Below are 57,671 nucleotides of genomic sequence, written 5' to 3'. Positions count from 1 at the left end.
TGGCAAGCTCAAGGATTCTTTGTATAAATTCGTACGCCATACGCAGAAGGCAGTCGCTTGTTCCCAAGAAACACCGACTACAGGATAATCATCGTAACCCGGATGAGAGAAATACATACGGGTATATGGCTCGTTGTACGCATTCTTGAAATCGTTCACCCAGCAATTCTCGTCCGGGTAGATATTGACGATACGGGTATTCAAGAAATCCCATTCGCTGCTTAACGGGCGGGTGATCGTCTCGTTGATTACACGTCCTTCATCATCGATGTAAGCGGTGTCCTTGGAGATCATGACTACCTCGTTCGGATCTACCTGAATATCCGTATTACGAACCCGGTCCGCCGGGTTCAATTGATTCTTGCGGAGGGCGGCGGCGGTATAGTCGTACCACTCGTATTTATAGATCATTTGTTTAGGGTCCAAACCTTTCTCTCCGGTAACGGGATTCGTGTAATAGACACTTTCTATCGCACGTTGCTCATCCTCGTTCGCCCGTCTCCAAGGAATCGGACGGTTCCAGTCCAAATGCGGAGTGACAGGCTCCCCGTAACGGTCTTCCGTGATCTTGAACAGATCGTTGCCTCCATAAGCCGGATCCGCCAAGCGTTCACGGATAATAGAGTCTCTCACATAATAAACGAACTGGCGATATTTGGCGTTCGTTACCTCTGTCTGATCCATCCAGAACGCGTCGAAAGAGACCCCTTTCGTCTCCGGCATGATTCCCCACAAGGAATCCTTGTCGGCGGGCCCCATCTCGAACGAACCTCTTTTAACCAAGACCATTCCATACGGCGCTGGTTCATTGAACGCTACCGATCTGACACCTGTCACCTCACCGCCGGCACTCCGGAGAGATTTACCGCAGGAGGTAAGCAAGGCTACCGTTACAAGTACTAATAATACTTTTTTCATATACTATAATATACGTACACTTTTATGTCTATTTTTCCCTGTCTTCGTCTTGTTCAGCTTTAAGGCATACTTGACACATAGCTCGTGGCTACCGCTACTTGCCCGGCCTAGGGCCGTGGTCGGGAAATCAAAGGCGTAACCCGCATGGAAACGACCTAGCTTTACGCCGAACATGATGCCCACCGATTCATTCACCCGATAGGAAAAACCACCATTAAACATCTTATTATATTCCAGCCTAGCGGTAATATCCGCATGAAAACTTTGCATGTCTGTCAGCAAGAACACCGAGGGCTGTAATTCTATCAACGGATTCTTTAATTGAATATTGTATCCACCCATTAAATTAAGTGAACGACCTATATAGGTATAGGCGTTCTCGTCCAGTTGAAGCTCCGGTTGGGTGATATGCGTCATGCCAAACCCGGCGTAAAACCGTTTATGGGTATAGTAAATACCGAAGTTCATATCCAACCCCATGCCGCTGACCTGCTCTACAGGAATGGCGGCGTCGGTCTCTTGATGGTATTCGGACTCAACCTTTATCACCTTGGTTCCGTCGAACGACTGGTTGACTAAGCCGATTTGCAGACCGCCGCTCAAGACTCCCCCGAATAATTTATACTTATAGGCGTATTGCGCCCCTACATGCGTATTCTGGAAAAGCCCGATCGCCTCGGTAAATACAACCAATCCGACACCGTGATTCGTCTTGCCTAAAGCGAGTGGCATATCCGCGGTAATGAAGAACGACTTGGGTGCCCCATGTACGCCGATCATTTCCAAGCGGGCGAGAGCCAATATATTCAAGTCCTCCGTAGCTCCGGCCACGGCCGGGTTATAATACGGTTTCGCCATGAAGTATTGACTTAAGCGTGCGTCATATTGCGCCCGTACGATTCCCGCACAAGTACACAAAAGGATCAAGATCGAAAGAAGACGTCTTCTCATTTAAACATTCACTTCACGTTGTAACTACAAACGCAGCAAATCCGGATAAATTGTATTTTCACAAAAAAACAACGAGGCAGGGGAGCTCGATCGTCCGCCACCTCGTTCTTCTATTTCTTAATTTTCAATTTCCAATTCTCAATTGAACTAGTATTCTTCCTCGTTAAAGAAGAAGTCTTCTTTACTTGGATAATCCGGCCAGATGTCTTCCATGCATTCGTAAATCTCGCCTTCATCTTCCATTTCCTGCAAATTCTCAATCACTTCTAATGGCGCACCAGAACGTTGTGCATAGTCAATAAGTTCATCCTTAGTCGCAGGCCAGGGTGCGTCTTCCAATTTTGAAGCTAACTCTAATGTCCAATACATAGCTGTCAAGTATTAATAACCGCCGAAGCGATTTGGTTCTCTATTTTTCCGCGAAAATATGACTTTATTTATTATACGCAAGTATAATCCCAAATAATTTCTTTACCGTTATTATTTATGCATTCTTTTCGTGCCAGAACGAAGAAATAATCCGATAAACGGTTCATAAATATCAATACAGGCTCCTCAACGGGGCAATTCTCGGCCAAGCGATAGATTTGTCGCTCGGCACGACGGCAAACGGTGCGGCAAACGTGTGCGAGGGCGGCCGAGCGGCATCCTCCCGGTAGGATGAACGCGTGCATTTTCGGCAGCTCGTTATCCAGACGGTCTATCTCCCGCTCGATACGCTCGATGCTCTCGGGCGTTACCTTGCTCTCGATTTTCAATTCCGTGGTCGCTTGATCCGTGGCTAGGTAAGAACCGATCGTGAATAGCTTATGCTGGATGAATGATAAGAAATCAGTATCTTTCTCATCATTCAAGGCCGTGATTAATAATCCGATAAAGGAGTTCAGCTCATCTACGGTGCCATAGCTCTCGATCCGATCGTGCGCTTTCGACACGCGTTGTCCACCTACCAGTGAAGTGGTTCCTTTATCGCCTGTTCTGGTATAGATAATACTCTTCTTCATATCTGACTTGTTTTGAATCCTAAAAATAAACAATATAATCTCGTTTGTGCAATTTCTTGTTGAATAAGACAATCCCTAGCGAGTAAAGATCTAAGGTGACCGTCACTTCCGGACATGCGCAGATCTCTTCCCAAAGTTCACGCATCTTACGGCTCGCCTTGATTCCCTCAAAAACGAATACCGTATCGTTGTGCGCGTATTTCATACATTCATTAAACAGCCAGAGGTTGTTATGTTGTTCATATAAAGTGTTGAAAAAAACAAAATCTAAGCTATTTATGTCATTTAAGGCTTGGGGAAGCAAGTCCTTATAATTACCGATACGCAAATCGACGGGATTACGTCCCTCTTTAGCGAATGCTTGACGGGCAATCGTGGCGAATTCCGGTACATTTTCCAAGGCGATACATTTCAATCCCGTGGCATAGGAGGTTAGATATAAGGTAGACAGCCCCATCGTGGTTCCTATCTGGAGGATATTCTTGGACTTGAAATAGTTTGTTAAACGGAATAATAAGGCGCCATGCTTGGGCCGGATGGATTCCCGTTTTACGATCTCGCTGATGGAACGGGTCTTTCGTTTCCCTTTGTTCTGCCGGTCTGGATAGGTGATCTCTCCTTCCCTGAATAATAACTGCTTACGTAAAAGCTCTATATCATAGAAACTATAATAAGAGCATTTTTCCTCGATGACCTTCGTGATGAGGTTAAAAACGAAAGGCGAATGTACTCCGAATCCTTTACGGTAACGGATGCTGCGGTACAAGAGCGATCCTTTTCGTAATGTATTAACCTTTGGTAGTATTTGCATTTCTTTTTGTCATTGGGCAATGAGACCTTGCCATTTACCGCGAACTTACATAAAAAAACGCAATTAGCATAAGCCTCTAGTCATTAAACGGGGTTATAATGACTTGTGTCATGCGGATGGCACAGCCGTGCCATAAAGGTGGCACCAGCGTGCCATCGCAGTGGCACAGTCATGCCATCAGCGTGGCACTAGCTTTATCTTAGAAACTGGCTTTCTCCGGTTCTGGGCGGATATAGGTTAATATCTGCCCGCTTAATTGAAGCAGCGAGATCTCACAGATCTTGGTGGAGTATTCCGCCACGGAAAGACGCTCCTCCGCTTCCAGCAGACTGTTTTGTGCCTCACGCAATTCGATACCAGACAACTCGCCAAGTTTATAGCGGTCGATGGCGATCCGGTAGTTCTCTTGGGCGGCTACGAGGTTCTCTTTCTCTAGGCTCCATAGGTCGAGGTTGTTTTTATAGGCCATCCAGAAGTTGCTCATGTCCGCACGCAGGGCAAGTTCCAGTTCTTGGATGCGCAATTGCTGGTTCTCGATTTGGATGCGGGCGTTGCGTTGCTCACGTTTCCGGTTGAAACCATCGAAGAGGCTCATACCGATGGTCACGCCGTAATTAAGCCCCAGCCGTTGTTGGAGGTCGTAATTGCCCACTTCCGTCCAGTTCGCCGTGTAGCCGTAGCCTGCGTTTAGCTTGACATAGGGATAATAGCGGCTTTTTACCTTTTTATAATCAAGCTCAGACAACGTCTGGTTCTTTTGGGCGATCAGGAGTGAGGCGTTGGCTTCGAGGGTATTCTTCCATAGATCTACCTCGTCGAGGAACGGGTTCGGGTAGATCAAGGAGTCCTTGATCTGGATTTCCTCCTCCACATTATTTAATGCCATCAACTCGTTCAGGCGGATACGGGAGGTATGCACGACCTCCAATTGGTTTAATACCTTGGAGCTATCCGAGTTGAAGTCCACTTGAGCCTGTTGCAAGTCCAGACGGGACATGGAGCCGATATAATACCGTTCTTCCACGATCCGTAAACGCTCCTTGGAAAGATCCAAGGTGGAACGGAGGTTACGCAAACGGATTTTCTGCCGGATCAGGTTGTAGTACTCGCTGGAAAGGTTGGCTACGAAATCCTCGATGGTCATGCGGGTGTTCAATTCCCCCATTCGCTGTAATTCTTTCAAGCGAGAGTATTCGGCTTGGATACCGAAACCGTCGAAAACCGTCCAGTTAACGTTTAGTCCGACGTTGCCCGTCTCGCTGTTTATACCATTCGCCTTCTCGATCGATCCGTCTTGCAGGCTGTTACGGTTGTTATTGATATTTCCGCTGAATCCGCCGCTCATATCTACGGTAGGCAGATAACCGGCGTTTCCCGGGGTGGCGTTATTGTCGCTGATCTGTTGCTCGTTACGAATGATACGGATGGAGTAGTTCTGCTCTAATCCGGTTTCGATACACCGTTTCAGATCGAATAGTTGCTGCGCTTCCGCTATAAAGAGGGAAGAGAAGGCAAATAATAAGGTATATACATATTTCTTCATAAATCTACAACTTGGTGTTTTGTTTTTTTCGGTTGGTGGATATAAATGAATACATGGCCGGTACGATAAACAGGGTCAAGAAGGTCGATACCAACATTCCGCCTACTACCGCTACACCCATGGCGATACGCCCTTGGGCACCCTCGCCCGTAGCGTATACCAATGGCACCAAACCGAGGATGGTGGATACGCTAGTCATCAAGATCGGGCGCAGACGCTGGGTCGCGGACGAGCGGATCGCTTCCGGCAAACTAAGTCCCGACTCTTGCCGCTGATTGGCGAACTCTACGATCAAGATACCGTTCTTCGCCACCAAACCAATCAACATAATGATACCGATCTGGCTGAATATATTCATCGTGATACCCGAATAACTCATGAACATCAGCGCACCGGCGATAGCCAAAGGCACGGTGAACATCACTACCAACGGGTCCTTGAAACTCTCGAACTGGGCGGCCAACACCAAATAAATCATCAACAAGGCCAAGATCATGGCGAACATTAAACTGGAAGAACTCTCACGGAACTCTTTCGACTCGCCGGAAAGAGCGGTACGGAAGCTACCATCCAGCACCTCCGAGGCGATACGGTCCATCTCGTCCAGACCATCGCCGATCGTGTATCCTTTATTCAATCCACTGGAAACCGTCGCCGATACGAAACGGTTATAGCGATACAATTGGGGCGGCGCCACGTTTTCCGTAACCTTAACCAAGTTATCCAGCTGGATCATTTCCCCATTGTTACTACGTACATAGATCGATTTTAAATCGACAGGGGTATTTCGTTGCTGGCGGTTGATCTCGCCCAATATCTGGTATTGCTTACCATTCATATAGAAGTAGCCCATACGCTGTCCGCTCAACGCATATTGCAAGGTCTGGGCGATGTTGCGGGTGCTGACGCCCAATAAGGAAGCCTTATCCCGGTCGATCTCGATACGTGCCTCCGGCTTGGTGAAGCGCAAGTTCACGTCCGCCATCTGGAAGACCGGGCTCTCGTTCACCTTTTGCATAAACGTAGGCAGGAACTCTTGCAGTTTATCCAAGGTCGGGGCCTGCAGTACGTATTGGATAGGCATACCGCCCCGGCGTCCGCCGAAGGTGGATTGCTGTTGTACGAAGGCGCGGGCCAAGGTCTCTTTGCGGACTTCTTTCGACAAGGTCTCGGCGATCTCCATCTGCGAGCGTTCCCGTTCCTTGATATCGCTTAATATGAGGTTTAGCGAACCTCCTCCTTCCCACGAGCGGGTCATGATGGATTGCTTCTCGGGAGCGATGGAGTCGGCTATTTGCTCGATACGGTCCGCGTAGTCGCGGATAAACTCGAAGGTAGCCCCTTCCGGCCCGCGCATATTCACGGAGATCATGGAACGGTCCTCCAAAGGCGATAACTCGGAACGAATGTTCTTCCAGAAGTACCCGATCGATCCGAAAAGAAGGATAACGATAGGGATCGACCATATCTTATGGTTCAAGAACGCGTTCAACGACTTGGCGTAGATCGTGTTCAATCCCTCGAAGAACGGCTCGGTCTTCCGATAGAACCAGTTTTTCTTCTCTCTCCTCTTCAATAGCTTGGTAGCCAACATCGGTGTAAACGTAAGGGCCACGAACGAGGAGATAGCGACCGAACCGGCGATCACGATACTGAACTCCTTGAATAAGCGCCCCGTCATACCTTCCATAAACACGATCGGCAAGAATACGGAGATCAGGGTGATCGTGGTAGATACCACGGCGAAGAAGATCTCTTTCGATCCTTCGATACCCGCCTCTTTCGGTGACATGCCTTGCTCGATACGTACATATATATTCTCCGCCACCACGATCGCGTCGTCTACCACCAGACCGACCGAGAGCACGACCGCCAACATCGTCAATACGTTGACGGAGAATCCGGAGATATACATCACAAAGAAAGCTCCTACCAACGATACGGGGATAACGACGACAGGAACCAGCGTGACCCGCCAGTCGCGGAGGAACAAGAAGATAATCAATACGACCAAGAGGAAAGCCTCGTAAATCGTCTGTTGTACTTCACTGATAGAGGCCCGGATAAAGCGAGTGTTGTCATACATCATCTCGATCGTGACATCTTCCGGCAGGTCTTTTTGTAATTGCTCGATACGCTTGTAGGCTTCGTCGGCGATCTCGATATGGTTGGCTCCCGGTTGGGGGATGATAACGGTCATAACCATTGGCTCGCCGTTCTTCTTCAGTAAGCTCCGCAAGTCCTCGGGAGCTACCTCCGCACGTCCGATATCACTGAAGCGCACGATGTTGTTGTTGTCTTCCTTGATAATTAAATCGTTGAATTCCTTGGCGGTATGCATCAATCCTAAGGTACGTATGGATAAGGAGATCGTATTTCCCTCGATACTACCGGAAGGAAGCTCCACGTTCTCGTTATCGACGGCGTTTTTCACGTCCATCGGGGTCACTCCGTAACCCGCCATCTTGATTGGGTCCAGCCATAGACGCATGGAATACCGTTTTTGTCCCCAGATATCCACGCCACTCACGTTCTCGATGGTCTGCAAGCGCTCTTTCACCGTCAGCTCGGCGATCTCGCTCAACTCCATCAACGAGCGTTTGTTGCTTCGGATGGCGATCTGCATGATCGGGGAGGCATCGGCATCCGCTTTCGATACCGTAGGTGGGTCGCAGTCACGGGGAAGGTAGCGTTGGGCACGAGATACCTTATCACGTACATCGTTCGCCGCCGTTTCCATATCCACGGACAACTCAAACTCTACCGTGATGCGGCTGCTGCCTTGGCTACTCACGCTACTCAATGAACGGATACCCGGGATACCGTTGATATTCTGCTCCAACGGCTCGGTGATCTGATTCATGATCACGTCGGCGTTCGCTCCGGGATAAGATACGTTGACCGAGATAATCGGCTGGTCTACGCTCGGGAACTCCCGGACGCCAAGGAACCGGTAACCGATAAAGCCGAACAGGAGGATGACCAGCATCATCACTGTCGAGAGTACGGGCCGGTTTATACTGGTTTCTGAAATATTTGCCATCGTTCTTCTCCTTATTCAGTCAAGTTGTCAATAGAAACTTTCATGCCGGTACGTAACTGCATCACGCCGGACGTGATCAGCGTATCGCCCACATTCAACCCTTGCAATACCTGTACACGGCTCTCGGTTCGAATACCGATCGTGATCTCTTGAGGCTCGGCCACGCCGTTCTTATATAAGTAAACGATGTCTTTTCCCATCTCGGGGATAACGGCCTCGCTGGGGATGGCTAAAGCGTCCTTGATCTCCCGCTTGCTGATCTCGACGGAGGTATAACGGCCGGGTAAGATATTCTCGCCCGGATTCGGGTAAGTGGCACGTACTTTCAAGGTACGGGTCGCCATATCTACCTTGCTTTCCACGGCGTAAACGGTCGCCTTATAGTTCTGCATCATACCGTCTTTCTCCATGCGGAATAGGATCGGGGTTCCGTCTTGTACCTCGGCTGCGTAGCTCTCGGGGATGGAGAACTCGATTTTCAAAGGGGATATCTTGGTCAACTTGGCGATTACGGAAGAGGAGGAGGTAACGTACGCGCCCTCACTCACGGAGCGAAGTCCGATGATTCCATCGAAAGGAGCCCGAAGCTCTGTCTGGGCGATATTCGCTTTGACTAGCTCGATATCCGCCATTAGCTTCTCGTATTCGGTGGCTACTTGCTCGTAGGCCTCTTGGCTGACGGCGTCTTTCTCCAACAAGGTACGTTGGCGATAGACACGATCCTTGGCTAAAGGAACTTGAGCCTCCAGCTTCTTTAGCTGGGCTTGCAGCGGCTTGTCATTGATTTTGGCCAACAGATCGCCCGCCTTTACGTGGGTACCTTCCGTGAAATAGATTGCTACCACCTTACCGGAGGACTCGAAAGCCAAATCCACCTCTTCGTCCGGAAGGGTACTCCCGGTACTCATGATCTTATCGGTTAATGATTGGTATTTCAATACCTCGGCGTTGATGTTAAGTGTCTGGTTTCGCAGGCTCGTGCCCGATGTGGGTACGACGGAAGCGGCATCTTGGGATGCCTTGAACTTGTTTTTCAATTGAGGGTAAGCGATCATTCCCGCTATCATTAATAAGATAGCCGCCGTAACTCCCCATTTCGCTCTCTTTGTCATCATGTTCTCGTATGGTATTTACTGATAATTTACACTCGTTACTCCAAAATATATAACTAAACGCAAGTTTAGACTGCCCTTTCGTAAAAAGGTTTAATCAAAGATATTATTTTTTTGAGAGATGAATCCTTGATTGGGAAGAACGGGAAAAATAAGGGAATTAAAACGAATCTAGGGAGGAAGTCTGATCGGTTTGTGGTAGAAGAAATGAGTGTCTCCTGTCGTATAGATCTTTTCACATAGGTGAAAAGAACGTTTCACAGCCGTGATCCGATCGTTTCACATGGGTGAAAAGATCAGATCACACTTGTGAAACGATCTGTTATAGCTTATGTATAACTTTCATTAACTGCTCGCCCAAGCCAATCGTATAGCCTTGAGAGACAAATACGACACGGTTGAACGTATCGGCGATCAAGAAGATCGGCAAGGTATTGGCGTTTTGCAATTTCATCGCTGTAGCCATCTCCTTTTGGATCGCCCCGTCGATATCCAGACCGTATGTGATCGTGCCCGGTAAATCGCCGAACTCTTTCGGATCGAAGTTCTTATAGCCCTTCTCGTCAGGGAAGAGAAGCACGATGCCTCGTCCCCAATCTTCTAGTTCCTTCTTCACGGCGGCGATATCACGCATCGCATGGTTTGTCGGTTCTTGGCGGGAGCCTAGAAGCGCTACGATATAGTAGCCACGTCCGGTAGTAGCTAGCAAGCTAGTTTCCTCGCCGTTGTCCGCACGTTTGAATTTATTCTCGGAGTTGAAATTACCGATCACCTGTATCTCGTCCTTGCTTTCGCGCATCTCCAATTGGATCGGGGTGGTCTTGTCTGCCTCCACATTGAAAAACTCGATCTCGGCCAATACGCTACCGTTTGCCATACGAGTACCGGTCACTAACATATAATTACCTTCATCCATGGATAACGGTTTCTTCAGTAATCCGCTCCAAGTATCTCCCAAGCCCATATCCACATTACCGCCTCTCTCGAAATTCAAGGTCTGTAAAGTACCGTTCGGCAAAACCTTGGCGATCGTGAAGTGACTGTAATATTTCGGGTCTTGCAGCGCCTTGATTGGTTGGTAAGAAGCGATTACCTTGCCTTGTTTAGCGGTCGTCTGTACGGCAGCCTCGAAATCGACGTCTACCCAAGCGTTGTCTTTGAAGTACTGGATCTTGCGGGCTACCGGCTCGATACGTGCCGGAATACCTAAGCTACGAGCCACGGCCACGAAGAAGATATTACGGGAGCCCTTATCAGCGATACGAGATTTCCATACACCCATCGGCATGATCGGAATACGTTGTGCGTTTAGCGCATCGTTAATGGAGACGTTATTCTTCACCCAATCCACCAATGCCTGTGGATTCTCTACGGCTTGTTTCGCAAGGGAAGGCTCAATATTTGCGGCGAAGAAACTCTTATAAGGAGTCAGGAACTCATTGGCCACACGAGGATTCATGATATATTCATTGAACCATTCGCTTTGAACGGCCGGCGTATTATTCAAATGATCTGCGAGGACAGACGCAGGTGTATCACGTAGATCCTTAGCGGATACGACATCCAATAATGCCATCGCCTGCGTACGCTTCTCGGCGGGAGTCTCCCGTAAGAACTTCTCGATCTCCATCCAGTTACCACGGCTACCGATCATGAAATCCTCCGTCTTCATCGGGTCGATACCCAATTCTTTCGCTAAAGCCTCCGCTTTCTCTTCCGTATAGAAAGTGGCTACATATTTATTACGGATAGCGTCTTCCTCCAATAAGCGTTTGGCGTTCGCTTCCTTTTGCTCCGGTGTAACTTCCGCTGGGATAGAGCCGTCCACCGGTGGTATGATATCTAGGGCGATCGTCTCCACATCTCCCGGTTTCTTATTCAAGGCGATCGTAACCTCTCCGTCCTTGCCGAAAGAGACCTTGCTGTAGCCGAACTTGCCATCTTTGCTGGCCCATACCAGCATATCCCCTTTTCCGGCGGATAATGAGCATTTGCCATCCGCGTCCGTCTTCTTGCGGGCTACACTGTTAAACTCGGCATAGTTATAAATCTTGAATTCTACCAAAGCGTCCTTTACCGGCTTACCATTGGCATCCGTAACCGTGATAACAGCTTTAGCCGAAGGTGCGTAATTATCGATCACGTTGATCTCGGTATACCCATCGGTACGTTCCATGACATCCTCCGGGCCATTGTATTTACCGAATACTTTCGTATGCATCAACATACCCCGGTAAGCAGGGCCGTTGAACCAACCCAGATTCAATACCGGTTCGGGCTCGCAAGCGCCGAAGAAATACCATTTACCATTCACCCAAGCTTCTACCCATGCGTGGTTATCATCCGTATGCGCCCAGCGAGGTGTATATACCTGACGTGCGGGGATACCCACGGAACGTAAAGCGGCTACCGTGAAGGTAGACTCCTCGCCGCAACGACCGTAGGCGGTCTTCACGGATGCCAAAGGGGAACTTGTGCGCCCATCGGAAGGGGTATAGATAACCTTCTCATGACACCAGTGATTCACTTCCAGTACGGCATCGTACAACGAGAGACCCTTCACCCGGTCTTTCAACTCATCAAAGAAAACCATGCGGCTTTCATCCAGATTCTCATTGTTGATTCGTACCGGCAATACGAAATGGCGGAAGATATCCTCTGGGATGCTATCGCCCCAAGGCATCTCATTCCGTGCTTGGAAAGAGGAACGGATGTTTTTCAAATAGAAATCGCCACTATAGTCCGTGATGTCTCCAATCGGCATATAGGCGTACATGAAGGTTAACGCCTCCCTCTCTTCGGGAGTCATTTGATCGTTAAATACTGCGAAAAGGTCTCCGTTAGGCAGAGCGGCCTGTTTCGCTTGGAAATCATTCTCAACCTCAGCTCGGTAAGCGGCGTCGGTAATAAAATGTTGTTGGTTGTTACAACTCGTCCATACGAGTAATGTAAACAACAGTGCGAATAGATGTTTTTTGTTCATAAAGCGGATATGTATGTGCGTCAAAAGTAATGATTCTATGTGAGATAGAAAAATTATCGAACCATTTGTAAGAAAGATTTGTTTTTCTATAGAAAGAATAAATCTAGCCTTCGTGTAAATTGGGGACCGGATTTCTTCTTTTTGTGTGATTATAATTACAAAAAGTTTACGAACTTTGTGACAAAGTATCAAATCACTAATCATAAAACCCGTTTTGCGTATGTTTCAAAATCCTGAGCAAGTGCTATTAATAGCTTCTGTGATCCTGTTTTTAAGTATATTCGCCGGTAAGGCCGGTTATCGTTTCGGCTTACCCGCTTTGTTGTTGTTCCTTGGTGTGGGAATGTTGTTTGGCAGCGATGGTCTGGGCATCCAGTTCAGCGATCCGAATGTAGCCCAGTTTATCGGCATGTTGGCGTTGAGTATCATCTTGTTCTCGGGTGGTATGGATACGAAAGTTGCGGAGGTCAAACCTATCGCCTCGCAAGGTGTGGTATTGGCCACGCTCGGGGTGCTGGCCACGACTTTTATCACGGGCGGGTTTATCTATTGGTTATTTGGTTTATTTGGCAAATATGTTACGTTGACTTTCCCGGAATCTTTATTGCTGGCGGCGGTCATGTCCTCTACGGACTCAGCCTCGGTTTTCTCCATCTTGCGCAGTAAAGGGGTTTATTTGAAAGAGCGTCTGCGTCCTACCTTGGAACTGGAGAGTGGTAGTAATGACCCGATGGCTTATATGCTTACCTTGCTTCTGATCGCTTACATACAAAGCGGAGGTATGAATATTTGGGAGGCCGGGCTATCCTTGGTCATTCAATTATCGGTGGGAGCTATCGCCGGTTTCTTATTGGGGAGACTGGCTGTGTTGATTATTAATAAGATCGATATAGATAACGAGTCTTTGTATCCGATCCTTTTATTGGCTACGGCTTTCTTCACCTTCGCCGCTACGACCTTATGTAAGGGTAATGGCTATTTAGCGGTTTATATCGCTGGTTTGGTGGTTGGTAACGCTAAGATTGTTCACAAGAAAAGTATGGGGACGTTCTTTGACGGTTTCGCTTGGTTGTGGCAGATCGTGATGTTCCTTACGTTAGGCTTGCTAGTGAACCCGCATGAGTTATTACCGGTGACGGGTGTAGGTGTTATGGTGGGAGTCTTTATGATCTTGATCGCCCGTCCGATTAGCGTGTTCCTTTGCTTGATACCTTATAAGAATTTCTCCTTCAAAGGTAAACTGTATATCTCATGGGTGGGATTACGCGGGGCGGTTCCTATTATTTTCGCTACTTACCCGATGATCGCCGGGATCGAGCATGCCGGTATGTTCTTTAATATCGTATTCTTTATCACGATTCTTTCTTTGCTGATCCAAGGAACCACGGTTACCCAAGCCGCTAAATGGCTGGATATGGTGGATGAGCCGGAACGAAAGGATGAGTTTGGCATCGAGCTTCCCGAGGAGATCAAGAGCGCTATGAGCGAGATCGATATTACCCCGGCGGTATTATCCCATGGAAATAAATTGATGCAGCTGACTTTACCCGATCATACCTTGGCGGTAATGGTGAAACGGGAAGGCCGCTATTTCATCCCGAAAGGAAATACGGAATTAAAGGAGAACGACAAGTTGTTAATGATCTCCGATAATGACGAGGCGCTTTTGCAGGCGTATGATTCCTTGGGGGTGAAGGATTATACGATGAAGAAGAATTGAAAATAATGTGCCAATGCGAATACTCTTTGTGTAGAATAAGCATTGGCACATTATTTTATCGTACCGGGAACTCGGTTATACGTAAAGTGGTACAGCCATAAGGAATTAACTCGATCGTCTCTTCATCACCCATCGGTTCGTTGGCTTGCATGAAGAAATTTACGGGGCCGGCGGAACCTTTGAACATTTTCCATGAAGGTAAGATCCGTCCCTTTGTTTTAATCGTGATAGGGGCATTCTCTAGGTTCCATGGGTAAGGGGCTATGTTCTCTGCCTTTCTAACGACGAAATTTTTCTCTAGTTCTTCTTCTTTCAGATATTTGCGAATCAGGGAATAATTCCATGCTGAAGTAGAGGTGACCTCATAATACCATTCTCCTTTATGTGAAGACTCCGGGCGTTGATCAACCTTGCGTTCCCATTTCTCATCCATCTTTAGGGAATACAATAATGGGCCTCGTTCGATGACAACCGCATCGTCATACCAATTGCTTGTGGATATACGCATGGGTAGCTCTAGCTGGATATGATCGCCATCTTTCCATTCCCGGTTGATTCGTACGATTTCGCCAGAGTGAGCTGCGATAGAGACAGCCTCGCCATTTATCGTAATCACGGGATTATTACACCAAGCAGGAATACGCAAGTGAAAAGGGAAAAAGGCTTTCTTGTCTTTCTTGCTAGGGAACGATAAATTGAAATCGATCTTTTCTTCAAAGGGATAATCGGTCTTCTCTGCGATTTTAACCGTGATGTCGTTTCCCACTTGGGCAGTCACTTCCGATGGTGCGTAGATAAGTGAAGCGATGCCATTATCGGCGGTGGCAAACCATAGATGTCGTGTGAATTTAGGCCAGCCTTGATGTAGATTGGAGGTACAACAAGGATAACCGCTCAATTCTCCGAAAACAATGTCTGTGTCCTCGTGTGGTGAGACAAAGTTACGTCCTTCGCAAGTGATCGCTATTTGATTGACTTGCTGATAATATTGTCGTGCGGAAAAGTCATCCTTGATCTGCGTTGGCAGTACATTGTATGCGACTTTCTCTAAATGATCAGCCCACTGGACATCTCCGGTTATCTCTAACATTTTCTCGAGAGAGAACATCATCTCGACAGCGGTACAGAGTTCTGATCCTTGTGTCGGGTTACCGAAACGTAAAAGTTCATCTCCCGCCCATAATCCTGTAGGAAAACCAATCGTATGGCGCATTTTCCGTACAGCTTCCTTAACCGCTTCCAGATTTTGAGGATTATGGCTCTGTTGGTAATAAATGACAGGTTCCTTGAATCCTTGGGCGAGATTTACACAATGCAGGCTGTTTTGCCGGGCTAAATGATCTTGGTTCAAGAACACGTCGGTCCAATTGAAGGTTTGCTTATGGATTAACTCTCCTAACTCCAGAAGGAAAGGATCGCCCGTGATATTATAAAGCCAATATACGACCATCAGATTATCCCCTCCTCGTTGTTCAGCCCAGAAAGTCCATTTTCCCAGAGGACTTTTAGGTAGTTCAGAAAGCTGGTATTTGAAATAATTAGTGAGGAACGAGATAACTCTTTGATCGTTGGTAGCGGAATAATATTGTTGCAGAACTTTGAGCATAACCATTTTGGGCCACCAATCTTGTGCGTTATCCCGTTGTAAGCCGGGTTCATAGTCTCTGTCTGTATCTGGCCCGAAATATCCGTTAGGCTTTTGGGAGGCCAATGTCCATTCAACCCAAGGCTTTACTTTTTGGATCAAGGCCTCATCATTCATGATGTAAGCCAAAGGTAGTAAGCCATCTATCCAGTATGGGCCTCGTTCCCATACGTCTCCATCTCCGCCTAACCAACCATTACGCGGTCCCATTACTTTCGTATAGATAGAATCCAGATGGCCGGTCATTCCCGTACACATTCGTTCCATTTGGATTTTTAGCCAACCCGCAGGTTTAACATCCCCAATAGGCAACTCTATATAAGGCTTAGAGGCTAATGGATAACGATTGTTCGGGTAATTAATGTTGATAGAACCTTCATTTCCCGGCAAAGTGGCAGAAAAGGAGGTAATTGAGATTAGGCTTGATAATGTTATCGTTAATAAATACTTCATTTTGATGCTTTTTTAGTTATTCGTTATAGGGGATCCATACCCTCATTTTTCCTGCTTTACGGTTATCCCACGCATAATAGGGAATGAAGGTAGCAGATTGTGCCCTACCGTTTGTTTTAATTGTTTTTATCCCATTCAATATATCGGAAACGAAGGCTGTCTGGAATGTTGTACTTGGGCTCAACTGGATTTGATCGAAATATTCCGGGTTGTCTATTTCTTCCATGCAGTATACAAGTGGCCCTCGTTGAATCGCCCGTTTGCCGAAATTTTCCTTGACATGCGGATCTGCCGCAACAATTTCCACGGGCATATCCATATCTAGAGCGATTACATCTTGCGATTTCCAATCCTTGATTACCGCATAGCCTTTTTCCTCAGACACGTTTATTCTCTTACCATTGATACTTAAATCATAGGTTTTGCACCAATTCGGAATGCGGAGGCGTATCTCTTTCTCCAAAGGCTGAGAAGTAGAAATTGTTAGTTTTACCGATCCATCCCACGGATAGTCCGTTTCTTGTGTTAATAGGATATCAGTCTCTCCTATCCGTATTTGCCCCGTATTTCCGATATATAGATTTACCCATAACGCATCATCGGAGGAGGCGTAGATATAATTTCCGATAGAAGGCAAGAAGCGTGAAAGCTGACTTGGACAACAAGCGCAACCATACCATTCTTGTCTATGGTGATCACCCTTAGATTCCAGCGGGTTGACATAGAAGAAGCGGTCTCCACCCAAGGAGATACCGGCAAGCGCACCGTTATATAAAGAACGTTCCAGTACGTCGATGTATTTAGAGTCTCCGGTAAGTTGGTTCATACGTTGGTTCCAAAGCACCATTCCGACAGAAGCGCAAGTCTCGCAATAAGCATCTAGGTTCGGTAAATCGTAATCCTCCGTAAACCCTTCGTTATCCCGGGATGAACCGATACCCCCGGTGATATACATATTGCGGTGTACCACATCATCCCATAGACGATCCATGGCGGCTATATATCCCGTATCATTCTTCAAGGCAGCCACATCGGCCATACCGCAATACAAATACATACATCGTACCGCATGCCCGGAGATATCGGTAAGTTGCCGGACGGGAACGATATCTTGATAGTAAACCGGGTCCCATTTACCTTCATCACCCATAGTGCCGTGACCGTGTCCGCGTTCCTCCAGCAGCCAATAAGCGAAATCCAGATATTTTTGCTCTTGGGTGGTTTGATAAAGCTTGACAAGCGCCAGTTCTATTTCCTCATGTCCCGGTACCCAATGCCGTTTTCCCGGTCCGAATTGGCTCATCATATGATCTGCCATGCGGATACATACATCTAATAACTTACGCTTTCCGGTTGCTTGGTAATATGCCACTCCAGCCTCAATCATATGCCCGGCGCAGTACATCTCATGCTTGTCCATATTGGTCCACCGTTTATCCAATCCGGTGAGAGTATAGAAGGTATTGATGTAGCCATCCGGTTGTTGGGCGGCAGCGAATTTGTCAATCCATTCGTCCGCTTTCTTTTCCAACTCGGGATCCGGATTGTTGATCAGGCTATAAGCCATACCTTCTAACGCTTTATATACATCGGAATCATCAAAGAAAATGCCGGAATGCTCTCCTTCCCCTTTCGCTGCATTCTCGAAATTACGGATACGTCCGGTTTGATTCTCTATTTGATCGATACAGACAGGCAAGGTCGCCGAGACATGTTTGCTGAGTCTGGGTGACCAAAAGTTGTCATTGATTTTCACATGAGAAAAATCGATCTGCTCGATCATTTTCAAAGGCTGTTCCTTTATATCTTCTTTAGAGGTCTGGCACCCTTGCAAAAGAAAGGCAGACGCAGCGAGTAAAAGGTATTGCTTCATATAGCTTTAGAAATTGAGATTAAAGGAGGGTATGTCAATATAGAGACATACCCTCTATGTTATTATTGATAATTCGGATTTTGTTCCAGATTCGGATTGGTATCTACTACTTTTTGAGGTAAGGGAAATACCGTTTTATAATCTCCATTCGGCTCATGAGATAACCATTTAGCTTTTGTGAAATGACCGAAACGTATCATATCTCTCCGGCGATAAGATTCTCCAGCGAATTCCCAACCTAGTTCATCATAGAAACGTCCGAATTTTTCCGGATAAACTTGATTTTGCGAAGTTAATACATAGTTTTCTACCGTACCGTATTTGTAACAGGATTTTTCTTGTAATTGCGCTCCTGAGACAATTGCTTTTTCAGGATGTTCTTTAAAAGCTCTTTTTCTGACCATACTTACAATAGACGCTGCTTGATCTGCTTTCCCAGTACGTAAAAGGCATTCTGCTTTCATCATATGGACTTGCGTAAGTCTGAATAAGACCAAATCATTATTTAGTTCACTTCTGGCTCCCATCTCAACCTCATATTTTAACCAGCGATATCCTTCTGCCTCACCAGTGAAAATTCCGTTGGGCATTTTGTTGACGAAGATAAGCGGTTGTCCCATTAAGTCATAAGAGCCTGTGAGAGGTGTCCGGTCAGATGCGTATTGGGGACCTCCTAGCCAAGTCGCATTTAAACGTTCGTCATCTGGATCATAGGTGTCGATGAATTGAGGTATTCCTTTATAGGCCCCAGCTCCCCAAGGGCTTCCAACTAGATCATACGTTTTTTGGTTTGCTCCGTGTAAGGCGGCTAAATGATAGTTAAATCCAGTGGCAAATATTTCATCATAAGGAATGACTAATATATTTTCTAATGAGTTTTCATTGTGTGCCTTAAATGGATCGCTATAATTAATGTCTAAACTGTATTTTCCTGAATTAATAATATCATCACACTCTTGAATACAAGCATTCCATTGGGGATCACCTGTATATACTTCTGCGTTCAAATATACGTTAGCGAGGAGGGCTTTAGCTCCCCATAATGTGAATCTTCCATAATTAGATTCATTTTTCTCTGTTGGGAGATCGCTGAAAGACTCTTTTAGTTCTTTGACTATAAAATCATAAAGATCCTTCCGGGATGTTTTTACAGGTAATTCTGAGGTGGGTTCCGTGACTAAAGGAGCATCTCCAAAATTATCCATGATGTACCAGTAATAGAAAGCACGTAATGCTCGAGATTCAGCGATCATGGCAGCCTTGTTTTCATTAGCGGCAAAAGGAAAATCATCTTGGTTGATAATGCTGATAGCCCGGTTTGCCAAGATAATTCCGGAATAGCAAACTTCCCATAAACGATTCACTTGTAATTGTTCGGAGTTCCATGAATGTTGATGCATTCTACGAAATACACCTCCATCATCCCAACCGGAACCATTAGCGGGGAACACTGCGGCATCGGTACATATTTCTTGACTCAGCATTGGAGCTTGTCCGGAACCGCAATATCCCCAATCTTGAAGATTGGTATAAGCGGCACCAACCACTTTAGTTGCGTCTCCAGCTTCATATTTATAACTATCTTCAGTAATGTCAGAGAAGATTTCTTCGGTTAGGTCTGTGCAGGAAATAAAGTTCAATGAACAGCAACCTAATAATAAGATATTTATATGTTTTTTAATTGTATTCATGAGTTTATTTATTTTAAAAAGTAAACATTGCGCCTAAAGTAAAGGAACGTGTAGAAGGGTAACGGCCTAATTCATCACATCCGGGATTAAGTCCTTGCGTATTAACCTCAGGGTCTAATCCACTGTATCCTGTAAATGTGAATAGGTTATTACCGGTTGCGTATATACGTATCCTTTTTAAATAATCATTCTTAAGTTTTAAGGTATAACCAATGGTGATATTATCAATTTTCCAAAAGTTTCCTCTTTCGATGAAATAGCTAACATATTGAAGTTCCTGTTGGTCGTTTAGTACAGTCTTTCCGTACTTCGGTTCATAAGCTGTGGCAAGCAAATTTCCCCGGGTCAAGTTTACAGGACATTCATAAAACATGCGGGGGTAGTTGAGGATGTCATAGTCGAATGCACCTCGCATAGTTATACCTAAGTCGAAATTTTTGAAGGTAAAACTGTTATCCCAGCTTAATAGGTGTTTGGGCAGGCCATTTCCAATAATTTTTTTATCTTCTGCTTGTTGCTCTGAGATCGGTTTTGGATTACCGTTTTTATCTTCAATAATCCAACGTCCTTCGCTATCTATATCAATAGTTTTAAAACCGTAGAAATTACCAACCTCACCCCCTTCAAATATTCGATGGGTATATTGTTGGATAGGTTCGCCAGTCCAGCCATCTTCTATATAACCGGATTTTAATTGGAATTCCTCGTTGGATAAGGCAACCAACTTATTTTTGTTAGTCGAATAATTAAAGCTAGTTGTCCATGAGAATTCTTTTGTTTGTACTGGGATTGCACTGAGGTGTATCTCTAGTCCTTTATTTTGCATAGTTCCTGCGTTTGCGAGGATTTCCTGATATAAATAAGGAGGAGTGGCTACTTGATAGTTCCATAGCATATCTTTTGTCGTGCGTTTATAAAGGTCTATAGATCCACTGATACGGTTATCAAGGACACCGAAGTCTACTCCTAAGTTCCACTCTTCTTTTTTTTCCCAACGCAGGTTTGGATTTGCGTTACTTGAAGGTTTTAATGAAGGGAGCCAGCCAGAACCAGTATAGAGATTCTTATCGCTGGTCAAGCGGCTTAATGACATATATGGATCTTCAGGAATGGAACCCGTTACACCAAAACCTAAACGAGCTTTCAAGCTACTGATAAAACGTAAGGAGCTCATGAATTCCTCATTATGTATATTCCAGCCTACGGATACGGCCGGAAAATTTCCCCATTTATAATTAGCTCCGAATTGTGTAGCTCCTTCATGACGGATACTGACAGATGCTAAATAACGATCATTGAAACTATAGTTGATACGAGCAAATACACCGATTAACTTAGACTTGTTTTTTTCAGACTTTTCCTCAACTTCTCCTCTTTTTAAGGCAGCTCCAGCCCCCATATTATTATAGCTATATTGATCGGATGGAAAATCCCAGTTTTGCATCCAATAATTTTCATAAGTATTGTCTTGATAAGAATAACCCGCTAAACCAGTAAGATTATGAGCACCAAAATTATTTTTGTATTGGGCTGTGATCTCTAACAGATTATCGATAGAAGCAGTTGTTCCGCGAGAAGCAAACCCGTTTTTGCCATTGCGGACAGTTGATATGTGTTTTTTAGTTTCAGCATATCCGCGGGTTTGATTATAAGAGGTTCTCGACACTAATGCTTTTACGAAAAATTCATCCATGGGAGTCAATGTAACGGTTCCGAATGTACGTAATTGGGTACTTTTATTCTCGCCATTACTTTCATATAGCGCAGCTACCGGATTCATATATCCGTTCATTGTCGGATGTTCAATCCAGTTTCCGTTATCGTCTTTCGGACGTTCAGTTGGAATATTGATTAACGCATTTCGGTAAATTTCCCCATTGAAGCTTTTGCCATCTCCTAAGGCTGTATATCTTTGTTCTTTACCCATGATGTTTAAATTAAACTTTAATAAGTTATCCCACATAGAGTGGTTGATTTCCAATCGTGTGGTTAATACTCTATTGTCTGAGCGTTTGATAATGCCTTGGCCAGACTTATAGTTTATGTTTGCGATATAATTAGAGTTGCGATTACCTCCGCGTAGACTGGCATTAGTTACGTAAGAAATAGGAGTCCTTAATATCTGGTCTAGCCAATCTGTGTCGTAACCATAATCAATAGCGCCGGGTTTCCCTTGTTTTACTAATTGACGGTATTGATCGGCATCCATCATATCTAATCTTTTTTTGATTTGCTGGGTAGTGACATAAGCTTGAATATCAATAGTTACAGGTATCTCTCCTTTCACTTTTTTTGTGGTGATGAAAATAACACCATTATTTCCTCTAGTTCCATAAATAGCGGCGGCTGAGCCGTCTTTTATAACATCTATGCTTTCGATATCTTCTGGTGCAACAGTGCTCATATCACCCGGAACTCCATCGACAATAACTAATGGAACTCGGTCTCCTTTTAGTGAGCCGATACCACGCAATACAATTTGGGATGAAGACGTCGGATCACCATTAGGCATGACAATGCCAAGTCCCGCAACCTTTCCTTGAAGCAACTGGGCTGCGTCTTGTACTGAACCTTGAATGAATGTTTCGCTTTTTATGCTGGAAATAGATGAAGTTAATTCCCCTTTTTTCTGTGTACCGTAGCCAACCACTACCACCTCGTCTAATTGTTGCGTATCTTCTACTAAACGAATATTGATTTGTTGTTTCCCATTTACAGGAACATCTTGTGTCAAATATCCGATATAGGAAATCTGCAAGATGGCAGAAACAGGAACATCTAACGTATAATTACCATCTATATCTGTAATAGTTCCGTTAGTTGTTCCTTTTATAACGACGTTAGCACCGATAATAGGTTCTCCGGATTTATCTGTAATTGTTCCTGAGACCTTATTGTTATCCTGTTGTTGTTCTGCTTTTTCATCTTTCTTCATCAACATGATATTACTGCCTTCAATCGCATATCCAATATTCGTGTTTCTGAAAATTTGTGACAAAACATCCATTACCGTTTGGTCTTGAGCGTGTACGGATGCTTTACGGTTTAAGTCGATTTCATTTGTATTATAAATGAATAAATAATCAGTTTGCTGTTCTATCTGTTCTAAAATTGAATGCGTAGATTCATTATTAGCATTGATATTGATGCGCATCGTTTGTGAATGTACGGATGCGAGTAAGCTGAAACTGAATACAAATAATGCAATGAATGTTAATCTCATTATTCGAAATGTTTTGTCTTCTGTGTTAAAAGGGGACATAAAATGCCCGTTACAAATTTTTTTCATACATTTGTAATGTCTTATTTGTTAGTACTAAATGAATTTATTTTCGCAAGTCTGGTACTGACTTACGGAAGGGGGATGTTGCAGCATCTCCCTTTTTGTGTAATTTGTGCTGTTAATTGTTTGTTATGTTTTCATTCTCTATATTCTGTATTTAAAAGGTTAACGACTAAATATTTATTTTATCACGATTAGATTCGTCTCTTCATTTTTTGTATAAGTGAATTTATGTTTTAATTGTAATACTTTCAATACATGGTCAATTCCGTCTTTGATACGGAATTTGCCGGAATAACGGTATTGAAGTAAGGATGGTCGTTGAACATCAATTTTAATATCATAATAAAGCTGTAACTTTTCTATTAAACTTTGGATCGACTCGTCTTCGAAACAGAATAATCCCTCTTTCCATTTAAAGTAGTTGTAGTCAGGAATATGGGATGTATTTAATCCTTCCTGACTTGCGATCGCCATCTCGTTCGGCTTTAGGCGTAATCTTTTCGGCATAGTTAAGGAAGATATTTCTACGCTGCCATTTAATAATGCTGTCTCAAATAAAGGACTGTTGTGATATGCCTTAACATTAAATTCGGTACCCAATACATGAATTGCGTATTTTTCGGTTTGTACGGTAAAAGGACGTTTTTTGTCATGATGTACAGAAAAATACCCTTCTCCGTTAAGTTCTACGTTCCGTTTATTTGTGCCGAATTTATTAGGAAATTTCAATGTCGAGCGAGAGTTGAGCCAAACATGTGTCCCGTCCGCTAAAGTTAACTCAGCTCGCTGACCTGTGGGTACATGGATGGTTTGTATTTGTATATCCTCTACCTTTTTTTGTTCTACGAATTGTTTAGTAACAAAGATTCCAATTAAAAAGATCGCTGCTATTTTTAGTGTTTCGATTGCGATACGTCGAATTGTTGGAATGAATTTTTTATGAAGTGTTTTTTGCTCTGTATCCGTATGCCAAAGTGAAATATCATATAATTTACGTAAAGCCAGAAATTCACGCATGTTATCAGGACTTTCGTCCAGCCATGACACTACTTTCAGTCTCTCTTCTTCGGAAACCTTACCTCTTATGTACCGTTGTAGTAATTGCTCCATGAATGTCTGTTAATTTATTTTCTATTATAAAAACAACGCTGTGCGCTAAATCCCTAGTGGAAAAATGAAAAAAATTAAGAAAAAAGAAAATAAAATAAGGGTAGATAGTCTTTCAAGTTGATACGCAAAGCTTTTAAAGCCTTGGTTATGTGGTATTCTACACCTTTTATGGTGAGGTTTGTCTCATCCGCTATTTCTTTTACGGTTTTATTCTCGAAGCGGCTCATCTCGAATATTCGATGAGTTTGTTCTGGTAAGTTTTTTAAAGTTTTGTGGATGATCCTATTGACCTCATCAGAGAAGATCTCTTTCGGATCGCAAGCCTCGAGTGTGGAAATTCTAATGCTTAGTTCTCTATTTTTTATTTCCTCTAAATTTTCAATAGCGGCATCATGTATGGCTTTATGGCGTAAATAGTTAAGGGCTTTATTTTTCAAAATCGTGAGCAATAAGGCTTCTGTTATCTCGTTTTCTCCAGCAGAGACCAGTCGCCAATATTTTACAAGCGATTCAGCTACGATATCCTCAGCCACCATGTCATCATGTACATATGATTTGGTGAACAGGAATGACCGTCGGTAATTCCGTTCATAAATGATATTAAAATCGTCTCCTTTCATCTTCAATACAGATTTAGCGGTAAAAGTAGGAATTTTTGATAGAAAAATAGTTAAAGTAATCATACTTTCATTTTCCCCGCTTTCCGGTTATCTCAAGTATAATATGGGATGAAAGAAATTGATTGTTATCCATTTATCGCATTGATAGTAAAAGGTTAGAGTGGAAAGAGGTCTTGAATACGGAATTCAGACTAAGTTCTATTTACTCAAAATAGTTGGGGTTATCTGTTTTAATTTTAGATCATTATGAGGCGGTGTCTATATGTGGAGACGGGGCATGCCCCGTCTCTCTCTAAATCCGTTGTTCCTTACCATTCACGATAAATCGCTTGATAGGTTGTTTTACCGGTCTTAATAGGTAACTCCAATCCTTTTCAGTTGTATCTAACGTGATTTCCAATCCATCTTCCAGTTGTTTTACTTTATAATTAATCTTATTATTTCCAACAGGAAGATCTTTCATTTCAATAAAGTCCCAATCTGATGGTAAATTAGGACTTAGGGTCAAGGTCTTTTTATAGGCTTCTGGTTGTATGCCATATATATAACGAATCAAAGGTGTTGCTATACCATAGATGGTCCATGCTTGAACAGGGCAGCCATAATCAGGCATCATCTCATTAATTGATCCCGGAAGTGTACGGCCAAATGTATCGACGATGCGATTGATATACCATAAAGCCTCATCTACACGTCCGTAAGCGCATTCGGCCATCGCTTGTACGCCTGTTGCGATAGTCATCATGCGATCTCTTTCGACTGCGGATAAATAAGGACCATATTCGCCGCAATGCTCTTTTCGTACTTTATCCAATTGCCGAATAGCTCTGTCTTCTGAGGCAATATGAGTTTCTATTGGAGTGCTTATTACCCAATTCTTGTTAGTTAACCATCCTTTCATAATACCAGTTGGATACGCTTCAAATTGTTTATACATATCCTCATACATTGCGATATGCTTTTTCTTGCTATCCTCATATTCCTGTAAGGAAACCTCGGCAACATCCCACCTGTATTCTGTATTACGAACCTGTTCGATAGCACCTTTAGTCGTTTCTAAGGCTTGCTCTCTCGTTCCATAAAAATCACAATAAATTTCTAAATCCTTATCCCAAAATAGGTCGTTTATCCTTTCTTTCAAATCGATTGCTTGCGAGGCGCACTCACTGGCAAATGCTTCTTCTCCCATTATTAAGGCAATCTGCGACATAACTTCCAGTGCTTGCTGGGTATAAACAGAGACATCAATCAATTCCGCATTTAATCCTCTAACTTCCATGATTCCATACCCTTCGGGGAACATATTCTTATTTGTATCCATATCTTTCAAAAGGAAGTTCAGACCTTTTTGCATATAAGGATACATATCTGCAAGGAATTTGTTATCACCAGTCCATTTATAAACATTCCATACAGCGATGACAAAATGAGCAGTCTCTTGAGTATTTCCTTTGTGGCTGACGAATGCGTTGAATGCCATTTCATGCAAAATACGGCCATTCCTATTGGCTTTCTCTGACATCTCTTTGATAACTCTCAATGTCTCTTTTGCTAATTTTTGGTCACCTGTAGCGACAAGGCCTTGTAATGAATAAGAATTATCACAACCGAATAACCATGGATATTCAATTGCGCCCGCTCCCAGAAAGCGTCCTGCACTTTCCATATCTGCCGCAAGCCATTCCGTATTGATTTTGCACCAGTTATAAACCTCTTGTAACTTTTTATCTGGAATGTTAATCCGTCCTCTCTCTAATAGTTGGGTGTAATACATTTTTTTATCTTCCAACATTTCGGAATGGTTCGCTAAGATGTCTTTGTAACTTTTTAGGGCATCCTCCTCACTGTCTTTTGATCCTGCGATGACGAAAGAAAGTTTTTTCTCCTGATTCTTAGGAAGTGTAATCGTATAAGTAGAAGAGGCACTTTTACCCGTTCCTTGCGTATTTATATAAGTAGGAGTATCTAGTTGATAAATACTCGTATGTTGATCCGCTCCCCAAATCACGTTCCAGTTATTACCTAAATCTTTCGCTTTAAAAATGGCATCTTGGGCATCCCAGTTCACGACATCATTTGCGTCTTTTAACCCGATTGTCCCGGATGACCATACAGGCAACAAATCTGTTTTTGCGACAAAATCAAAAAGGACCGTTTGCTCTGAATCCGATACATTTTCGATGGTATAGGTAATAACAACACCATTTTTTCCTTGTGGGCAAAATTGGAAACGATTGACACGGATACTATTATTAAATAAAGGAGCGTACTCAAATTTACTTCCAAAAGGATAATTCGTATATTGTATTGCGTTTTCCAACCAACAAGAATTACCTTTATTATCTGTCATTTTTACCCAAAAGCCATCTAATAGCTTGATCAAATGATTCCAAACTCCTCCCATCTCTCCGGGAGTATGTCCACCAAGATCAGGGAAGTTTCCATCTTGCGTACCTATTATGTAGGTTTTATCTCCTGCTGTCAGATAAGGATTTTTTTCTTGACCCGCTTGATTCGAGATTCCTTCCATGATTGTTTGTATCTCCTCATCTTGAGTGATACTTTCATTTGTTTGACAAGATATAAATCCCCCCAGTAAACAAATGCATAGATAAAGTGACTTTAGATATTGTGTCATATTCAAATCTTTTGTAGATAAAAGTGGAGGGGATATTATGATACCCCCTCATACTTACTATAATTAATATCCCGGATTCTGTGTCAATGTTGGTTTACCATCGACATAGCTTCTATCTATTTCAGTTAGAGGAATAGCGTAATAGCGATGGTTCTTATCAAAAACGGCTCCATTTAAATATTGGATATGTCTTTTTTCTCTTTCGACATATTTATTTAAAAAATCCTCAGCGATATCCCAACGTACCAAATCGAAGAAGAAATGACCTTCTAACGCAAGTTCCAAGCGTTCTTCAAATCGTACACGTTTTCGTAATACGTCTTTACTAAGTCCTGCCCATGAATCCTTATAGATATCCACTTTATAATTGGCGGCAACTGGACCATTGCCAAAAGGCGCTTCATCTCCTAATCTCACGTAAGATCCGTCTTTTACCCTTTGACGAATCATATTGACATATTCTTTTGCTTTCTCAGGGTTACCAATCTCCACCTCACATTCCGCTGCCCACAATAATACTTGAGCGTATCGAATAATATTGAAATTCATTGCGTTAAATTTTGCTGTATTGTCATAAGCGTATGTAGCAAGTTGGCTTTCTAATATAATCCATTTCTTTTGGTTATAAGGACCTGCGCTGACTTGATCCCTGATCCAAGCTTTTCCCGGGTGCAATCCCCAATCATGATATGGAATGCCTCTACGACCAACGACCCAGTCTAATCTCGGATCTACAGGGGTTTCCATATCTGGTTCCCATGCCTCGCTTGATTCGATATCTTGGTCGTTTTTGAATTCATGGTTAGCGTAAGTGTCAATCATGGGTAGGCCATTTTCGTCTACTTGATAGGCATTTACTAAGTCGAAAGTAGGTTGTTGGAATCCGGCTCCACTTAAGTTTGGTTGATCTGGAGCATTGGGATAAGATAAGTCGAAACCACGTTGGCTACGATCGTAACCAGCTCCCGCTACATTTACCGCTACCTGGTTAGACCATACCACTTCTGCGTTATTGTTTTGCTCCGCATTGAAGTTATCAAAATAATTGTCAAGTAACTTATATTTTCCGCTAGTGATGACTTCGTCTAATAAAACTTTTGCCTCGCTGTATTTTTGCTGGAATAAATAAGCCTTGGCCAAGAACGCTTTAGCGGCGTTTTTCGTAGGTCTTCCAGGCTCACTCTGATTATCCGGTAAAATTCCGGTAGCAAAAGAGAAGTCTTCTTCAATATTAGGCCAAATATCTTTGTCATTGGGAACCCTTCTTTGCGGATCTTCTACGTATTCATCAATATAAGGGACCATGTTCCAGATTTTTTTCGCTTCAAAATGATAATATCCTCTTAGGAAACGGGCTTCTGCTCTAATTTCCATTTCACTTTCTTCTGATAAGCCATCAATTTTATTATCATTCAGCATACGAAGTACGTCGTTGCAACGCTCAATAGCTCCATATACCAGTATCCATTTATCCCGGATACGACCATTTTCAGCAGTAGCGACATAACGCTCCATCTGTAGCAGTTCGCCTTGATCGCCGGTAGTACTTCCTTTATGGATATTTCCAGCGCACATATCTCCATAGAAGACATTATCCGGCCCACTTGTTATTCCCCAAACTCCGTTGATAAATCCGTTTAATGGGCTATAGCAGGCAATAAGGAGTTTATTTACGGTACTTTCATCTGTTAATACAGACTCATTCAATTTGCCTAATGGTTGTTTATCCCAAAAATCAGAACAACCATTAAACAGGCTAACAGCCATCGTGACGGTTACCCATGTGAACGTTTTTTTCGCTATATGAAATAGATTTTTCATGTTTGTTTAATTTTAAGTATTAGAAAGATAAATTGAAACCAATGGAGAATACACGTGCTAGTGGCATATTATTCATATAATCGACACCCATATTCTTGTCATCGCCGTTCTTAACCTCGGGATCAATGTTGTTATACTTTGTCAATGTCAATAAGTTTTCCGCGTTCAAATAAACACGACATTGCTGGAGTCCAATTTTCGAAAGCGTTTGTTTCGGAAGGGTATATCCTAATTCTAATTGTTTCAAACGAATATAAGAACCATCTTCAATTAAGTATGAAGAAACCTTACCTGCCTCATCATTTGGATTCAAGATATTGATCTCCGGCAGTTCCGCATTTCTGTTTTCAGGAGTCCAAGTATTCAATATACGGGTACTTTTATTGAAATAATCTCCCCAGAAATCAAGGCCATCCCTACCGCCTTTCGATGCGAAACAAATATCATTTCCTTGACTGCCTTGGATATAAAGAGACAAATCGAAGTTCTTGTAATAGAAGCGTGAACTCAAAGAGTACTCGAAATCAGGGTGAGGATTACCGATATAGGCCCTATCTTGGCTGTCTATTTTTCCGTCATTATTCACATCTCTATATTTCCAACGGCCGATTGCTTTGTCTGACTGTTCTACATGCGAGTCGACCTCGCCTTGTGTTTGGAAAATACCATCGATCACATAGCCATAGAAAGAGGAAATCGGATGACCTACTTCTGTTCTTGTATATGTGTTCGATATGAATTGATTTGAAGCTAATTTCTTTACCTCATTACGATATCCGGACAAAATGAGCCCTAATTCGTACCGGAAACCATAGTCTGTCGTATTCTGGAAATTGATATTCAATTCATATCCATTATTTTGCATTTCACCGATATTCATAAATGGGGCACTTGCCACTCCTCCGGTAGAAGGATAAGTAATTCTTTGCAAGATGTCGGTAGTATATTTATGGTAGAAATCGAATGACAAATTCAGTTTATTATTAAAAAGACCTGCGTCGATACCAATGTTTGTTTGTGTAGTCGTCTCCCATTTAAGATCCGGATTACCAATGCTCTCCTTACTGATACCTTGAGTGACAGAGTTTGGATCTCCCGCTATAGGATAGCTGCTAGTTGAGATATTCGTATAATACATGGACGCAAATGCGTAGTTATCGATATCCTGATTTCCTGTCAAACCGTAACTGGCTCTGATTTTCAAATCACTAAGAATATCTTGCCCTTTCATGAAGTTTTCTTCCGTAAGTCTCCATGCGGCGTTTACCCCTGGGAAGTAGCCATATCTATGATTCGCACCAAAACGTGAGGACCCATCTCGACGAATAATAGCCCCTAAATAATATTTGTCTTTATATTGATAATTGACACGTGCGAACAGAGAGAACAAAGCGTATTCATTTGCGTTGCCTGTATTGTCCTTGTTGGATTCGCCAGCGTCAAGGTATCTATAATCGGGATCCTCGATAATAAAATTACTTCTATAAGCAGAGAGATTCTCTATTTTAGAACTAATGGCTTCTGTACCTAGCAAAACATTCAGATTATGTGTTTCACGAAATTTTTTCGTGAAGGTCAAAGTATTGTTCCAAACCAATTCTGATTTACGGCCTCTTGCTTCCTTTAAAGAATTCACTAGCGTATTTGCGTCTCCTTTGTTCCAATAAGTTTTTGGATTGAACTCTTTGGAGCCGCTATCCTCAACGTTTACGCCGACATTTGTCTTGAATTGGAAGTATTTCAAGAAATTGATATCCAAATACAAATTACCTAACAAGTTGAGGTTGTCATTGTAATTCTCTCTTTGATTATAAAGTTGGGCTACCGGATTCTTGGAATCACCTAAACCATTAGCTTTTGTTCCGGCCCAATTACCTTCTACGTCGTAAACCGGAATAAGCGGAGCCATACGTACGGCCTCATGGTCTGATTTGCTTCCTTTGTATTTAGAGTAAGTTGCGCTTAGGTTTGATCCTAATGTGGCGAAGCTCAAAATCTTAAATTGAGAATTGGCTCGTAAAGAGAAGCGATCATAGCCCGCCCATTTTACAAGAGCTTCTTGTTTATAATAGTTTGCGCTCAAGAAATATTTAGACCCATTGCCACCTCCTTGTGCGCTGATATCAATGTTTGTAGTCGGTGCGGGGCGATAAACTTCATCAGCCCAATTAGTTCCGATCTTATTAGCGCGCATAAATTGATTTTCCGCAGTATTATAAGTGCTGAGATCTACCTGGCCTTCCATGGCTCCTGCCGGTAGAATATAATCAGGAATGACGGGTGTAGCTCCGTTGCCATATTGGTCATGCTGTGGTGTTAACCCGGCGTTTCTCATTGCGTTCCACAAGACTTCTCCATATTGTTGGGAGTTTAGCATTTCCGGCAAGTTGGTGGGAAGTTGCACGCCTACGTTTACTTTTACGTCAACGGTAGGTTTTCCTTCTTTACCTTGCTTTGTCGTGATTAAGATAACCCCGTTAGCTGCTTGGGAACCATAGATAGAGGCGGAGGAAGCATCCTTCAATACTTGTACAGACTCTATACTTGAAGGATTTATTTGGGATGCGATCTCGCTTTTTGTAGGAAAACCATCAATGACATACAACGGGCTGTTATTATTCAGTGTTCCGACACCTCGAATACGGATAGCAGGAGCATCGCCAGCTACGCCGGAAGTTGTTACGGACACACCGGATAACCTACCTTGAAGAAGGTTCTGTATATTCCCGGATGATTGAATAGATAAATCCTTCGTAGATATGGAAGAGATAGATCCGGCTACGTCTTTCTTGCGTTGCGTACCATAACCGATAACAACGACATCATCCAATGCTTGTGCGTCATCCTTCATGGTAATTTGGATGTTCGTCTGCCCTTTGGTAGGGATTTCTTGTGTCTGATATCCGATATAGGAAATTTGCAAGATGGCGTTCTCGGAGACCATAAGGCTGAAATTTCCGTTAATGTCGGTGATTATACCGTTTGTGGTTCCCTTCACCACGATATTTGCTCCAATGATAGGTTCACCAATTGCGTCTTTCACAACACCGGTAATTCTCCGGTTACTCTGTTGTGTAACAGAAGTGTTTTTTCGCATTAACATGATGTTATTACCCTCCATCGCATATGAGATGTCTGTTTGGGTAAAGACAGATGATAACACATCTGCTACGGTTTTATTTTGCGCCTCTACGGAAACCTTACGATTTAGATCTATTTCTTTGGTGTCGTACACAAAGAGATAGTCTGTTTGTTTTTCGATTTCGTTTAAGACAATTTGAGTGTTTGCATTGTTCACATGGATATTGACCCGTGTATTTTGCGAATTAACAGATGCAAACATTCCTGTGGTTGATAGAAATAGTGTTATAAAAGTTAACTTCATAACTCTTTTTGTTTGATTTTTCATACATTTGTAACTCTTGAATTTGATACTGATGATTTAAGTGCATGTGGTATTGATTCTTTCCGGGGAGTGTTGCCGCATTTCCCGGTTTTTATATACCGTTTCTTTTTTGATATTTTTTATCTCATAGGCATACATGATTTATAAGGTTAACATTCTGTTCTTACTTTATGATTATTAGATTCTTATCGTCATCTTTGATGTATGTGAATTTATGTTTTAACTGAAGTACTTTTAATACATGCTCTATTCCATCTTGAATACGAAATTTGCCGGAATAGTGATGTTTCAACAATGAGGGACGTTGGATCTCAATCGTAGTATCATAATAAAGTTCTAGTTTCTTTATTAGATCTTGGATTGATTCATTCTCAAAACAGAACAGGCCTTCTTTCCATTTAAAATAGTCGCTATTATTAATTGTAGATTTCTTGAGCATCCTATTCTCTATACTAACGATTTCATTAGGCTTGAGTTGTAATCCATTTCTTAAATTAGGGGAACTGATTTTTACACTACCCTTTAAAAGGGCGGTTTCGAACAAGGATGTGTTATGGTAAGCTTTTACATTGAACTCTGTACCTAATACTTGAACATCATGATTTTGGGTATGTACGGTAAATGGACTATTTTCATTGTGCTGGACAGAGAAGTAACCTTCGCCGTCTAATTCCACGTTTCGGGTGTTTGCGCTGAATTGTTCAGGAAATTTTAGGGTTGAGCGAGAGTTTAGCCATACATGCGTACCATCGGCTAAGGTGACCTCTGCCCGTTGTCCGGCAGGGACATGAATGGTTTGCATTTGTTTCTTGTTCGATTGTTGTATCTGCAGTTGTTTGCTTCCCCAAAAGCCGATTAGAAAGATGGCTGCGATTTTTAAGATCTCGGCCATTATCTTCCGTATGGAATAATGTACTTTCTTTACGGAATTTGTCTTATCTGTATTGGCTTGCCAAAGTGAAATGTCATATAATTTGCGTAAAACCAGAAATTCACGCATGTTTTCAGGGCTTTCGTCTAACCATGATGCTATTTTCAGTCTTTCTTTCTCTGAAACCTCTCCTTTTATGTATCGTTGTAGTAATTCCTTCATGGTATCTATTAATTTCGCTTTATAAATAATAAACGATGCTGCAAGATAGATCCCTAGTGGAAAAACGAGAAAAGTCAAGAAAAAAGAAAATAGAATAAGGGAAGATAATCTTTTAGATTGATACGTAATACTTTTAAAGTCTTGGTAATGTGGTATTCTACTCCTTTTACGGTGAGGTTGGTTTCTATAGCGATTTCTTTCACTGTTTTGTTTTCGAAACGACTCATCTCGAATATCCTGCGAGTTTGTTCGGGCAATGATTGTAGGGTGCGCTGAAGGATTGTGCGTATCTCTTCCCGGAAAATTTCTTCTGGATCGCAAGCCTCTAAAGTGGATATGCGGATGCTTAGTTCTCGCTTTTTTATTTCTTCTAGATTTTCGATCGCAGCATCATGTACAGCTTTATGGCGTAAGTAGTCGAGAGCTTTATTTCTCAAGATCGAAAGTAAAAGAGCTTCTGTTGCTTCTCCTTTTTGGGTGGAGATCAGTCTCCAATACTTCACAAGAGAATCGGATACGATATCTTCTGCTATCATATCATCATGTACGTATGATTTAGCGAACATGAACGATCGTTGATAGTTTCGTTCGTAAATAATGTTAAAATTGTCTTTTGCCATTATAAGCTGAGTAATAAAAATAAGATTACATGACTTCTGGAGTAAAACTAAGTTCTTCAAAGTTCCCTAGGAACTATATTCGGTATTTACAAACTACGCTTCTTCCTAATTCACATATTGTATCTACAGAGCGTAAATAGACTAACCGGTGGGACTTTTATGCCCTGAAATCATATAGTTATGTCAATAAAATATAAGACAATATTGATTTAGAATAGAAAAGATTGTGTTTTGCTAAAAGAAATCAATATATTTGCCTTATCTTTTGGAGTTTTAACATAAAAGGCATTTGGCACTAAATAGTCATGAACATAGTTCCTAGGGAACTATTTTCTTCATTCCTACAGAAGACAAAAGTTTCGTGCCGAAGAAACCTTAGTTTCCCTATATAGAAACAAAAGTTTCCTAAGCGGAAAACAAAGGTTTTAGCGGTATAAAACTTTAGTTTTTCATGGATAAAAACTGTATAAGCTTATATGTTAATGTTTTGTCTGTATAAGGAAGAGACCGTATGATGATTGCGGCAAGTGTGGAGAGATCGTTCTGTTTAGAGATAGAAAAGTAGTAAATGATGGTAGATAGGGCCTGATAATTGTAGATGTTTTTTATCTACCACCATAGGCTAAACCGTCTAAAGATAGATGATTACAAGGATAGTTGTAGATGTTGTAGATAAATTGGATATTTTTGAACCTTAGTCAGTAAGAGAGAGTACTGTTCGTGAGTTGATGAAGGAGATCTCCTCATTGGCTATTCGCTTATCTGGATTTGGGAAAATTACGAGATCAAATACGAAACATCCCGTTTCTTTCGTTGTTATATGGAGGATTATCCATATATTTGTAAATAAACTAGGTAAGCTTATGGCAGCGAAGAAAGATAGAGTACTTTGGGCTGATGACGAGATTGATTTGTTGAAACCGCATATCTTGTTCTTGCAGGACAAAGGGTATGAGGTCGTTCCGGTGGTGAGCGGGCAAGACGCTATTGACTGCTGTAAGGAACAATCGTTTGACATTATTTTTCTCGATGAGAATATGCCCGGCTTGACAGGATTGGAGACGCTGTCGCATATCAAGGAGATCGCTCCGAATGTGCCGGTCGTGATGGTGACTAAAAGTGAGGAGGAAAGTATCATGAATCAGGCGATCGGAAATAAGATCGCGGATTATTTGATCAAACCGGTAAATCCCAACCAATTGCTTCTCTCTATCAAGAAGAATGTCCATAAGAACGTGATTATCTCCGAGACGACCACGGTGGGTTATCAGCAGGAATTCGGTCGTATAGGTATGCAAATCAATGATTCCTTGACCACAGACGACTGGATGGAGGTCTATAAGAAACTGGTGTACTGGGAACTGGAACTGGAAAGCAGCCAAGTGGCAATGACAGATATGCTCCGTATGCAGAAGGAAGAGGCCAATAACGCTTTTGCCAAATTCGTGAAGAAGAATTATGTGGACTGGATACAGAATCCGGTCGATCGCCCGTTGATGAGCCCCGACCTGTTTAAGAAGAAAGTCTTCCCAATGTTGGATAATGACGAGAAGGTTTTCTTTATATTGATCGATAATTTCCGGCTGGATCAATGGCGGGTGGTAAAAGAATTGCTTACTGAGTATTTTACGTTTGACGAGAGCTTGTATTATAGCATACTGCCAACCGCCACGCAATATGCCCGCAACTCCATATTCTCGGGCTTGATGCCCTCGCAAATAGAGCAGATGTTTCCGGATTTGTGGGTGGATGAGGAGAGCGAGGAAGGTAAGAATTTGAATGAGGCTCCACTGATTCAAACCCAGATCGATCGGTTCCGTAAGAAATATACCTTCTCATATAATAAAGTACACGATTCCCAATATGGAGAGAAATTGTTGGGTACGATCCCTTCTCTTACTCGTAATCAATTGAATGTGATTGTGCTAAACTTCGTGGATATGCTTTCGCATGCTCGTACGGAGAGCAAGATGATCCGTGAGTTGGCGCAAAGCGAGGCGGCCTATCGCAGCTTGACTAAATCATGGTTCCAGCACTCTTCTACGCTTGAGTTGTTCAAACGAATCGCCGAGCGGGGAGGAAAAGTAATCGTTACGACCGATCATGGAACGATTCGGGTAACGAATCCGATCAAGGTGATAGGTGATAAGAATACGAATACCAATCTACGCTATAAGGTAGGCAAGAACTTGAACTACAATCCAAAAGAGGTATTTGAGATCCGGGACCCGGAAAAAGTAGGGCTTCCCTCCCCGAATCTAAGCAGTAAGTATATTTTCGCCTACGGAGAGAATTTCTTCGCTTATCCGAATAATTATAACTACTACGTATCCTATTATAAAAATACATTCCAGCACGGAGGAATCTCGATGGAGGAGATGTTGGTGCCGTTTATTACGATGGAACCGAAATAAATATCGTTTTTTTGTTCGTGGATGGTAGGTTTTGTTTAATTTTGCGAAAAAAGAAGTATGTTTATCCATAATGAAATACGTAAGAATCTTTCCTTGTTCTCTGATATATGTAAGAATCATGGGATAAAATCGTTGTATGCGTTTGGATCTTCAGTGACAGAGCAATTCAATCCACAGAGGAGTGATATTGACTTGTTGGTAGAGATGGAGGATATGGATCCTTTAGAAAAAGGAGAAAAATTACTTTCTTTATGGGATAAGTTAGAAGATTTTTTTCAAAGAAAAGTAGATCTGCTTACTCGGAAAAGTTTAAAAAATCCATTTCTTTTGGAGAATATCGATAAAACAAAAATTCTATTGTATGACAATAAAAGAAAAGAAGTATTTGTCTGACATGATGAGGGCGATAAGCTTGATCGAGTCGTTTACCGCAAATACTATATCTTATACAGAATATACAATGGATCTAAAGACGCAGAGTGCGGTGGAAAGGCAATTGGCTATTATAGGTGAGGCTTTAAATCAATATGACAAACAACCGGAACGTATATCGCTGAATAATACGCGGCAAATTGTTGGTTTCCGTAATCGGATTATACATGCTTATGATAGTTTGGATGACACATTGGTTTGGGCGATAGTCGTTAATCATTTACCGGCGTTAAAAAGTGAAGTGAAAACATTATTGGAAAATTGTTAAGTTAGATAAGATGAGCACGATAAAAATAGAAAGTTTGGATAAGATCCATGAGGCGGCTAAGGAGTTTATCGCCGGGATGGATGATCGTACGGTCTTTGCCTTCTATGGTCCGATGGGGGCCGGTAAGACTACCTTTATCAAGGCGATCTGTGAGGAATTGGGTGTGGAGGATGTGATCAACAGCCCCACATTCGCTATTATCAATGAGTACCGTAGCGATACGACGGGAGAATTGATTTATCATTTTGATTTTTACCGGATCAATAAATTGAGTGAGGCCGAAGATATTGGAACGGAAGACTATTTCTATAGCGGAGCTTTATGTTTTATTGAATGGCCGGAGAAAATAGATGAGTTGTTACCCGGAGATGTGGTAAATGTCACGATCTCGGAGAATCCGGACGGTTCACGTACTGTAGAGGTTAAGTAAGTCTATGGATCCTTCCGAATACTTTATCTTATCCTTGTTTATCGCTTTGGGATTGTTCTCAATCGTAGCGGCGATCTGTAATTTTGATTGGTACTTTAAAACCAGCGGGGCGATGACTTTCGTGAACTGGTTCGGTCGTGGCGGCGCACGTATCTTCTATGCGTTGTTGGGAATCGGGCTGATCGCTTGTGGGGCGCTGGGACTTATGTATTGGTGATAAAAAGTAAATTATACTTACTTGTCCTAGTAAGTATAATCAAAATGCCTAAGTAAGTATAACTTCGTTGTCTGATGAAGTTATACTTACTTTGAAAAAAGCCTTATTCCGCTAATTGGAAATCGAGTTGCTTACGTTCCAGATTCGCTTGCGCTACTTTGATAGTGATAGGGTCTCCCAAACGATATTGACGTTTCTTGCGACGGCCCAATAAACAATAATTCTTCTCATCAAACTCATAGTAATCATCATCCAGATCACGGATTGGTACAAGCCCCTCGCATTTATTCTCGTTCAGTTCTACGTAAAGCCCCCATTCGGTGACACCGGAGATAACGCCGTCGAATACCATGCCGAGCTTATCCTGCATGAATTCTACTTGCTTATATTTGATGGATGCACGCTCTGCGTTGGCGGCGACTTGCTCCATGCTGGAACAATGATCGCATAAATCCTCATACTTCTTTTGTATAACGCTACGGCCACCGGCTAGATAACGTTCCAGCAATCGGTGTACCATCATATCCGGATAACGGCGGATAGGAGAGGTGAAATGTGTATAGTATTCGAAAGCCAAGCCATAGTGACCGATATTCTCCGTGGAGTAACGGGCCTTTTGCATGGCACGGATCGCCACTGTCTCGATCAAGTTCTCTTCCGGCTTTCCTTGTACATTGTCTAATAAGGAGTTGATTCCCTTGGAGACATCCGTCTTCGTGCCGTCTGTTTTCAACTTATAGCCGAAGCGACGGATAAAAGAGGCGAAATTCTCCATTTTATCTGGGTCCGGAAGCTCATGGATACGATAAACAAATGTCTTCTTAGTCTTTCCTTTAGGAGGACGGCCCACGAACTCGGCTACGGTACGGTTTGCCAATAGCATGAACTCCTCGATTAACTTATTAGCGTCTTTTGAGACCTTGAAATAAACACGGACCGGTTTCCCTTGTTCGTCGATCTCGAATTTAACCTCATAGCGGTCGAAGTTGATAGCGCCACTCTTGAAACGGCGTTCCCGCAATTTCTTGGCAAGATCGTTCAAGGCTAGAATCTCCTCTTTATAATCTCCCTCGCCGGTTTCGATCACTTCTTGTGCCTCCTCATAGGTAAAGCGGCGGTCGCTCTTGATGATCGTGCGGCAGATCCGGGAGTTTTGTACCACGGCATCGCTATTTAGTTCGAAGACAGCGGAGAAGCATAATTTTTCCTCGTCGGGACGTAAGGAGCATATTTGGTTGCAAAGTCGCTCGGGAAGCATCGGTATCGTACGGTCTACCAGATAAACGGAAGTCGCACGGCTTTGTGCCTCTTTATCGATGACACCGTCCGTTTTCACATAATGTGTTACGTCGGCGATATGTACGCCAACCTCCCAGTTCCCGTTATCCAAACGGCGTGCGGAAAGGGCGTCGTCGAAGTCTTTCGCGTCCTTCGGGTCGATCGTGAAGGTTGTTATCCCCCGGAAATCCTCCCGGTTCTCAATTTCCTCCGGAGAGATCGCTTCCGGGATCTTATCCGCCGCTTTCTCTACCGAGGAAGGATATTTGTAAGGCAATCCGAATTCGGCAAGGATCGCGTGCATCTCGGCGGTATTCTGTCCGGCGATACCTAATATATCGATGACCTCACCCAGTGGATTCTTGGCTTCATCCGGCCATTCCACGATACGTACGATCGCTTTGTCGCCGTTCTTGCCCCCTTTCAGTTTATCCTTAGGGATGAAAATATCGTTAGCCAACGTCTTGTTTTCCGTAATCAAGAAGGCAAAGCCTTTAGCTACTTGAAGTTTACCTACGAAAGTACGCTCCTTGCTCTCAAGGATTTCCACGACCTCACCTTCCGGCTCGGCACCTTTACGTTTGGCGAAAAGCTGTACTTTCACCTTGTCGCCATCCATGGCATGCCCGGAATTACGTTCGGCGATAAATACCGGCGTACCTCCGTCTTCGGGGATGAAAGAATTCTTTCCATTGCTACGGCGTGCGAAAGTTCCTATGGCTAGGGTGCCCAATCCGTTGAGACGGTAACGGCCACGGTCGATCTCAGTGATGATATCCTCGGCGGACAAGTCATACAGGATGTCTACCACCTGCAATTTCTGCACTTGGTTCTCGACTCCGATGATCTTGCTGATTTGTTTATAGTTGAAAGGTTCCTTGGGAGAGGATTGGAAAACGGAAATGATGGCTTGGATCATCGCTTCTTTTTTCATACGTTTACCAACACCCTTGTCCTTTTTTCCTTTTTTCTCCTTATTGTTATCTTTTTTTGCTGGTCTATTCTTTGCCATTCTGTATAATTATTTGCATTTGTTTTTGTGAAGACGGGGTACGCCTCGTCTTCTGCACGCCATGTCTACAAAGGAAACAATTTAAATTGATATTTGGTTGACAATTGTGTTAATTAGATTTATTAAGCTCGCAGATTCTTAATGGAAACAATTCGCCGGCACCCCTTTCGCTCCGGGCTTGCAACAGAATACGCTACCGCTTAGTGGATATTCCTCAAGCTGTTCCTCACTCAATCCGGCACGGGCGGTCGTTATATAAAGCGTGTCGAGCTTATCCCCTCCAAAAGCGCATGACGCTACGTGGGGGGCCGGCACGACAATTTTTGTCAACAGATCGCCGGTATAGGGATTGTAACAATAAACACCGCCACCTCCCCATTGAGCCACCCAAAGGTTGTCGTTGCAATCTATCGTCATTCCATCCGGGGAGCCGGTGCCCTCGGGTATATTTACGGCTACGCCATCGTACAATATGTCACCGGAGCTATCGTCATACCGGAAACGTATGATCTTACGGGTAGGTGTGTCGTTGTAATACATGTATTTCTTATTGGCGGACCATACGATCCCATTGGAGATCGTGACTTTTGTCAACTTTGTTTCGACGGTTCCGTCTGCCCATACGCAATAAAGGCTGGCAGCCCCTTTAGGTGCGCCAAATCCCATGGTGCCGATCCATAAGCGTCCGGACGGGTCGCATTTCCCATCGTTGCAACGAATCTTCCCGTTATTGTCCGGGATTGGGGCGATAGATGTCGTGTTCCCATCCGTTAGGTTTACACGTATGATCTCGTTTTGTAAAGCGACGACTACCGTACTGTCCGTTTCCGGTACGACGGTAGAGACCATGCGGTCGAACTGCCATGAACGGCAGTTTTGCAAGTCCGGTATATACTCATATAACGTCTTTCCTTCAATATCTACCCAGAAAAGTGTATTGCGATCGGGATGCCAAATCGATCCCTCCCCTGTAGTAGCTTCCGCCCGGAACGCCAGATCGGGGCTGATTATAATAGGATCGTTTATACAAGAGGTTCCTTCAAACATGATAAATGCCAATATTAATTTAATAACTATTTTTTTCATGGTATGCTATGAATCTGAGTTTACAAAGGTATAAATTTGTTTTATAATGCCATGATAAAAGATTATTTATGTAACTTTGCCGCTTAAATAAAATTACCGATGAGCGTAGAGATAAGAGAAGTTACCAGTAAGAAGGAGCTTAAGAAGTTTGTCAAGTTCAATATCGAATTATACAAGGGTAATCCCTATCACGTACCGGGTTTAATAGAGGAAGAGATGATGACGCTGGATAAGAAGAAAAATCCGGCGTTCGAGGTGTGCGACGCTATTTACTTCCTTGCCTATAAGGACGGGAAGGTGGTAGGCCGTATCGCCGGTATGGTGAATCGCCCGAGTAACGAGGCTTGGGGACAGAAACGTGCCCGCTTTGGTTTCGTAGATTTTATTGATGATGACGAGGTGGTTGATGCCCTTTTTGGCGCTGTCGAGAAATGGGCCCGCGAACAAGGCATGGAGGAGATCCACGGTCCGATGGGCTTTACCGATATGGATCACGAGGGTATGTTGATCGAGGGTTTCGATCAGATCGGTACGATGGCTACAATTTATAATTATCCCTATTACCCCAAGCAAGTGGAGCGTATCGGATACGGAAAGGATCAAGATTGGCATGAATTTAAGATCTATATACCGGATGGCGTTCCCGAGAAGCATTTGCGTATCGGCGAGATCGTGAAGAAGAAATACGGATTGAAGGTGCTGAAGTTCAAGAACGCTAAGGAGATTATGCCTTACGCCCGTCCGGTATTCCATACATTGAATGCGGCTTTCGCTCCCTTGTATGGTTTCGCGCAATTGACCGAGAAGCAGATCGATTATTATATCAATATGTATATCCCTATGCTGCGTTATGATTTGGTAACGCTGATCGTAAGGGAAGAGGATAATGCGGTGGTTGGCTTTGGCATCTCCCTGCCCAACCTTTCGAGAGCCTTGCAAAAGGCTCGTGGGCATATGTTACCCTTCGGGTGGATTCATTTGCTGAAAGCGTTGAAGAGCAAACCGAAAGTAATCGACCTGTATTTGACAGGAGTCTTGCCGGAATATCAAAGTAAAGGCGTGAACGCTTTATTATTTAATGACTTGATTCCGGTCTATAAGCGTATCGGTGCCGTTTACGCCGAGAGTAACCCGGAGCTGGAAACGAATAGCGCCGTACAAGCGCAATGGGATTATTTCAAGCGAGAGCATCATAAATCAAGAAGAGCGTATATTAAAAAGTTATAAGAGATATGGATGAGCTGAATTCAACGATACAACAACCTACGGAATATAACGATGATGACATCAAGACACTGGACTGGATGGAGCATATCCGCCGGCGTCCCGGTATGTATATCGGAAAACTGGGGGACGGTAGCTATGCCGATGATGGTATCTATGTGTTGTTGAAGGAGGTGCTGGATAACTCTATCGACGAGTACATGATGGGGTACGGCAAAAGTATCGAGGTGACTATCGAGGAAGGTACGGTAGCCGTGCGGGATTATGGCCGTGGTGTCCCTCTGGGTAAGGTCGTGGATGTGTCTAGCAAGATGAATACCGGCGCTAAATACGATAGCAAGGCGTTTAAGAAATCCGTGGGTTTGAATGGTGTGGGTATCAAGGCGGTGAATGCCTTGAGTAGTTATTTCTTGATAACCAGCTACCGTGACGGAGAGTGTAAGCGGGTGGAATATAGTAAGGCGATCGTCACGGAGGAATCGGATATCCAACCGACCGGGGAGGCGAACGGTACGCAGGTATTCTTTGTCCCGGACCGGGAGATCTTTAAGGATTATCATTATAAGGACGAGTTTATCGAGGGGCTATTAAAGAACTATGTCTTCTTGAACTCGGGACTTTCCATTATTTACAACGGCAAGCGTTTCTATTCCCGCAATGGTCTGGTGGATTTGTTGAACGAGAATATGACCACCGAGCCTCTTTACCCGATCATCCACCTGAAAGGGGAGGATATAGAGGTGGTTATCACGCATAGCAACCAATATGGAGAGGAATATTATTCGTTCGTGAACGGCCAGCATACCACCCAAGGCGGTACGCACCTTTCCGCTTTCAAGGAGTCTGTAGGCCGTGTCATCAAGGAATATTACAATAAGAATTTCGAGTATTCGGATATTCGTGCGGGTATCGTGGCCGCTATCAGCATAAAAGTGGAGGAGCCTGTATTCGAGAGCCAGACAAAGACCAAGCTCGGCTCGAAAGATATAGGACCGGACGGCCCTACGGTAGCGAAGTTTATCGGTGATTTCATCAAGAATGACCTGGATAACTATTTGCATAAGAATATGGAGACTTCGGAGCTTTTACTGAAGAAGATCTTGGAGTCCGAGAAAGAGCGCAAGGCGATCGCCGGTGTTACGAAGCTGGCCCGCGAGCGTGCGAAGAAAGCGAATTTACATAATAAGAAACTAAGGGATTGCCGGATTCACCTGACCGATTCGAAAGGGGATTTGCTAGAGGAAAGCAGTATCTTTATCACGGAGGGTGACTCGGCTAGCGGTTCTATCACGAAGAGCCGTAACCCGAATTACCAAGCTGTATTTAGTTTGAGGGGTAAGCCTTTGAATAGTTATGGCTTGACAAAGAAGATCGTTTACGAGAACGAGGAGTTTAACTTGCTTCAAGCGGCCTTGAATATTGAGGATGGCTTGGAAGGTTTGCGGTATAATAAGGTGATTATCGCGACAGATGCCGACGTGGACGGGATGCATATCCGTTTATTGTTGATTACCTTCTTCTTGCAATTCTTCCCCGATTTGATTAAGCGTAATCATGTTTATATCTTGCAAACCCCATTATTCCGGGTACGTAACCGGCAGAAGACGTGGTATTGTTATTCAGAGGAGGAACGCTTGGCTGCCATAGCCGCTGCCGGGAAGAATCCGGAGATCACCCGATTCAAAGGTCTGGGAGAGATCTCTCCCGATGAGTTCAAGCATTTTATCGGCAAGGATATACGCCTTGATCCGGTGACAATGAAGAAAGAGGACCTCGTGAAAGATATGCTCGAGTTCTATATGGGGAAGAATACCATGGAGCGACAGAACTTTATTATCGATAACTTAGTGGTTGAAGAAGATGTCATCAATTGAAAATAAACGTATCGCACTTTTTCCCGGTACCTTCGATCCTTTTACGATCGGGCATCAATCCTTGGTAAGGCGTGGGTTGGAACTGGTGGACGAGATCGTGATCTCGATCGGTATCAACGATAAGAAGCTTACCTATTTCTCCTTGGAGAAGCGGATGGAAGCGATCTGGAATCTATACAAGGATAATCCAAGGGTGAAAGTCATGTCATATAATCAATTGACGGTGGATTTCGCTAAAGAGGTCGGAGCCGGCTTTATCTTAAGAGGAATCCGTACGGTCAATGATTTCGAATACGAGAAGACGATTGCGGACGTGAATCGTAAGTTGACGGGTATCGAGACTTTTATCTTGTTTACGGAACCGGAGCATACGCATATTAGCTCAAGCATTGTCCGTGAGTTGTTACGCTACGGCAAAGACATTTCCCAATTCGTCCCTAAAGAGACGAGATTGTATTGAAAATTATGAAACGAATATATCTGATGAAAAGAATCGTCTTATCCCTGCTGATCGTCCTAGGTGTGTTTACCGGAGCGACAGCGCAAAAAGCGAATATGGATGCCCGGAAGCTCCAATTGGCTTTATTCGCCATCTCTAATCTATATGTCGACTCTACTAGCGAGACGAAGTTGGTGGAAGACGCTATAGTCGGCATGTTGGATAAGCTAGACCCTCATTCCAATTATATGGACCCGGAGGAGACGAAAGAGATGACCGAGCCTTTACAAGGCAATTTCGATGGTATCGGCATACAGTTCAATATGTTGACGGATACGCTTTACGTGATTCAGGTAATCCCCGGAGGTCCCTCTGAGAAGGTGGGGTTGATGGCGGGCGACCGTATTATCCAAGTAGACGATACCTTGATCGCCGGCGTGAAGATGAAGACTACCGATATCATGAAGAAACTACGCGGACCGAAAGGTACCGAGGTGCGTGTGAAAGTAAAGCGAGGCAAGTCGCCGGAATTGATGGATTTCAAGATCGTTCGCGGTAAGATTCCCGTGTATAGTCTGGATGCCGCTTATATGGCGGATAAGAATACCGGTTATATTAAGTTGAACCGTTTCGCCGCTTCTTCCGCCGATGAATTCAGGGAGGCGTTGGAGAAGCTCCGGAAACAGGGCATGAAGAACTTGATTCTGGATTTGCAGGGAAATGGTGGGGGATATTTGAATATCGCCATAGAGTTAGCGGATGAGTTCTTGGATAAAAACCGGTTGATCGTTTATACGAAAGGGAGTAAGCAACCTCGTGAGGAGGCGAACTCTACCGCTCGTGGACAATTCCAAGAGGGACGTTTGGTCGTTCTGGTGGACGAGTCCTCGGCTTCGGCCAGCGAGATCGTCTCCGGCGCTATTCAAGATTGGGACCGTGGAGTGATCGTAGGTCGCCGTACCTTTGGTAAAGGTTTGGTACAGAAACCGATTCCCCTGCCGGATGGTTCCATGATTCGTTTGACGGTTTCCCGTTACTATACACCCACCGGACGTTGTATACAAAAGCCTTACGAGAACGGGAAGATGGAGGAGTACCACCATGATCTGATCGACCGTTATAACCGGGGGGAGTTGATGAGTGCCGATAGCATTCATTTCCCGGATTCAATGAAGTATAACACCTTGGTTACCGAGCGTACCGTATATGGAGGTGGAGGTATTATGCCGGACGTGTTCATCCCGGTAGATACGACTCGCTATACGGATTATCACCGGAAACTGGTAGCTTCCGGTTTAGTCAATCGGGTGTCCATGAATTATCTGGATCGTAATCGGAACCAGATGATGGCTAAATATCCGAAATTCCAGCAGTATAAGCAAGGTTTCGTGGTCGGAGAGGATATCATGGAGGAGCTTCTTAAGATGGCCGGCGATGAGAAGATTGAGTTTGAGGAAGAGCAATATAATCGTTCGAAGCCGTTGATCATGCTTCAGATCAAGGCGCTTATCGCACGGGATCTCTATGATATGGCGCAGTACTTCCAGATTATCAATGATGATAATCCAAGTTACCAGAAAGCGCTTCAGATTATTAATAATAAAGAAACTTACAATAGGCTTTTAGGACGTTAGCCAACGTAAACAGATAAGGGTATGTATTGGACGCTTTTTCTGACATTCGTGAAAATCGGTATGTTTACCATCGGAGGTGGATACGCCATGTTGCCGCTTATCCAGCGGGATGTGGTGGACCGGGGGTGGATGACGAAAGAGGACTTTATCGACGTTTTCTCCGTGGCCCAATCGTTGCCGGGTATTTTCGCCGTGAATATAGCGATCTTCGTGGGTTATAAACTGAAGAAGACATGGGGCGGTTTTGTTTGTGCCTTGGGTACGATTCTCCCTTCTTTTGTAATCATGCTCTTGATCGCGTTATTCTTTACGCAGGTAAAGGATAATGTATGGGTGGAGAAGGCGTTTATGGGATTGCGTCCGGCGGTGGTCGCCTTGATCGCCGTGCCTTGTCTGACAACCGCACGCTCTATCAAGTTGAGTTACGTGCAAATGATCATACCTGTCGGGGCGGCATTGCTGATCTGGATGGGTGGGGTGTCTCCCGCTTGGATTATCTTGGCGGCTATAGCCGGAGGTTTGGTGTATGGTTTAAATAAGAAGGGCTGATATGATTTGGTTGCAATTATTATATGTATATCTGAAGATCGGTATATTGGGCTTTGGTGGCGGGTATGCGATGTTATCCTTGATACAAGCCGACGTGGTGGACCGCTATGGTTGGATTTCCTTGCAGGAGTTTACCGATATTGTCGCTATCTCTCAAATGACACCCGGGCCGATCGGTATCAATAGCGCCACCTATATAGGGTATACGGCGGTGCATAATGCGGGGTATTCGGAGACGATGAGTATCCTAGGGTCTTGCCTGACGACATTCGCGGTATGTCTGCCCTCTTTCATATTGGTTCTCTTGATCTCTTATTTCTTCGCTAAGTTCCGGAATAATAAATATGTAGAGGCGGCTTTCCTTGGATTGCGCCCGGCTACGGTCGGTTTGATCGCCGCCGCCGCCTTGCTATTAATGAATAAAGAGAACTTCATCGATTATAAAAGCTTCTTGATCTTTGGCGCCGCTTTCATCCTAACATGGAAATTCAAGGTACATCCTATCTTGATGATCATCTTGGCGGGTATCGCGGGTATTATTTTATATTGGTAATCCCGATGTCGATGGAATTGCCCGTTTAATCGGTGAAAACAGCCCCTTTTTCTAGTCTGGTTGCCCATGTTTTTAAGGTAATATAGTTTTGCTTTCGTAAAAAGATAGAAAACGAAGGCAATATGAAACAATACGCTTTATTATTCGCATGTCTGTTCTTCCTCTGTGTGGGGAGTAAGGCACAAGAGCAACCTACCCGATGGACTTTGCGCGCTTGCTTGGATTACGCTTTGGAGCATAATATCCAAGTAAAGAAAAGCAAGGTGTCGCATCTTTCCGGTATAGAGGATACGAAGCAGGCGAAAGCACAGCTTTTCCCTTCCCTTTCGGCTTCGGTTACCCAAGGATTCGTGAATTATCCTTCGAGCGACGCCGCTACGAATAATAGCTATAGCGGTAATTATGCGCTGAACGCTAAATGGACGCTTTTTGATGGAGGGCAACGTGTACAGGCGATCAAGCAACAGGAAATACAAAATACCGTCGATGAGCTGGGTATCGAGCAAAACGAGGATGATATCCAAATCTCCTTGATACAGACCTATATGCAGGTACTATATGCGATGGAGTCCGTTCGTATCAACCAAAATACGGTCGAGGTATCTACGGCGCAACGGGATCGTGCGGTGGAGTTGCTACGTGCCGGTTCGATCTCGAAAGTGGATTTGGCTCAGTTGGAAAGCCAGTTAAGCACCGATAAATATCAATTGGTCGTAGCCCAGACGAATCTAGACAATTATAAGTTGCAATTGAAGCAATTACTAGAACTGGATATAACCGAAGAGATCGAATTGGTGATGCCAGAGCTTACGGAGAAAGATATCTTAACCCCGCTTCCGAGCAAGCAAACGATTTACAATACCTCTCTGGCCGTGATGCCGCAAATAAAGAGCAGTGAGCTGGCCGTGGACATCGCCGAGCTGGAGAAGAAAAAGGCGAAAGGTGCTTTCCTTCCTTCGCTCTCCATGAACGCCGGGCTGGGTACCGGCCATCTTTCCGGAACGGATTACGCTTTCGGTAGCCAGGTCTGGAATAGTTTCAACGAGAGTGTCGGATTGACGATCAGCATCCCTATCTTCAGTAACCGCCAGTATAAGACGGCCTATAACAAGGCGAAATATGCGATTACCACCAGCCAGTTGGAGTTGCTGAATGCCCAAAAGCAATTGCTGCAAACCGTGGAGGGGATCTATCTGGACGCTACCTCGTCGCAGACCCAATATACCTCGGCTACCGAACGCTTGAGTTACGTGAAAGAAAGCTATAACTTGATCGATGAGCAATTCAGCCTCGGTATGAAAAATACGCTTGAGCTATTGACGGAGAAGAACAATTATCTGACCGCCCAGCAAGAGCAGCTACAAGCGAAATACATGGCCTTGATGAGCGTTCAGTTGCTGAATGTTTATCAGAAGAAGTCGGTTGCGGAGAATTATTAACCCACTAATGGATATATTTACTCCACTCTCTTTTTTCAAGGTTACCCTGCGACGGAGGTCGCGGGGGCCTTTTGAACAAGAATACAACGTAAAACAGAAATAAAACGAATCAGAATATGGACAAGAAGAAACTAATCATGGGCGGTGTTGCCGTTATCCTTATAGCGGGGGGCGTGTTCCTTTTCACGGGCAAATCCTCGAAAGGCGGGATCAAGCTGGAGACCGCTAAAGTAGGGCGCAGCACGATCACGAATACGGTTACGGCCACCGGTACGGTAGAGCCCGTTACCGAGGTTGAGGTAGGTACGCAGGTCTCCGGTATCATCGATAAGTTGTACGCTGATTATAACGACGTGGTGAAAGCCGGCCAACTGATCGCCGAGATGGATAAGATCAACCTCCAAGCCGAACTTCGTTCCGCCGAGGCGCAATTGGCGAGCAGCAAGACGGAGTTCGAGTATCAACAGAAGAACTACGCACGTAGCAAGGTGCTTCACGAGAAACAATTGATTAGCGATACGGATTATGAGACGGCTACCTATAATTATGAGAAGGCGAAGGCCGCTTACGACCAGAGTCAGGCCTCCATGGTAAAAGTAAACCGTAATCTGGAATATGCCACGATCACGAGCCCTATAGACGGAGTGGTTATCAACCGGGCCGTTGAGGAAGGGCAGACCGTTGCCGCCGGCTTCGAGACCCCGACGCTGTTTACCATTGCCGCCGACTTGACGAAGATGCAGGTAATAGCGGATGTGGATGAGGCGGATATAGGTAATGTGGAGGAAGGCCAACGGGTTAGTTTTACGGTGGATGCCTATCCGAACGATCAATTCGAGGGCGTGGTTCGCCAGATTCGTTTAGGGGACAGCGAAAGCACTTCCAGCGCTTCTTCCAGTACTTCTTCTTCTACGGTCGTTACCTACGAGGTAGTGATTACGGCAGATAATCCGGACTTGAAACTGAAACCTCGCTTGACGGCAAATGTCACAATTTATACGTTGGAACGTGCGAATATCCTGACCTTGCCGAACAAGGCACTTCGTTTTATCCCCGAGCCCGCCATCATGGAATCGTTGGGTATGACCGTGACAGATCCGAATGCGGAGGTACAACCCGGAAAACGCTTGGTTTGGTCCCGCCAAGGAAATACCTTGAGCCCGAGGCAGATTACGGTCGGAACCAGCAACAACAGCGTGACCGAAGTAACCGAGGGCTTGAGCGAGGGCGATGAGGTAGCCGTAGATTTAGCGAGCGCCGCCAACATGCCGGAAGTAGGTGCAGGAGCGGAGCGTAGCCCTTTCATGCCGGGCCCTCCGGGAAGCAACAAAAATAAGAGATAGTTTGCGTCATGAAAGAAATTATCAGATTAGACAATATAAAACGAGACTTCCACGTAGGCGACGAGACCGTCCATGCCCTGCGAGGCGTGTCGTTCACGATTCACGAGGGGGAGTTCGTTACGATCATGGGAACCTCCGGCTCCGGAAAGAGTACGTTGCTGAACACGCTGGGTTGCCTTGATACTCCTACGAGCGGGGAGTATTACTTAGACGGAGTATCCGTGCGCACCATGAACAAGCGGCAGCGAGCGACCCTCCGGAATCGCAAGATCGGATTCGTTTTTCAAAATTATAATCTGTTGCCGAAGACGACAGCGGTAGAGAACGTAGAGCTTCCTCTCATGTACAATCCTACTTATAAAGCGGCCCAACGTAGAGAGAAGGCGGTCAATGCTTTAATTGCCGTAGGTTTGGGAGATCGTCTGATGCATAAAAGCAACCAGATGTCCGGTGGCCAGATGCAGCGTGTGGCGATCGCCCGTGCCTTGGTGAACGATCCGGCGGTGATCCTTGCGGATGAGGCTACTGGCAACTTGGATACCCGTACCTCTTTCGAGATCTTAGTGCTCTTCCAGCGTCTGCACGCCGAGGGACGTACGATTATTTTTGTCACCCACAACCCGGAGATCGCCCAATATAGCAGCCGGAATATCACGCTGCGCGACGGTCATGTAACCGCCGATACGGTGAATACGAATATCTTGAGCGCGGCCGAGGCTTTGGCCCGCCTGCCCAAGAATGATGATTAGAATAATGAATTAATGTGGTAATAGCATATTTTTTAGAATGAATACGACGAATTTACTAAAGATAGCCCTTCGGGCCTTGGCCAACAACAAGCTGCGGGGATTCCTCACGATGCTGGGTATCATCATCGGCGTGGCTTCCGTGATCACGATGCTGGCCATCGGTCAAGGCTCGAAGCGGAGTATACAGGCGCAGATCAGCGAGATGGGCTCGAACATGATCATGATCCAGCCGGGAGCCGACATGCGTGGCGGCGTACGCCAAGACGCCTCTGCCATGGAGACGCTGAAGCTACAGGACTACGAGGATATCGTGAACGAGACTCGCTACGTCTCCGCCACCTCGCCCTCCGTGAACAGTAGTGGACAGGCCATCTATGGCGCCAATAACGCCCCGACTACCGTCTACGGTATTAGCCCGGATTATATGGAGATACGCCGATACGAGGTGGAGGATGGCGATATGTTCAGCGATCAGGACGTACAGACCGCCGCCAAGGTATGCGTGATCGGGAAGACGGTGGTGGATAACCTTTTCCCCGGCGGAGAGAATCCCGTCGGTAAGGTGATCCGTTTCCAGAAGCTACCGTTCCGGGTCGCGGGCGTACTGAAAAGCAAAGGATACAACAGCATGGGAATGGACCAAGACGACCTGATCTTAGCTCCATACACAACTATTCAAAAAAAGATCTTGGCCATTACCCATTTGCAAGGCATAACCTGCTCGGCGCTCAAGGAGGAGTACACCGATCAAGCCATAGACGAGATATCGGAGATACTGAGGCGTAACCATAGGCTGCGGGAAACCGATGATGATGATTTCACGATCCGGAGTATGCAGGAGTTGAGCACGATGTTGACAAGTACGACGGATATAATGACGACGTTGCTGGCTGCGGTGGCTGGTATCTCTCTTCTCGTTGGTGGTATCGGTATCATGAATATCATGTACGTGAGCGTGACGGAGCGTACGCGGGAGATCGGCCTCCGTATGAGTATCGGTGCGAAAGGCATGGATATCTTGGCTCAGTTCTTGATCGAGTCTATCCTTATCAGCGTGACCGGAGGATTGATCGGCGTGCTTTTCGGCGTGGGGGCCGCCTTGGTCGTGAACGTCGTGGCGCATTTCCCGATCTATATCCAGCCGTGGAGCGTACTGCTCTCTTTCGTGGTATGTACGGTGACGGGCGTGTTCTTCGGATGGTACCCGGCCAAGAAGGCGGCGCAGCTCGACCCGATCGAGGCCATACGCTATGAGTAGACGAATGCTCACTAGATAAGGCTACATGGCTCATATAACGGTAGGAATGACTATATTTGCGTAGCACTAAAGAGGATAATAAGATGAATGACACACCACAATCTCCCCCTATCAAAGGTTTGGGAAAGTTGATACACATCGCGGGATGGGGTATCCTGTTCTGCTCCCCCTTTTTCTTCACGGGGAGGGAGTCGCAAGTCACGTTCGAGGGCTATTTCCGGAGCATCATCGTGCCGCTTTCCTTCATGCTCGTCTTCTACTTGAATTACGGGTGGCTGGTGAGGCGGTATTTGTTTAACCGCCGGACAGGGCGTTTCCTGCTGATCAACCTATTGCTTATCGGGGGTATGATGCTGTTCGTGCATCTCTGCATGCGCTATTTCTATCCGCCGGAGATGCATCATCCGGCTCGTCCGCCCCGCCCGTTGAACGAGACGGTGGGGTTCTTTCTCGTCAACGCCGTTATCTACTCCTTGGTAGCCGGCCTTAGCGTGGCGATCAAGATGACGGACGGATGGTACCGGGTGGCGGCTATCCAGCGGGAACTGGAGAAGGAGCGTGCCGAGGCGGAATTGCAGAACCTGAAGAGCCAGCTTAACCCGCATTTCCTGTTTAATACGTTGAATAATATCTATAGCTTGATAGCGTTCAGCCCGGAGAAGGCACAGGAGGCGGTGCACGATTTGAGCCGCTTGCTTCGCTATGTCTTGTATGAGAGTAGCCAGCCTTTTGTCCCATTGGAGAAGGATTTCGACTTCCTTCGTAATTATGTGGAGCTGATGCGTATACGCCTGCCCAAACATGTGGAGCTGAAAACGAATATCGTCGCTTCCTCCCCGGGAACCTTGATCGCCCCCCTGTTGTTTATCTCCTTGGTTGAGAATGCGTTTAAGCATGGGGTGAGCAATAATAAGCCGTCTTTCATCCATTTGGATATCCATCAGGAGGGGGCGGAGGTAGTTTGTACTATTGTGAATAGCTATTTCCCGAAAAGCCCGGATCAAGATAAAAGTGGTTCCGGTATCGGGCTGGTGAATCTGGAGAAACGCTTGGGGCTGCTCTATCCGGGGCATTTCTCGTTCCAATGCGGTCGGGAGGGGGATAACTATTCTTCTTATCTATCAATTACTATAAACGAGACTGAGATATGAGATTGACTTGCGCTATTATTGACGATGAACCTTTAGCGGTTAGCTTGCTGGAAAGCTACGTCTTGAAAACTCCGTTTCTGGATTTGCAGGGGACTTATAATAGTGCCTTGGACGCTCTTTCCGACTTACGGGATCGGCCGGTGGATCTGCTTTTTCTGGATATCCAGATGCCGGAGTTGAGCGGATTGGAGTTCTCCCGTATCTTGAACGCCGATACCCGTGTCATTTTTACGACGGCTTTCGATCAATATGCCGTGGATAGTTACCGAGTAAACGCGCTGGATTATTTGTTGAAGCCAATTAGTTATCCGGACTTCCTTGCCTCGGCGAATAAGGCGTTGCGATGGTATGAGCTGCTCCGTAAGCCGGTGTCTTCGGAAGAGAAGGAAGGATCCGCGCCAATCGCGGAGAAGGGCGGGATGGAGAGTATTTTCGTCAAGAGTGAGTATAAGCTGTTGCAAATAGAGCTGCGCAAGATATTATATATTGAAGGATTAAAGGATTACGTGAAGATATTCGTGGAGGATGAGCCCCGTCCGGTCCTTTCGTTGATGAGCATGAAGAGTTTGGAGGATATGTTACCTTCGGATCGCTTTGTGCGTGTTCATCGCTCTTTTATCGTCCAGCCGGAGAAGATCAAGGTGATCGAGCGGAACCGGATTGTCTTTGGAAAGGAGTATATCCCGATCTCCGACAATTATAAACAGCATTTCCTAGAGATGATAGAGCGTAGATCGATCCTGCCGAAATAACTGCCGGTTAGTTGAACAACTGGAGCAATAATTTCTCTATCGCTACGGTCATAGGACGTCCGTCGCAGGAATAGTTGTTTACGAATAGGGCGATGGCGTATTGCTTATCGCCTTTGTTTATATATCCCGCGTATCCTTTTACCCGGCTCATGCTTCCGCTTTTAAGATGGGCTTTTCCTTGGAGGGATGAGCCTTTTAAGAAGTTCCTCACCGAGCCTTCTACCCCCACTACGGGCAATGATTCGTAGAAGGCTGTGTGTTGTTGTGAATAGGCTTTCATATAAATCAATAAATCAGCCACAAAAGCTGTTGATAACTTGTTGGAAACCGCAAGACCGCTACCATCGTACATCCAGACGCACGAGAGGTCGAGTCCTTTCCCTTGCCAATAGTCCCGAAGCACCTGGATTCCTCGGTTAAAAGAAGATATAACCTCTCCCTTACGGGGCGTATAGCGTAGGCCGATCGTCTTGATCAAGGCATCGGCGAATAAATTATGGCTGACATGGTTGGTCACTTCCACGATTTCCCGAAGCGTAGGGGAGTAAGTGGTAACAATCTCGGTCCGTTTCCCGGGTTGCCACCTACCGGCTTCCCGCAAGATACGGAAACAAGACGGTGATTCGCCGACCGTGATCCCTTCATGTTCCAATTGCCTAGTGAGATAATCCGCTAGGAAAAGAGCCGGGTCCGGGATATCCCCTTTGAGTGGATACCATTCCCGGTTAGCGGGGACAATGCCATATAAATAACGATCCGTGGCGAATGGTGCCCCTACGATAAAAGAACTATCCGAAGATACTTGCTGGGCCGTTAAGTAATTATGGAAATGGATGCCGGATAATTCCGGTTCGGTTCCTTTCAACTTCGGGCGGGTTCCGGGAGCTCCGGTTTGCAACCCTAATTTATAAAGATTGTCGAATACGCAAATCCCATAGCTTCCGGCACCATAATAACTACCCATATCTTCGCCAACCCATTTAAGGGAAGTGCCTTCCGTGTCGAATATACTTTCATCAGCGATTACGGCTCCTTGTATTTTATGGATACCCTCCTTTTTCAAGGCGGAGATCCATTCCTGTAGAAACCGCTTATGATCCGGGGCAAAATGCGCTGAGCCAAGGCTGGGATCTCCGCTTCCCTTGATATATAAATTGCCTTTTAACAAGCCGTTCTCGATGGAGCCGTCGTATTCTAATGTCGTGGGAAAGCGATAATCCTCGCCCAATATCTCCAATGCGGTAGCGGTCGTAACCGTTTTCATGACCGAGGCTGGGGTCAGCTGCCGGATTGTATCGTAAGCGAATACCGTCTCGCCACTGTTAACCTCTTTCACGATCAAGGAAAATGAAGCTCCTTCCATATAAGGCTTGCGCAGGAATTGCTTGATAGGTTGTGGAGTCTGTGCCCCCACTGAAAGGTATAAGCAAGAAATGAGGAAGAAAAAGGATATTTTACGTATCATGATGTTTATATATTCTACTTTATTCTATCTTTGTCGCAAGCAAAGATATGAAAATAATATGAATCCACTGTTTGACAAGCCTTTTACGTTTGACCGTGTAATACGCATAGTGTTCGGTATACTGGTCATCTCAGGAATTATTTATTTGATAGCCTTATTACGAAACGCTTTGTTACCTTTCCTGATCGCTTGGTTACTGGCTTATATGATGCAACCGTTCGTAAAGTTCTTCCAATATAAATTATGTTTTAAGAGCCGCATCTTATCGATTATGGCGGTATTGGTGACTTTAGGGCTATTGATAACGTTGCTGGTAGTCATGGTCATTCCTTCCATCGCGGCTGAGGCGGATAAAACGCTAGAACTGATCCGCACACATGATCCCGGTGAAGGTCATGTCCCTTTGATCCCGCATTCATGGATGGAATATCTGGAAAGTAATGTGAACTTCGCCCAGATCATGGAGTTATTGAGTAAGGAGAATTTGTTGAAAGCGGTGAAGCAGATTGCGCCCCAGTTATGGTCTATCTTATCGAACACTTTCTCAATCCTTTTCAGTATCACGATCGTGTTCGTGATCTTGCTTTACTTTATTTTCATCCTTTTGGATTATGAGAAGATCGCGAATGGTTGGATCGATTTGATACCGGAGCGTTACCGTCCGTTCCTGCAAGGTTTGGCTGAGGATGTGGAATACAGCATGAACCGTTATTTCCGCGGACAATCGTTGATAGCTCTTTCTGTAGGGGTTCTCCTCGCGATCGGTTTTAAGATCATTAATTTCCCGTTGGCGGTCACGCTAGGCCTGTTTATCGGCGTGCTGAACTTAATTCCCTATATGCAGGCGATCGGTATTATCCCGATGATTCTATTGAGCTTATTGCGTTCGGCCGAGACTGGAGAGAACTTCTGGTTGATCTTTGGTATGGCTATTTTAGTCTTGGGTATCGTACAATGTATACAGGATTTATATCTTACCCCCCGCATAATGGGTAAGGCTATGGGACTGAATCCCGCCATCATCTTACTCTCATTATCCATCTGGGGAACGATCCTAGGCTTTATAGGCTTAATAATAGCCCTCCCATTGACAACATTGTGCTTATCCTACTATAAACGCTTTATCTTGCACGAAGATAATGAGTTAGATCCCGGAAACCTTGCTCATCAACCTAAGCGAGAGAAAATAAATTCAGATTTAATCGCAAAAAAATAGCCATGCCTATTGCATATTAAAAAAATACTCCTACCTTTGCACCCGCATTACAGAAGTAACGCACAGGATGATTCGCTAGCTCAGCTGGTAGAGCACAACACTTTTAATGTTGGGGTCCTGGGTTCGAGCCCCAGGCGGATCACTGAAACAACAAGAAAAATCAAGCAAATCCCTGATAATCAGACATTATCAGGGATTTCTTTTTTCTAGCAGGTAGCAAAAAATAGCCGTTTCAAGCATATTATCGGTGGATAAATCGTGGGACTAAAATTTAGTTCAAAAAAGTCCCACGAATTTGCATCTTTCTCACTGATTCATAGCTTTTTGCATGGTCGTACTTTGGAAGAGAATACATAGTTTTGTAACTCTAAAAACGATGTAAAAAATGGCTCGTAAATCATTTTCTGTTTTGTTCTTCATCAAGAAAGGCAAATTATTAAAGAACGGTGAAGCACCCGTGTGCATGAGAATTACCGTAAATGGCTGTATGGTAGATATTTCCATCAAAAGAAGCTGTCCTGTAAACCTATGGAATCAGGCTAAAGAG

The 57,671-nt window shown here is 44.4% G+C and carries 43 protein-coding genes and 1 tRNA gene (1 of these 44 cut by a window edge); 21 read left to right on the top strand and 23 right to left on the bottom strand.

All coding sequences use genetic code 11. The annotated features are described in order from the left end of the window. From DW033_RS09800 to DW033_RS09760, 9 genes are all read right to left on the bottom strand, one after another. A protein-coding gene (locus DW033_RS09800; protein WP_005863265.1) for an SUMF1/EgtB/PvdO family nonheme iron enzyme crosses the window boundary here: on the bottom strand, positions 1-918 show its 5' portion. It extends 510 nt beyond the left edge of the window; the window shows 918 of its 1,428 coding nt (coding positions 1-918); the start codon lies at positions 916-918; its stop codon lies beyond the left edge, outside the window. A gap of 3 nt (positions 919-921) precedes the next feature. Beyond that, positions 922-1,869, bottom strand: a complete 948-nt coding sequence (locus tag DW033_RS09795; RefSeq protein ID WP_008777736.1) for a type IX secretion system membrane protein PorP/SprF — start codon at positions 1,867-1,869, stop codon at positions 922-924. A 147-nt stretch (positions 1,870-2,016) separates the two neighbouring features. Beyond that, a complete protein-coding gene (locus tag DW033_RS09790) occupies positions 2,017-2,238 on the bottom strand; it encodes a DUF2795 domain-containing protein (RefSeq protein ID WP_005633363.1) in 222 nt (73 codons plus the stop codon). 71 nt (positions 2,239-2,309) lie between these two features. After that, positions 2,310-2,873, bottom strand: coding sequence for a cob(I)yrinic acid a,c-diamide adenosyltransferase (locus DW033_RS09785; protein WP_005859850.1), 564 nt, complete (start codon positions 2,871-2,873; stop codon positions 2,310-2,312). A 19-nt stretch (positions 2,874-2,892) separates the two neighbouring features. After that, complete coding sequence (locus DW033_RS09780) at positions 2,893-3,684, bottom strand: O-methyltransferase (RefSeq protein WP_005863261.1); 792 nt, start codon at positions 3,682-3,684, stop codon at positions 2,893-2,895. 199 nt (positions 3,685-3,883) lie between these two features. Next, positions 3,884-5,227 carry a TolC family protein gene (locus DW033_RS09775; RefSeq protein WP_022191996.1) on the bottom strand — a complete coding sequence of 448 codons (1,344 nt, stop codon included), beginning with the start codon at positions 5,225-5,227 and terminating at the stop codon, positions 3,884-3,886. Positions 5,228-5,231: 4 nt separating this feature from the next. Then, complete coding sequence (locus tag DW033_RS09770) at positions 5,232-8,270, bottom strand: efflux RND transporter permease subunit (RefSeq protein WP_122382703.1); 3,039 nt, start codon at positions 8,268-8,270, stop codon at positions 5,232-5,234. A gap of 11 nt (positions 8,271-8,281) precedes the next feature. Next, positions 8,282-9,382, bottom strand: coding sequence for an efflux RND transporter periplasmic adaptor subunit (locus tag DW033_RS09765; RefSeq protein ID WP_034530110.1), 1,101 nt, complete (start codon positions 9,380-9,382; stop codon positions 8,282-8,284). A 322-nt stretch (positions 9,383-9,704) separates the two neighbouring features. Then, the gene (locus DW033_RS09760; protein ID WP_233554170.1) at positions 9,705-12,365 is read right to left on the bottom strand and encodes a transglutaminase domain-containing protein; all 2,661 of its coding nucleotides are present in this window, start codon (positions 12,363-12,365) and stop codon (positions 9,705-9,707) included. Between the two features lie 220 nt (positions 12,366-12,585). On the opposite strand from DW033_RS09760, the gene DW033_RS09755 reads away from it, so the two are divergent. Continuing rightward, positions 12,586-14,085: a potassium/proton antiporter gene (locus DW033_RS09755; protein WP_005863241.1), complete on the top strand. Its 1,500-nt coding sequence runs from the start codon at positions 12,586-12,588 to the stop codon at positions 14,083-14,085. A 55-nt stretch (positions 14,086-14,140) separates the two neighbouring features. Here the strand turns inward: DW033_RS09755 and DW033_RS09750 are convergent, their stop codons facing one another. The 11 genes from DW033_RS09750 to DW033_RS09700 form a co-directional block, all read right to left on the bottom strand. Then, a complete protein-coding gene (locus tag DW033_RS09750) occupies positions 14,141-16,183 on the bottom strand; it encodes a beta-L-arabinofuranosidase domain-containing protein (RefSeq protein ID WP_009016561.1) in 2,043 nt (680 codons plus the stop codon). Between the two features lie 16 nt (positions 16,184-16,199). Beyond that, entirely contained in the window at positions 16,200-18,056 is a 1,857-nt protein-coding gene (locus DW033_RS09745; RefSeq protein ID WP_122382701.1) for a glycoside hydrolase family 127 protein, read from the bottom strand. A gap of 62 nt (positions 18,057-18,118) precedes the next feature. After that, complete coding sequence (locus DW033_RS09740; protein WP_005863235.1) at positions 18,119-19,747, bottom strand: RagB/SusD family nutrient uptake outer membrane protein; 1,629 nt, start codon at positions 19,745-19,747, stop codon at positions 18,119-18,121. Positions 19,748-19,760: 13 nt separating this feature from the next. After that, a complete protein-coding gene (locus DW033_RS09735; RefSeq protein ID WP_122382708.1) occupies positions 19,761-22,970 on the bottom strand; it encodes a TonB-dependent receptor in 3,210 nt (1,069 codons plus the stop codon). A gap of 240 nt (positions 22,971-23,210) precedes the next feature. Further along, positions 23,211-24,143, bottom strand: coding sequence for a FecR family protein (locus DW033_RS09730; RefSeq protein WP_005867294.1), 933 nt, complete (start codon positions 24,141-24,143; stop codon positions 23,211-23,213). Positions 24,144-24,217: 74 nt separating this feature from the next. Beyond that, positions 24,218-24,763 carry an RNA polymerase sigma-70 factor gene (locus DW033_RS09725; RefSeq protein WP_005867296.1) on the bottom strand — a complete coding sequence of 182 codons (546 nt, stop codon included), beginning with the start codon at positions 24,761-24,763 and terminating at the stop codon, positions 24,218-24,220. A 292-nt stretch (positions 24,764-25,055) separates the two neighbouring features. Continuing rightward, complete coding sequence (locus tag DW033_RS09720) at positions 25,056-27,401, bottom strand: hypothetical protein (protein ID WP_005867298.1); 2,346 nt, start codon at positions 27,399-27,401, stop codon at positions 25,056-25,058. Between the two features lie 63 nt (positions 27,402-27,464). Further along, on the bottom strand, positions 27,465-29,222 hold the full coding sequence (locus tag DW033_RS09715) for a RagB/SusD family nutrient uptake outer membrane protein (protein ID WP_122382700.1): 1,758 nt from the start codon (positions 29,220-29,222) through the stop codon (positions 27,465-27,467). Positions 29,223-29,241: 19 nt separating this feature from the next. Then, positions 29,242-32,457: a TonB-dependent receptor gene (locus DW033_RS09710; RefSeq protein WP_232054474.1), complete on the bottom strand. Its 3,216-nt coding sequence runs from the start codon at positions 32,455-32,457 to the stop codon at positions 29,242-29,244. Positions 32,458-32,791: 334 nt separating this feature from the next. Further along, the gene (locus DW033_RS09705) at positions 32,792-33,721 is read right to left on the bottom strand and encodes a FecR family protein (protein WP_009275289.1); all 930 of its coding nucleotides are present in this window, start codon (positions 33,719-33,721) and stop codon (positions 32,792-32,794) included. Positions 33,722-33,795: 74 nt separating this feature from the next. After that, the gene (locus DW033_RS09700; protein WP_009016548.1) at positions 33,796-34,341 is read right to left on the bottom strand and encodes an RNA polymerase sigma-70 factor; all 546 of its coding nucleotides are present in this window, start codon (positions 34,339-34,341) and stop codon (positions 33,796-33,798) included. Between the two features lie 863 nt (positions 34,342-35,204). On the opposite strand from DW033_RS09700, the gene DW033_RS09695 reads away from it, so the two are divergent. From DW033_RS09695 to DW033_RS09675, 5 genes are read left to right on the top strand one after another with little or no spacing between them, the layout of a single operon-like run. Then, positions 35,205-36,755 carry a PglZ domain-containing protein gene (locus tag DW033_RS09695; protein WP_048927061.1) on the top strand — a complete coding sequence of 517 codons (1,551 nt, stop codon included), beginning with the start codon at positions 35,205-35,207 and terminating at the stop codon, positions 36,753-36,755. 57 nt (positions 36,756-36,812) lie between these two features. Beyond that, entirely contained in the window at positions 36,813-37,148 is a 336-nt protein-coding gene (locus DW033_RS09690) for a nucleotidyltransferase family protein (protein ID WP_036617276.1), read from the top strand. Beyond that, the gene (locus DW033_RS09685; RefSeq protein ID WP_122382699.1) at positions 37,117-37,455 is read left to right on the top strand and encodes a DUF86 domain-containing protein; all 339 of its coding nucleotides are present in this window, start codon (positions 37,117-37,119) and stop codon (positions 37,453-37,455) included. The genes DW033_RS09690 and DW033_RS09685 overlap by 32 nt, the downstream gene beginning before the upstream one ends. Positions 37,456-37,465: 10 nt before the next feature. Continuing rightward, positions 37,466-37,885, top strand: coding sequence for a tRNA (adenosine(37)-N6)-threonylcarbamoyltransferase complex ATPase subunit type 1 TsaE (gene tsaE, locus DW033_RS09680; protein ID WP_048927062.1), 420 nt, complete (start codon positions 37,466-37,468; stop codon positions 37,883-37,885). Positions 37,886-37,889: 4 nt separating this feature from the next. Further along, positions 37,890-38,102, top strand: a complete 213-nt coding sequence (locus DW033_RS09675) for an immunity 17 family protein (protein WP_005859813.1) — start codon at positions 37,890-37,892, stop codon at positions 38,100-38,102. A 103-nt stretch (positions 38,103-38,205) separates the two neighbouring features. Here DW033_RS09675 and rnr read toward each other — a convergent pair whose 3' ends face one another. Both rnr and DW033_RS09665 read right to left on the bottom strand, forming a co-directional pair. Further along, positions 38,206-40,392, bottom strand: coding sequence for a ribonuclease R (gene rnr / locus DW033_RS09670; RefSeq protein WP_121960685.1), 2,187 nt, complete (start codon positions 40,390-40,392; stop codon positions 38,206-38,208). A 138-nt stretch (positions 40,393-40,530) separates the two neighbouring features. Then, positions 40,531-41,439 (bottom strand): SMP-30/gluconolactonase/LRE family protein, encoded by a 909-nt coding sequence (locus DW033_RS09665; RefSeq protein ID WP_005859808.1) that lies wholly within the window; start codon positions 41,437-41,439, stop codon positions 40,531-40,533. 138 nt (positions 41,440-41,577) lie between these two features. On the opposite strand from DW033_RS09665, the gene DW033_RS09660 reads away from it, so the two are divergent. The 12 genes from DW033_RS09660 to DW033_RS09605 all read left to right on the top strand — a co-directional run bounded on the left by DW033_RS09660 (position 41,578) and on the right by DW033_RS09605 (position 54,443). After that, positions 41,578-42,705: a hypothetical protein gene (locus DW033_RS09660; RefSeq protein WP_005859806.1), complete on the top strand. Its 1,128-nt coding sequence runs from the start codon at positions 41,578-41,580 to the stop codon at positions 42,703-42,705. A 5-nt stretch (positions 42,706-42,710) separates the two neighbouring features. Next, the gene (locus DW033_RS09655; RefSeq protein ID WP_005867331.1) at positions 42,711-44,576 is read left to right on the top strand and encodes a DNA topoisomerase IV subunit B; all 1,866 of its coding nucleotides are present in this window, start codon (positions 42,711-42,713) and stop codon (positions 44,574-44,576) included. Beyond that, positions 44,563-45,036, top strand: a complete 474-nt coding sequence (coaD, locus tag DW033_RS09650) for a pantetheine-phosphate adenylyltransferase (protein ID WP_005859804.1) — start codon at positions 44,563-44,565, stop codon at positions 45,034-45,036. The genes DW033_RS09655 and coaD overlap by 14 nt, the downstream gene beginning before the upstream one ends. Before the next feature lie 23 nt (positions 45,037-45,059). Further along, positions 45,060-46,649, top strand: a complete 1,590-nt coding sequence (locus DW033_RS09645; RefSeq protein ID WP_036630834.1) for a S41 family peptidase — start codon at positions 45,060-45,062, stop codon at positions 46,647-46,649. Between the two features lie 21 nt (positions 46,650-46,670). Beyond that, positions 46,671-47,198 carry a chromate transporter gene (locus DW033_RS09640; protein WP_005859800.1) on the top strand — a complete coding sequence of 176 codons (528 nt, stop codon included), beginning with the start codon at positions 46,671-46,673 and terminating at the stop codon, positions 47,196-47,198. 1 nt (position 47,199) lies between these two features. Beyond that, positions 47,200-47,751, top strand: coding sequence for a chromate transporter (locus tag DW033_RS09635; protein ID WP_022192757.1), 552 nt, complete (start codon positions 47,200-47,202; stop codon positions 47,749-47,751). Positions 47,752-47,873: 122 nt separating this feature from the next. Next, the gene (locus DW033_RS09630; RefSeq protein WP_048927063.1) at positions 47,874-49,190 is read left to right on the top strand and encodes a TolC family protein; all 1,317 of its coding nucleotides are present in this window, start codon (positions 47,874-47,876) and stop codon (positions 49,188-49,190) included. Positions 49,191-49,306: 116 nt separating this feature from the next. Further along, a complete protein-coding gene (locus DW033_RS09625; protein ID WP_005867336.1) occupies positions 49,307-50,533 on the top strand; it encodes an efflux RND transporter periplasmic adaptor subunit in 1,227 nt (408 codons plus the stop codon). Positions 50,534-50,541: 8 nt separating this feature from the next. Then, a complete protein-coding gene (locus tag DW033_RS09620; protein WP_048927065.1) occupies positions 50,542-51,282 on the top strand; it encodes an ABC transporter ATP-binding protein in 741 nt (246 codons plus the stop codon). Between the two features lie 37 nt (positions 51,283-51,319). Continuing rightward, on the top strand, positions 51,320-52,540 hold the full coding sequence (locus DW033_RS09615) for an ABC transporter permease (protein ID WP_122380222.1): 1,221 nt from the start codon (positions 51,320-51,322) through the stop codon (positions 52,538-52,540). Positions 52,541-52,623: 83 nt separating this feature from the next. After that, positions 52,624-53,691 (top strand): sensor histidine kinase, encoded by a 1,068-nt coding sequence (locus DW033_RS09610; protein ID WP_008772910.1) that lies wholly within the window; start codon positions 52,624-52,626, stop codon positions 53,689-53,691. Then, positions 53,688-54,443: a LytTR family DNA-binding domain-containing protein gene (locus DW033_RS09605; protein ID WP_008772909.1), complete on the top strand. Its 756-nt coding sequence runs from the start codon at positions 53,688-53,690 to the stop codon at positions 54,441-54,443. Before DW033_RS09610 ends, DW033_RS09605 begins: the two co-directional genes overlap by 4 nt. A gap of 7 nt (positions 54,444-54,450) precedes the next feature. Here the strand turns inward: DW033_RS09605 and dacB are convergent, their stop codons facing one another. Further along, positions 54,451-55,908 carry a D-alanyl-D-alanine carboxypeptidase/D-alanyl-D-alanine-endopeptidase gene (gene dacB / locus DW033_RS09600; RefSeq protein ID WP_048927067.1) on the bottom strand — a complete coding sequence of 486 codons (1,458 nt, stop codon included), beginning with the start codon at positions 55,906-55,908 and terminating at the stop codon, positions 54,451-54,453. A gap of 58 nt (positions 55,909-55,966) precedes the next feature. Between dacB and DW033_RS09595 the strand changes: the two genes are divergently transcribed. From DW033_RS09595 to DW033_RS24885, 3 genes are all read left to right on the top strand, one after another. Beyond that, a complete protein-coding gene (locus tag DW033_RS09595) occupies positions 55,967-57,124 on the top strand; it encodes an AI-2E family transporter (protein WP_121772135.1) in 1,158 nt (385 codons plus the stop codon). A 69-nt stretch (positions 57,125-57,193) separates the two neighbouring features. Continuing rightward, positions 57,194-57,266: transfer RNA gene (locus tag DW033_RS09590), tRNA-Lys, on the top strand. A 243-nt stretch (positions 57,267-57,509) separates the two neighbouring features. After that, the coding region (locus tag DW033_RS24885) for an Arm DNA-binding domain-containing protein (protein ID WP_233554171.1) at positions 57,510-57,671 on the top strand (162 nt) is incomplete at its 3' end.

The sequence above is a fragment of the Parabacteroides sp. AF39-10AC genome (genome assembly GCF_003635405.1).
In the GTDB taxonomy this organism is placed as follows: Bacteria; Bacteroidota; Bacteroidia; order Bacteroidales; family Tannerellaceae; genus Parabacteroides; species Parabacteroides distasonis.
This window is presented reverse-complemented; position numbering and strand designations above follow the sequence as displayed.

What these genes read in the sequence shown, in the direction of transcription:
- DW033_RS09795 (WP_008777736.1), bottom strand. Translation starts at nt 1,869, where the DNA reads ATGAGAAGACGTCTTCTTTCGATCTTGATCCTTTTGTGTACTTGTGCG.
- DW033_RS09790 (WP_005633363.1), bottom strand. Translation starts at nt 2,238, where the DNA reads ATGTATTGGACATTAGAGTTAGCTTCAAAATTGGAAGACGCACCCTGG.
- DW033_RS09785 (WP_005859850.1), bottom strand. Translation starts at nt 2,873, where the DNA reads ATGAAGAAGAGTATTATCTATACCAGAACAGGCGATAAAGGAACCACT.
- DW033_RS09780 (WP_005863261.1), bottom strand. Translation starts at nt 3,684, where the DNA reads ATGCAAATACTACCAAAGGTTAATACATTACGAAAAGGATCGCTCTTG.
- DW033_RS09775 (WP_022191996.1), bottom strand. Translation starts at nt 5,227, where the DNA reads ATGAAGAAATATGTATATACCTTATTATTTGCCTTCTCTTCCCTCTTT.
- DW033_RS09770 (WP_122382703.1), bottom strand. Translation starts at nt 8,270, where the DNA reads ATGGCAAATATTTCAGAAACCAGTATAAACCGGCCCGTACTCTCGACA.
- DW033_RS09765 (WP_034530110.1), bottom strand. Translation starts at nt 9,382, where the DNA reads ATGACAAAGAGAGCGAAATGGGGAGTTACGGCGGCTATCTTATTAATG.
- DW033_RS09760 (WP_233554170.1), bottom strand. Translation starts at nt 12,365, where the DNA reads ATGAACAAAAAACATCTATTCGCACTGTTGTTTACATTACTCGTATGG.
- DW033_RS09755 (WP_005863241.1), top strand. Translation starts at nt 12,586, where the DNA reads ATGTTTCAAAATCCTGAGCAAGTGCTATTAATAGCTTCTGTGATCCTG.
- DW033_RS09750 (WP_009016561.1), bottom strand. Translation starts at nt 16,183, where the DNA reads ATGAAGTATTTATTAACGATAACATTATCAAGCCTAATCTCAATTACC.
- DW033_RS09745 (WP_122382701.1), bottom strand. Translation starts at nt 18,056, where the DNA reads ATGAAGCAATACCTTTTACTCGCTGCGTCTGCCTTTCTTTTGCAAGGG.
- DW033_RS09740 (WP_005863235.1), bottom strand. Translation starts at nt 19,747, where the DNA reads ATGAATACAATTAAAAAACATATAAATATCTTATTATTAGGTTGCTGT.
- DW033_RS09735 (WP_122382708.1), bottom strand. Translation starts at nt 22,970, where the DNA reads ATGAGATTAACATTCATTGCATTATTTGTATTCAGTTTCAGCTTACTC.
- DW033_RS09730 (WP_005867294.1), bottom strand. Translation starts at nt 24,143, where the DNA reads ATGGAGCAATTACTACAACGGTACATAAGAGGTAAGGTTTCCGAAGAA.
- DW033_RS09725 (WP_005867296.1), bottom strand. Translation starts at nt 24,763, where the DNA reads ATGAAAGGAGACGATTTTAATATCATTTATGAACGGAATTACCGACGG.
- DW033_RS09720 (WP_005867298.1), bottom strand. Translation starts at nt 27,401, where the DNA reads ATGACACAATATCTAAAGTCACTTTATCTATGCATTTGTTTACTGGGG.
- DW033_RS09715 (WP_122382700.1), bottom strand. Translation starts at nt 29,222, where the DNA reads ATGAAAAATCTATTTCATATAGCGAAAAAAACGTTCACATGGGTAACC.
- DW033_RS09705 (WP_009275289.1), bottom strand. Translation starts at nt 33,721, where the DNA reads ATGAAGGAATTACTACAACGATACATAAAAGGAGAGGTTTCAGAGAAA.
- DW033_RS09700 (WP_009016548.1), bottom strand. Translation starts at nt 34,341, where the DNA reads ATGGCAAAAGACAATTTTAACATTATTTACGAACGAAACTATCAACGA.
- DW033_RS09695 (WP_048927061.1), top strand. Translation starts at nt 35,205, where the DNA reads ATGGCAGCGAAGAAAGATAGAGTACTTTGGGCTGATGACGAGATTGAT.
- DW033_RS09690 (WP_036617276.1), top strand. Translation starts at nt 36,813, where the DNA reads ATGTTTATCCATAATGAAATACGTAAGAATCTTTCCTTGTTCTCTGAT.
- DW033_RS09685 (WP_122382699.1), top strand. Translation starts at nt 37,117, where the DNA reads ATGACAATAAAAGAAAAGAAGTATTTGTCTGACATGATGAGGGCGATA.
- tsaE (WP_048927062.1), top strand. Translation starts at nt 37,466, where the DNA reads ATGAGCACGATAAAAATAGAAAGTTTGGATAAGATCCATGAGGCGGCT.
- DW033_RS09675 (WP_005859813.1), top strand. Translation starts at nt 37,890, where the DNA reads ATGGATCCTTCCGAATACTTTATCTTATCCTTGTTTATCGCTTTGGGA.
- rnr (WP_121960685.1), bottom strand. Translation starts at nt 40,392, where the DNA reads ATGGCAAAGAATAGACCAGCAAAAAAAGATAACAATAAGGAGAAAAAA.
- DW033_RS09665 (WP_005859808.1), bottom strand. Translation starts at nt 41,439, where the DNA reads ATGTTTGAAGGAACCTCTTGTATAAACGATCCTATTATAATCAGCCCC.
- DW033_RS09660 (WP_005859806.1), top strand. Translation starts at nt 41,578, where the DNA reads ATGAGCGTAGAGATAAGAGAAGTTACCAGTAAGAAGGAGCTTAAGAAG.
- DW033_RS09655 (WP_005867331.1), top strand. Translation starts at nt 42,711, where the DNA reads ATGGATGAGCTGAATTCAACGATACAACAACCTACGGAATATAACGAT.
- coaD (WP_005859804.1), top strand. Translation starts at nt 44,563, where the DNA reads ATGTCATCAATTGAAAATAAACGTATCGCACTTTTTCCCGGTACCTTC.
- DW033_RS09645 (WP_036630834.1), top strand. Translation starts at nt 45,060, where the DNA reads ATGAAAAGAATCGTCTTATCCCTGCTGATCGTCCTAGGTGTGTTTACC.
- DW033_RS09640 (WP_005859800.1), top strand. Translation starts at nt 46,671, where the DNA reads ATGTATTGGACGCTTTTTCTGACATTCGTGAAAATCGGTATGTTTACC.
- DW033_RS09635 (WP_022192757.1), top strand. Translation starts at nt 47,200, where the DNA reads ATGATTTGGTTGCAATTATTATATGTATATCTGAAGATCGGTATATTG.
- DW033_RS09630 (WP_048927063.1), top strand. Translation starts at nt 47,874, where the DNA reads ATGAAACAATACGCTTTATTATTCGCATGTCTGTTCTTCCTCTGTGTG.
- DW033_RS09625 (WP_005867336.1), top strand. Translation starts at nt 49,307, where the DNA reads ATGGACAAGAAGAAACTAATCATGGGCGGTGTTGCCGTTATCCTTATA.
- DW033_RS09620 (WP_048927065.1), top strand. Translation starts at nt 50,542, where the DNA reads ATGAAAGAAATTATCAGATTAGACAATATAAAACGAGACTTCCACGTA.
- DW033_RS09615 (WP_122380222.1), top strand. Translation starts at nt 51,320, where the DNA reads ATGAATACGACGAATTTACTAAAGATAGCCCTTCGGGCCTTGGCCAAC.
- DW033_RS09610 (WP_008772910.1), top strand. Translation starts at nt 52,624, where the DNA reads ATGAATGACACACCACAATCTCCCCCTATCAAAGGTTTGGGAAAGTTG.
- DW033_RS09605 (WP_008772909.1), top strand. Translation starts at nt 53,688, where the DNA reads ATGAGATTGACTTGCGCTATTATTGACGATGAACCTTTAGCGGTTAGC.
- dacB (WP_048927067.1), bottom strand. Translation starts at nt 55,908, where the DNA reads ATGATACGTAAAATATCCTTTTTCTTCCTCATTTCTTGCTTATACCTT.
- DW033_RS09595 (WP_121772135.1), top strand. Translation starts at nt 55,967, where the DNA reads ATGAATCCACTGTTTGACAAGCCTTTTACGTTTGACCGTGTAATACGC.